The organism is Ancylobacter sp. TW_SC_1, from assembly GCF_056836805.1.
Map to the genome: position 1 here is coordinate 2,764,316 of NZ_CM166365.1, position 56,513 is coordinate 2,820,828.

56 protein-coding genes and 1 tRNA gene (2 of these 57 running past the window's edge) are annotated in these 56,513 nt (G+C 66.5%); 52 read left to right on the forward strand and 5 right to left on the reverse strand.

Annotated elements, in window-relative coordinates; translation table 11 throughout:
- The 10 genes from AC1PZ7_RS12750 to AC1PZ7_RS12795 form a co-directional block, all read left to right on the forward strand.
- Positions 1-10, forward strand: partial view of a segregation and condensation protein A gene (locus AC1PZ7_RS12750; RefSeq protein WP_482355595.1) — the 3' end only. Its footprint begins 794 nt before the window's first position; 10 of the gene's 804 nt are visible here — the last part of the coding sequence; the start codon falls outside the window, past its left edge; its stop codon occupies positions 8-10.
- Positions 7-744, forward strand: a complete 738-nt coding sequence (gene scpB, locus AC1PZ7_RS12755) for an SMC-Scp complex subunit ScpB (protein WP_482355596.1) — start codon at positions 7-9, stop codon at positions 742-744. The genes AC1PZ7_RS12750 and scpB overlap by 4 nt, the downstream gene beginning before the upstream one ends.
- A gap of 37 nt (positions 745-781) precedes the next feature.
- Positions 782-1,858 carry an ABC transporter ATP-binding protein gene (locus AC1PZ7_RS12760; protein WP_482355597.1) on the forward strand — a complete coding sequence of 359 codons (1,077 nt, stop codon included), beginning with the start codon at positions 782-784 and terminating at the stop codon, positions 1,856-1,858.
- A 67-nt stretch (positions 1,859-1,925) separates the two neighbouring features.
- The gene (locus tag AC1PZ7_RS12765; protein WP_482355598.1) at positions 1,926-2,150 is read left to right on the forward strand and encodes a twin-arginine translocase TatA/TatE family subunit; all 225 of its coding nucleotides are present in this window, start codon (positions 1,926-1,928) and stop codon (positions 2,148-2,150) included.
- Between the two features lie 59 nt (positions 2,151-2,209).
- Entirely contained in the window at positions 2,210-2,986 is a 777-nt protein-coding gene (gene tatB / locus AC1PZ7_RS12770; RefSeq protein WP_482355599.1) for a Sec-independent protein translocase protein TatB, read from the forward strand.
- Positions 2,983-3,777, forward strand: a complete 795-nt coding sequence (gene tatC, locus AC1PZ7_RS12775) for a twin-arginine translocase subunit TatC (RefSeq protein WP_482355600.1) — start codon at positions 2,983-2,985, stop codon at positions 3,775-3,777. The genes tatB and tatC overlap by 4 nt, the downstream gene beginning before the upstream one ends.
- 29 nt (positions 3,778-3,806) lie before the next feature.
- Positions 3,807-5,282 (forward strand): serine--tRNA ligase, encoded by a 1,476-nt coding sequence (gene serS / locus AC1PZ7_RS12780; RefSeq protein WP_482355601.1) that lies wholly within the window; start codon positions 3,807-3,809, stop codon positions 5,280-5,282.
- Positions 5,283-5,417: 135 nt separating this feature from the next.
- Positions 5,418-6,182, forward strand: a complete 765-nt coding sequence (gene surE / locus AC1PZ7_RS12785; protein WP_482359637.1) for a 5'/3'-nucleotidase SurE — start codon at positions 5,418-5,420, stop codon at positions 6,180-6,182.
- A gap of 60 nt (positions 6,183-6,242) precedes the next feature.
- Positions 6,243-6,899, forward strand: a complete 657-nt coding sequence (locus AC1PZ7_RS12790) for a protein-L-isoaspartate(D-aspartate) O-methyltransferase (protein WP_482355602.1) — start codon at positions 6,243-6,245, stop codon at positions 6,897-6,899.
- Between the two features lie 109 nt (positions 6,900-7,008).
- Positions 7,009-8,211: a peptidoglycan DD-metalloendopeptidase family protein gene (locus AC1PZ7_RS12795; protein WP_482355603.1), complete on the forward strand. Its 1,203-nt coding sequence runs from the start codon at positions 7,009-7,011 to the stop codon at positions 8,209-8,211.
- A 77-nt stretch (positions 8,212-8,288) separates the two neighbouring features.
- On the opposite strand, the gene AC1PZ7_RS12800 is transcribed toward AC1PZ7_RS12795, so the two are convergent.
- Positions 8,289-9,200, reverse strand: a complete 912-nt coding sequence (locus AC1PZ7_RS12800; RefSeq protein WP_482355604.1) for an ATP-binding protein — start codon at positions 9,198-9,200, stop codon at positions 8,289-8,291.
- Positions 9,201-9,396: 196 nt separating this feature from the next.
- On the opposite strand from AC1PZ7_RS12800, the gene yajC reads away from it, so the two are divergent.
- The 5 genes from yajC to AC1PZ7_RS12825 are packed head-to-tail and all read left to right on the forward strand — an operon-like array spanning position 9,397 to position 13,724.
- Entirely contained in the window at positions 9,397-9,735 is a 339-nt protein-coding gene (yajC, locus tag AC1PZ7_RS12805; protein ID WP_482355605.1) for a preprotein translocase subunit YajC, read from the forward strand.
- 49 nt (positions 9,736-9,784) lie between these two features.
- Complete coding sequence (gene secD, locus AC1PZ7_RS12810; RefSeq protein ID WP_482355606.1) at positions 9,785-11,383, forward strand: protein translocase subunit SecD; 1,599 nt, start codon at positions 9,785-9,787, stop codon at positions 11,381-11,383.
- A gap of 15 nt (positions 11,384-11,398) precedes the next feature.
- Positions 11,399-12,358 carry a protein translocase subunit SecF gene (gene secF, locus AC1PZ7_RS12815; RefSeq protein WP_482355607.1) on the forward strand — a complete coding sequence of 320 codons (960 nt, stop codon included), beginning with the start codon at positions 11,399-11,401 and terminating at the stop codon, positions 12,356-12,358.
- 60 nt (positions 12,359-12,418) lie between these two features.
- The gene (locus AC1PZ7_RS12820) at positions 12,419-12,796 is read left to right on the forward strand and encodes an Mth938-like domain-containing protein (RefSeq protein WP_482355608.1); all 378 of its coding nucleotides are present in this window, start codon (positions 12,419-12,421) and stop codon (positions 12,794-12,796) included.
- Positions 12,797-12,851: 55 nt separating this feature from the next.
- Positions 12,852-13,724: a phytoene/squalene synthase family protein gene (locus AC1PZ7_RS12825; protein WP_482355609.1), complete on the forward strand. Its 873-nt coding sequence runs from the start codon at positions 12,852-12,854 to the stop codon at positions 13,722-13,724.
- A 13-nt stretch (positions 13,725-13,737) separates the two neighbouring features.
- Here the strand turns inward: AC1PZ7_RS12825 and kdsA are convergent, their stop codons facing one another.
- Together kdsA and AC1PZ7_RS12835 are read right to left on the reverse strand one after the other, a co-directional pair.
- Entirely contained in the window at positions 13,738-14,586 is an 849-nt protein-coding gene (kdsA, locus tag AC1PZ7_RS12830; RefSeq protein ID WP_482355610.1) for a 3-deoxy-8-phosphooctulonate synthase, read from the reverse strand.
- Between the two features lie 29 nt (positions 14,587-14,615).
- Positions 14,616-15,632, reverse strand: a complete 1,017-nt coding sequence (locus tag AC1PZ7_RS12835; protein WP_482355611.1) for a KpsF/GutQ family sugar-phosphate isomerase — start codon at positions 15,630-15,632, stop codon at positions 14,616-14,618.
- 194 nt (positions 15,633-15,826) lie between these two features.
- Between AC1PZ7_RS12835 and AC1PZ7_RS12840 the strand changes: the two genes are divergently transcribed.
- Complete coding sequence (locus AC1PZ7_RS12840) at positions 15,827-16,936, forward strand: AI-2E family transporter (protein ID WP_482355612.1); 1,110 nt, start codon at positions 15,827-15,829, stop codon at positions 16,934-16,936.
- A 97-nt stretch (positions 16,937-17,033) separates the two neighbouring features.
- Positions 17,034-17,110 (forward strand) — tRNA-Asp (locus AC1PZ7_RS12845).
- Positions 17,111-17,338: 228 nt separating this feature from the next.
- Here the strand turns inward: AC1PZ7_RS12845 and AC1PZ7_RS12850 are convergent.
- Together AC1PZ7_RS12850 and AC1PZ7_RS12855 are read right to left on the reverse strand one after the other, a co-directional pair.
- The gene (locus tag AC1PZ7_RS12850) at positions 17,339-17,578 is read right to left on the reverse strand and encodes a DUF2188 domain-containing protein (protein ID WP_482355613.1); all 240 of its coding nucleotides are present in this window, start codon (positions 17,576-17,578) and stop codon (positions 17,339-17,341) included.
- 108 nt (positions 17,579-17,686) lie between these two features.
- Positions 17,687-19,180 (reverse strand): sensor domain-containing diguanylate cyclase, encoded by a 1,494-nt coding sequence (locus AC1PZ7_RS12855; protein ID WP_482359638.1) that lies wholly within the window; start codon positions 19,178-19,180, stop codon positions 17,687-17,689.
- A 260-nt stretch (positions 19,181-19,440) separates the two neighbouring features.
- Here AC1PZ7_RS12855 and AC1PZ7_RS12860 point away from each other — a divergent pair, with 260 nt between their 5' ends.
- From AC1PZ7_RS12860 to bamA, 35 genes are all read left to right on the forward strand, one after another.
- A complete protein-coding gene (locus tag AC1PZ7_RS12860; protein WP_482355614.1) occupies positions 19,441-19,614 on the forward strand; it encodes a hypothetical protein in 174 nt (57 codons plus the stop codon).
- 141 nt (positions 19,615-19,755) lie between these two features.
- Positions 19,756-21,174, forward strand: coding sequence for an alanine/glycine:cation symporter family protein (locus AC1PZ7_RS12865; protein WP_482355615.1), 1,419 nt, complete (start codon positions 19,756-19,758; stop codon positions 21,172-21,174).
- Between the two features lie 514 nt (positions 21,175-21,688).
- On the forward strand, positions 21,689-22,054 hold the full coding sequence (locus AC1PZ7_RS12870; protein ID WP_482355616.1) for an NADH-quinone oxidoreductase subunit A: 366 nt from the start codon (positions 21,689-21,691) through the stop codon (positions 22,052-22,054).
- On the forward strand, positions 22,045-22,623 hold the full coding sequence (locus AC1PZ7_RS12875) for a NuoB/complex I 20 kDa subunit family protein (RefSeq protein ID WP_482355617.1): 579 nt from the start codon (positions 22,045-22,047) through the stop codon (positions 22,621-22,623). Before AC1PZ7_RS12870 ends, AC1PZ7_RS12875 begins: the two co-directional genes overlap by 10 nt.
- A 13-nt stretch (positions 22,624-22,636) precedes the next feature.
- Complete coding sequence (locus AC1PZ7_RS12880; RefSeq protein ID WP_482355618.1) at positions 22,637-23,251, forward strand: NADH-quinone oxidoreductase subunit C; 615 nt, start codon at positions 22,637-22,639, stop codon at positions 23,249-23,251.
- 15 nt (positions 23,252-23,266) lie between these two features.
- Positions 23,267-24,466, forward strand: coding sequence for an NADH-quinone oxidoreductase subunit D (locus AC1PZ7_RS12885; RefSeq protein ID WP_482355619.1), 1,200 nt, complete (start codon positions 23,267-23,269; stop codon positions 24,464-24,466).
- A 39-nt stretch (positions 24,467-24,505) separates the two neighbouring features.
- The gene (gene nuoE / locus AC1PZ7_RS12890) at positions 24,506-25,357 is read left to right on the forward strand and encodes an NADH-quinone oxidoreductase subunit NuoE (RefSeq protein WP_482355620.1); all 852 of its coding nucleotides are present in this window, start codon (positions 24,506-24,508) and stop codon (positions 25,355-25,357) included.
- 10 nt (positions 25,358-25,367) lie between these two features.
- Positions 25,368-26,675 carry an NADH-quinone oxidoreductase subunit NuoF gene (nuoF, locus tag AC1PZ7_RS12895; RefSeq protein WP_482355621.1) on the forward strand — a complete coding sequence of 436 codons (1,308 nt, stop codon included), beginning with the start codon at positions 25,368-25,370 and terminating at the stop codon, positions 26,673-26,675.
- Positions 26,676-26,684: 9 nt separating this feature from the next.
- Entirely contained in the window at positions 26,685-28,763 is a 2,079-nt protein-coding gene (gene nuoG, locus AC1PZ7_RS12900) for an NADH-quinone oxidoreductase subunit NuoG (protein ID WP_482355622.1), read from the forward strand.
- 13 nt (positions 28,764-28,776) lie between these two features.
- The gene (gene nuoH, locus AC1PZ7_RS12905; RefSeq protein WP_482355623.1) at positions 28,777-29,811 is read left to right on the forward strand and encodes an NADH-quinone oxidoreductase subunit NuoH; all 1,035 of its coding nucleotides are present in this window, start codon (positions 28,777-28,779) and stop codon (positions 29,809-29,811) included.
- A 1-nt stretch (position 29,812) separates the two neighbouring features.
- Positions 29,813-30,076 (forward strand): hypothetical protein, encoded by a 264-nt coding sequence (locus AC1PZ7_RS12910; protein WP_482355624.1) that lies wholly within the window; start codon positions 29,813-29,815, stop codon positions 30,074-30,076.
- 10 nt (positions 30,077-30,086) lie between these two features.
- Entirely contained in the window at positions 30,087-30,575 is a 489-nt protein-coding gene (gene nuoI / locus AC1PZ7_RS12915; RefSeq protein WP_482355625.1) for an NADH-quinone oxidoreductase subunit NuoI, read from the forward strand.
- Positions 30,576-30,684: 109 nt separating this feature from the next.
- A complete protein-coding gene (locus AC1PZ7_RS12920; RefSeq protein ID WP_482355626.1) occupies positions 30,685-31,290 on the forward strand; it encodes an NADH-quinone oxidoreductase subunit J in 606 nt (201 codons plus the stop codon).
- Between the two features lie 3 nt (positions 31,291-31,293).
- Positions 31,294-31,602 (forward strand): NADH-quinone oxidoreductase subunit NuoK, encoded by a 309-nt coding sequence (gene nuoK / locus AC1PZ7_RS12925; protein WP_482355627.1) that lies wholly within the window; start codon positions 31,294-31,296, stop codon positions 31,600-31,602.
- Positions 31,603-31,612: 10 nt separating this feature from the next.
- Positions 31,613-33,544 carry an NADH-quinone oxidoreductase subunit L gene (gene nuoL / locus AC1PZ7_RS12930; RefSeq protein WP_482355628.1) on the forward strand — a complete coding sequence of 644 codons (1,932 nt, stop codon included), beginning with the start codon at positions 31,613-31,615 and terminating at the stop codon, positions 33,542-33,544.
- A complete protein-coding gene (locus tag AC1PZ7_RS12935) occupies positions 33,544-35,058 on the forward strand; it encodes an NADH-quinone oxidoreductase subunit M (protein WP_482355629.1) in 1,515 nt (504 codons plus the stop codon). Before nuoL ends, AC1PZ7_RS12935 begins: the two co-directional genes overlap by 1 nt.
- A gap of 31 nt (positions 35,059-35,089) precedes the next feature.
- Positions 35,090-36,517, forward strand: coding sequence for an NADH-quinone oxidoreductase subunit NuoN (gene nuoN / locus AC1PZ7_RS12940; protein WP_482355630.1), 1,428 nt, complete (start codon positions 35,090-35,092; stop codon positions 36,515-36,517).
- A gap of 2 nt (positions 36,518-36,519) precedes the next feature.
- Positions 36,520-37,275 carry a biotin--[acetyl-CoA-carboxylase] ligase gene (locus AC1PZ7_RS12945; protein WP_482355631.1) on the forward strand — a complete coding sequence of 252 codons (756 nt, stop codon included), beginning with the start codon at positions 36,520-36,522 and terminating at the stop codon, positions 37,273-37,275.
- Between the two features lie 70 nt (positions 37,276-37,345).
- The gene (locus AC1PZ7_RS12950; RefSeq protein ID WP_482359639.1) at positions 37,346-38,974 is read left to right on the forward strand and encodes a ribonuclease J; all 1,629 of its coding nucleotides are present in this window, start codon (positions 37,346-37,348) and stop codon (positions 38,972-38,974) included.
- Between the two features lie 127 nt (positions 38,975-39,101).
- Positions 39,102-39,506 (forward strand): methylmalonyl-CoA epimerase, encoded by a 405-nt coding sequence (gene mce, locus AC1PZ7_RS12955; RefSeq protein ID WP_482355632.1) that lies wholly within the window; start codon positions 39,102-39,104, stop codon positions 39,504-39,506.
- A 9-nt stretch (positions 39,507-39,515) separates the two neighbouring features.
- A complete protein-coding gene (locus AC1PZ7_RS12960) occupies positions 39,516-39,782 on the forward strand; it encodes a DUF1467 family protein (protein ID WP_482355633.1) in 267 nt (88 codons plus the stop codon).
- Between the two features lie 470 nt (positions 39,783-40,252).
- The gene (gene proS / locus AC1PZ7_RS12965) at positions 40,253-41,575 is read left to right on the forward strand and encodes a proline--tRNA ligase (RefSeq protein ID WP_482355634.1); all 1,323 of its coding nucleotides are present in this window, start codon (positions 40,253-40,255) and stop codon (positions 41,573-41,575) included.
- Between the two features lie 61 nt (positions 41,576-41,636).
- Positions 41,637-42,929 (forward strand): lipoprotein-releasing ABC transporter permease subunit, encoded by a 1,293-nt coding sequence (locus tag AC1PZ7_RS12970; protein WP_482355635.1) that lies wholly within the window; start codon positions 41,637-41,639, stop codon positions 42,927-42,929.
- Positions 42,930-42,939: 10 nt separating this feature from the next.
- Complete coding sequence (locus AC1PZ7_RS12975; protein ID WP_482355636.1) at positions 42,940-43,635, forward strand: ABC transporter ATP-binding protein; 696 nt, start codon at positions 42,940-42,942, stop codon at positions 43,633-43,635.
- 158 nt (positions 43,636-43,793) lie between these two features.
- Complete coding sequence (locus AC1PZ7_RS12980) at positions 43,794-44,255, forward strand: hypothetical protein (RefSeq protein ID WP_482355637.1); 462 nt, start codon at positions 43,794-43,796, stop codon at positions 44,253-44,255.
- A gap of 362 nt (positions 44,256-44,617) precedes the next feature.
- A complete protein-coding gene (dnaE, locus tag AC1PZ7_RS12985) occupies positions 44,618-48,052 on the forward strand; it encodes a DNA polymerase III subunit alpha (RefSeq protein ID WP_482355638.1) in 3,435 nt (1,144 codons plus the stop codon).
- A 122-nt stretch (positions 48,053-48,174) separates the two neighbouring features.
- Positions 48,175-49,023: a sulfotransferase family protein gene (locus AC1PZ7_RS12990; protein ID WP_482355639.1), complete on the forward strand. Its 849-nt coding sequence runs from the start codon at positions 48,175-48,177 to the stop codon at positions 49,021-49,023.
- Positions 49,024-49,257: 234 nt separating this feature from the next.
- Positions 49,258-50,256: a 30S ribosomal protein S2 gene (locus AC1PZ7_RS12995; protein WP_482355640.1), complete on the forward strand. Its 999-nt coding sequence runs from the start codon at positions 49,258-49,260 to the stop codon at positions 50,254-50,256.
- A gap of 123 nt (positions 50,257-50,379) precedes the next feature.
- Positions 50,380-51,303, forward strand: a complete 924-nt coding sequence (gene tsf, locus AC1PZ7_RS13000; protein WP_482355641.1) for a translation elongation factor Ts — start codon at positions 50,380-50,382, stop codon at positions 51,301-51,303.
- Positions 51,304-51,404: 101 nt separating this feature from the next.
- Positions 51,405-52,139 (forward strand): UMP kinase, encoded by a 735-nt coding sequence (pyrH, locus tag AC1PZ7_RS13005; RefSeq protein WP_482355642.1) that lies wholly within the window; start codon positions 51,405-51,407, stop codon positions 52,137-52,139.
- Between the two features lie 117 nt (positions 52,140-52,256).
- On the forward strand, positions 52,257-52,820 hold the full coding sequence (gene frr / locus AC1PZ7_RS13010) for a ribosome recycling factor (RefSeq protein WP_482359640.1): 564 nt from the start codon (positions 52,257-52,259) through the stop codon (positions 52,818-52,820).
- Between the two features lie 47 nt (positions 52,821-52,867).
- Positions 52,868-53,632, forward strand: a complete 765-nt coding sequence (locus AC1PZ7_RS13015; protein ID WP_482355643.1) for an isoprenyl transferase — start codon at positions 52,868-52,870, stop codon at positions 53,630-53,632.
- The gene (locus AC1PZ7_RS13020) at positions 53,583-54,458 is read left to right on the forward strand and encodes a phosphatidate cytidylyltransferase (protein ID WP_482359641.1); all 876 of its coding nucleotides are present in this window, start codon (positions 53,583-53,585) and stop codon (positions 54,456-54,458) included. Before AC1PZ7_RS13015 ends, AC1PZ7_RS13020 begins: the two co-directional genes overlap by 50 nt.
- Before the next feature lie 148 nt (positions 54,459-54,606).
- A complete protein-coding gene (gene rseP, locus AC1PZ7_RS13025) occupies positions 54,607-55,752 on the forward strand; it encodes an RIP metalloprotease RseP (protein WP_482355644.1) in 1,146 nt (381 codons plus the stop codon).
- Between the two features lie 188 nt (positions 55,753-55,940).
- A protein-coding gene (gene bamA, locus AC1PZ7_RS13030; protein ID WP_482355645.1) for an outer membrane protein assembly factor BamA crosses the window boundary here: on the forward strand, positions 55,941-56,513 show its start. Its footprint extends 1,857 nt past the window's final position; only the first 573 of its 2,430 coding nucleotides appear in the window; it begins with the start codon at positions 55,941-55,943; its stop codon lies off the right edge, out of view.

Here is a 56,513-nt window from a genome sequence, read left to right on the forward strand (position 1 = left end):
GGGGACATGAACGCGGAAGCCGCCCGCTCGACCCGCCCGGAGGAGCCGGAAGACGTCGCGCAGGATGGGCAGGGCACGGCCCGGCGGCCGGCGCGCAACCCGGCGCTGCGCCTCGTGGAGGCGATGTTGTTCGCCGCCGGCGAGCCGCTCGACGAGGCGACGATCGCGGTGCGGCTGCCGGAGGGATCGGACGCGCGCGCGCTGCTCGCGGAGCTGTCGGCCGACTACGCCGAGCGCGGCGTCAATCTCGTGCGGGTGGCCGGCAAGTGGATGCTGCGCACCGCTCCGGATCTCGGCTTCCTCCTCGCCCGCGACAAGCCGGAACCGCGTCGCCTGTCGCGCGCGGCGCTGGAGACGCTCGCCATCATTGCCTACCACCAGCCCGTTACCCGCGCCGAGATCGAGGAGATCCGCGGCGTCTCGACCAACAAGGGGACGCTCGACGTGCTGCTCGCCGCCGGCTGGGTGAGGCTGCGCGGGCGGCGGCGCAGTCCGGGGCGGCCGGTGACGTACGGGACGACGGAGACCTTCCTCGTCCATTACGGCCTCGACACCATCCGCGACCTGCCGGGCCTCGAGGAACTGCGCGGCACCGGACTCATTGACGCCCGGGTATCGGCCGGCCTAACCGTTCCCCTGCCGAGCGACGACCCGCAACTGAAGGACGACGAGGACCCGCTGGAGCCGGAGTTCGACCTGTCCTTCGCGCCGGAGCCGGAGCACGACGGCGACGACGACGCCTGACGTCAGTCTGCCGCCCCAGCGACAGGAGAGGTTCCGCATGCAGTCCATGCTCGCCCGCACGCCGGTCTCGCTCGCCAGCCGGCTGACGCTTGAGGACGTGCACCATGGCTATGGTGAGGTCGAGGCGGTGCGGGGCGTCACCCTGACCGTCGAGCCGGGCGAGATCATCTGTCTGCTGGGCCAGTCGGGCTGCGGAAAGACCACGCTGCTGCGGCTCATCGCCGGCATCGAGCGGCCGTCCAGCGGGCGCATCCTGCTCGATCGCCAGGTCGTGGCGGGACCGGGCATCTTCGTGCCGCCGGAAAAGCGCAATATCGGCCTGGTCTTCCAAGACTACGCGCTGTTTCCGCACCTCACCAATGTCGAGAACGTCGCCTTCGGCCTGCGCGCGCTCAATCCCGCCATGGCGCATGACGAGGCGATCCGGGCGCTCCAGAGGGTGCGGCTCGAAGGGCACGCGGGGAACTATCCACATGCTTTATCGGGCGGCGAGCAGCAGCGCGTCGCGCTGGCCCGCGCGCTCGTGCCGCGCCCCGGCATTCTCCTTATGGACGAACCGTTCTCCGGCCTCGACAGTCGGCTGCGGGGCAGTGTGCGTACCGAGACGCTGAAGGTGCTGCGCGACGCGCGCGCTACCTGCATCATCGTCACCCATGATCCGGAAGAAGCGATGCGGCTGGGCGATCGCATCGCGCTCATGCGCAAGGGGCGACTGATCCAGGTGGGTACGCCGGAGGACCTCTATCGCCGTCCGGCTGATCTCGACGTCGCGCGTTTCTTCTGCGAAATCAACGAGGTGGAAGGTGCCGTCCGGGGTGGGCGGATCGACACGCCGCTGGGGCGCTTCCCGGCTCCCGACATCGCCGATGGCACGGCGATCGCGGCCATCCGCCCGCAGGGGATCGAGCTCATGGCGCCGGGATCCGGCGTGCCGGGACGAATCGTCAATCACCGCTTTCTCGGCGAGCTGGACCTCTACGAGGTGGCGGTGGCGGGGCTGGATCATCCATTGGTCGCACGCCGCCGCACCAGGGCCGGCCTATTGCGTGGGCATGACGTCGGAGTGAACATCGAGCCGGCGGAGGTTCTTGTCTTCGCCACGGCCCGGCCCTAGTGTCCGGGTTCAATTGCGATGCGCGGCCGCGAGGGGCTGGCGGCGTTTCGGACAGGGAGTCTGAGTTATGGGTTCGTTGAGCATCTGGCATTGGATCATAGTGCTGGTGGTCGTGCTCCTCCTCTTCGGTCGCGGCAAGCTGTCCGAGCTGATGGGCGATGCCGCCAAGGGCATCAAGGCCTTCAAGAAGGGCATGGCGGACGACGATGAGACGTCGGCCAAGCCTGCCGAGCCGGCGCGTTCGATCGATCACCAGTCGAAGGTGGAAGCCGAGCAGACCAAGGTCAGCTGATTCCGGCCTCACGGCTTTTCGATCGGGGAGGGTCGTGCCAAAGCGACCCCGCTTAAGTCATGCTTGATATCGGCTGGACGGAGCTTCTCGTCATCGGCGTCGTCGCCCTTGTGGTGATCGGACCGAACGAGTTGCCGCGCGTGTTGCGTACGGTTGGGCAGAGCGTGCGCAAGCTGCGGCGCATGGCCGGGGAGTTTCAGGGCCAGTTCAACGAAGCGCTGCGGGAGGCGGAGCTGTCCGACCTCAAGGACAGCGTGAGCGGCCTCAAGAGCGACCTCTCGGGGCTCGCGAGCGATGCGCGCAATTCGATTTCGACTGCGCTGCCGACCAACCCGCTGCAGGACATCGAGAGCGACCTGAAGGCACCGACGGGCAGCGTCGAGCAGGGAGCGCTGCCGGCTGCCGCGACGGTGGAGGACCAGTTACCGCCGCCGGGCGATCTCGAGTCGCATCCGTTCGAGGCGATCGAGAACGAGGTGCGCAGCGCCACCGCGCAGCTCGATGCGGGCACGCCGGAAGCGAAGATCGACGCCAAGCCCACCGTCGCCGCTGCCGTCGCGTCGCCCGCCACGGCCGAGGCCAAGCCCAAGCGCGCACGCACCGCCGCCAGGCCGGCGGCCGAAGCGGCCTCGGGGACGGCATCCGAGCTGAAGCGGCCGGCCATCAAGCGGGCGCCGCGCAAGCCCGCCGGTACGGAGCCGGAAGTCGCCGAGGCGGTCGCCGCGCTCGACGCGCCCGCTCCTCCGGCACCCACTGCTCCCACAGCCGCAAGGCCGGCGGCGAAGCCGCGCGTCAAGGCGAAGCCGACCTCCGGCAATGAAGGGCCGGCCGCATGAGCCAGGATGAAATCGACGCTTCCAAGGCTCCGCTGATCGAGCACCTGGTCGAGCTGCGTTCGCGGCTGATCAAGTCGCTGATCGCGTTCTTCATCGCCTTCTTCGCCTGCTTCATGCTGGGCAAGTTCATCTACAACCTCCTGCTCTGGCCCTATGAGTTCGCGGCCGGCGGCACGGAGCACGTCAAGCTCATCTACACGGCGCCGCAGGAATTCCTGTTCACCCAGATCAAGCTCGGCATGTTCGGGGCGGCGTTCATCTCCTTCCCCATCGTGGCGACGCAGATCTACATGTTCGTGGCGCCGGGCCTCTATTCGCACGAGCGCAACGCCTTCCGGCCCTATCTCATCGCCACGCCGGTGTGCTTCCTCATCGGGGCGAGCTTCGTTTATTTCGTCGCCATGCCGCTGGCGATGACCTATTTCCTGTCGATGCAGCAGATGGCCGGGCCGGATTCGCCGGAGATCTCGATGCTGCCGCAGGTCAGCGAATATCTGTCGCTGATCATGACGCTGATCTTCGCCTTCGGCATCTGCTTCCAGCTTCCGGTGATCCTCACTTTGCTGGCGCAGATCGGCGTCGTCACCTCCGGCCAGCTCAAGAAGGCCCGCCGCTACGCCGTTGTCGGCGTGTTCATCGCGGCGGCGGTGCTGACCCCGCCGGACGTGGTCAGCCAGTTCGCTCTGGCCATCCCGACCTTGCTTCTCTACGAGGTCTCGGTCTACCTCGTGCGCGTCGTCGAGAAGAAGAAGCGCTCGACGGAAGAGGCGGCGGAGAATTCCGCCGCCTGACGGCGGATGGTTCTGAAGGACGGACTTCCATGCACGACATCAAATGGATCCGCGAGGAGCCGCGCGGACTCGTGGACGCGCTGGTGCGGCGCGGGACGGACGCGAACGAAGCACAGGCGCTGGTCGATGGGCTGATCGCGCTCGACGAGACGCGCCGCTCCGGCATCGGCAAGCTGGAGGAACTGCAGGCCCGCCGCAACGCCGCCTCGAAGGAGATCGGCGCCGCCAAGAAGGCCGGCCAGAACGACCTTGCCGAGGCGCTGATGGCCGAGGTCGGGGCGCTGAAGACCGACATTCCGGCGCTGGAAGAACAGGTGAAGGCCGCCGAGACCGAGCTTCACAACAGGCTCGCCGCCATTCCGAACGTGCCGCTCGCCGAGGTGCCGATGGGCGCCGATGAGCACGACAATGTCGAGATCGCGCTGGTCGGCCAGAAGATCGGCTTCCCCTTCGTGCCGAAGCAGCATTTCGAGCTCGGCGAAGCGCTCGGCCAGATGGATTTCGAGGCGGCGGCCAAGCTCTCCGGCGCCCGCTTCGTGGTGCTGAAGAACAGGCTGGCGCGTCTGGAGCGCGCCATCGGCCAGTTCTTCATCGACACCCACACCGAAGAACACGGCTACATGGAAGTTGCGCCGCCCATTCTGGTGAAGGATGAGGCAATGTTTGGCACGGCTCAATTGCCGAAGTTTCGTGATGACCAGTTTCTAGCCCAAGCTCTCCCCACCGATGAAGAGCGAGAGAGGGCGCTGGATCAGCTTTTCGCCGAATACGAAGAAGGGCGCGACAAGGGCGGAAATGCTGCGGGCTATTTCCAGGATACGGAGTGGGACGGGCATCTGGTTCCATTTATGACGCCGGCCGGTGTGGCTCGACATGAAGACATTTTGGCGAAAACTCGCCTCTGGCTCATTCCCACCGCCGAAGTGCCGCTGACCAACCTCGTCGCCCAGTCCATTCTCTCGGAGGAAGAGCTGCCGCTGCGCTTCACCGCGCTCACCCCGTGCTTCCGCGCCGAGGCCGGGTCAGCGGGGCGCGATACGCGCGGCATGATCCGCCAGCACCAGTTCAACAAGGTGGAGATGGTCTCCATCACCACGCCCGAACAGTCGGCCGACGAGCATGAGCGCATGCTCGCCTGCGCGCAGGCGGTGCTGAAGAAGCTCGGCCTGCATTTCCGCGTGGTCACGCTGTGCACCGGCGACATGGGCTTCGCCTCGGCCAAGACCTATGACATCGAGGTCTGGCTGCCGGGGCAGAACGCCTTCCGCGAGATTTCCTCCTGCTCGACCTGCACCGATTTCCAGGCGCGGCGGATGAATGCGCGCTACCGCCCGGCGGGTGCCAAGGCGCCGCGCTACCTGCACACGCTCAACGGCTCGGGCGTCGCGGTCGGGCGGGCGATGGTGGCGATCCTCGAGAATTACCAGAACGAGGACGGCTCGGTGAGCGTGCCGGACGTGCTGGTGCCCTATATGGGCGGGCTGACGCGGATCGAGAAGAACTGAGGCCGGTCGCCCGGTGGCGGCGTCCCGGACGCGCCGCCGGCGCGATCCGGGATCGCGTGAGGTCGGGGAACGGTCCCGGCCCTGCGGCTTCGCCTCCGGCCGGGATGACGTTGTGTGTGAAACCTGAGGGGCATGATGCGCATTCTGGTCACCAATGACGACGGCATCCACGCGCCCGGGCTCGAGGCCTGCGCGCGGATCGCGCGGGCGCTGTCGGACGATGTGTGGGTGGTGGCGCCCGAGACCGACCAATCGGGCGTGTCGCATTCGCTCTCGCTGTCCGATCCGCTGCGCCTGCGCCAGGTGGAGGAGCGCCGCTTCGCGGTGAAGGGCACGCCGACCGACTGCGTGATCATGGCGGTGCGGCACATCCTTGCCGACCACAAGCCCGACCTCGTGCTCTCCGGCGTCAATCGCGGCCAGAACGTCGCCGAGGATGTCGGCTATTCCGGCACCGTCGCCGGCGCCATGGAAGGCACGGTGCTCGGCATCCCCTCCGTCGCGCTGTCGCAGGCCTATGGCTTCGAGACCAAGAAGGCGCCGCCCTACACGGTCGCCGAGCATTTCGGACCGCAGGTGATCCGCACCCTGCTGGCGGAGGGCATTCCGCCCGGCATCGTCGTCAACGTCAATTTCCCCAACCGTCCGGTGGAGGAGGTGAGGGGCGTCGCGGTGACGGCGCAGGGACGGCGCAACCAAGACCTGCTGCGCATCGACCAGCGGGCCGATGGTCGGGGCAATCCCTATTACTGGATCGCCTTCGAGAAGCGTATTTTCGAGACGGTGAACGGGTCGGACCTGCACGCGCTCGATCAGGGCTGCATCTCGGTCACGCCGCTGCGGCTCGATATGACCGACGAGCCGGTGATGACGCGGCTCGCGCAGGTGTTCGCGCGTTGACGCCTGTTCGCGCGCCGGGGCCGTGAGCGCGCCGATCCGATTGGGGGAGGGAGGTTGCCCTTGACCGGAGCCGAGAAGGACGAGGATCTGCAGCGTGCCGAGCTGCTGCTGGCGCTGCGCAAGCGCGGCATGCGCGACCGGCTGATGATGCGCGCCCTTGAGCAGGTGCCGCGCGAGCGCTTCGTCGAGCCGGTGTTCCGCCCGATGGCCTGGAACGACCAGGCGCTGCCCATCGATTGCGGCCAGACCATCAGCCAGCCCACCGTCATCGCGCTGATGACCGAGGCGCTGGAGCTCGGGCCCTCGCACAGCGTCCTCGAAGTGGGCACCGGCTCCGGCTATCACGCGGCCATTCTCGGCCACATCGCCGGCCATGTGGTGACGCTGGAACGCTTCCGCACGCTGGCCGACGCGGCGGCGCGCCGCCTCGCCACGCTCGGCCTCGACAATGTCGAGGTGTTCATCGCCGACGGCCGGCTCGGCTATCGCGAACGCGCGCCGTTCGACCGCATCGTGCTGGAAGCGGCGGTGGACGAAGTGCCGCCGGCCCTGTTCGAGCAGCTTGCGCCGGACGGCATCCTCGTCGCGCCCGTCGGCCCGCCCGAGGGCACGCAGGTGCTCATGCGCTACAGGCGTCGACCGGAGGGGATGGAGGCGCGCGAACTCGGCCTCGTGCGTTTTGTCCCAATGTTGCCCGGCATTGCCGCTGTGCTCTGAAAGAGCCGGGAATCCGCCACTTTTCCCGACATGTACCTTCGGATTTAAGCCGGTGTTTACCTGTACGCCGCATTAATCTCGATGAAGTTCAGCGTTCGGGTGTGGTGCGATGCGTAACATTTTGTCGGCGTCCGGTAGTGGCCCACTGGTGCGACTCTCCATCGTCGCGCTTGTCGCGAGCGGAGCGGCCGCCTGCAGCTCGGATACGAGCCGTTTTAACGATCCCAACGCTAGCCCCTTTGCCGGTTCGCCGTCCTATACCGGCTCGGTGGCTGCCGCGCCGAGCGGGGCGGTACAGAGCGCGCCGATCGGTGGCTCGCCCTACGGGAACGGCCAGCCCGTCGCCAGCGCCGCTCCTGCGCCCTATGGCAGCCCCGCGCCGTACGGCACGCCGGTCGCCGGCAACACGCCCTATGGCGCGCCGCGCCAGCTCGCCAGCGCCACGCCGACCTACACCCCGCCGGCGCAGCCCAATTATGGCGGCACGCAGCCGCTCTACGGTACGCAGCCCCAGCCGCTCTACGGCACGCAGCCGCCCGCCGCGCCGACGGCGGTCGCGCCGGCTCCGGCGCGTCAGGCCGTCGCCGCCGGTGGCTCGCATGTCGTCGCGCCGGGCGAGACGCTGAGCTCGATCGCCCGTTCGTACGGCCTGCCGCGTGGCACGCTGGCCACCGCCAACGGTCTCGACATCAACACGATGGTGCGGACAGGCCAGAAGCTGACCATTCCCGGAGCGGGTTCGGCCGTCGTGGCGGCGGCTCCCAAGCCGGCGGCGGCGCCTGTGGTCGCCACCGCGACCCCGAAGCCCGCGCCGGTCGTTGCCGCGGCTCCGGCGCCGCTCGCCGCGCCGGTGGCGCAGGCTCCCAAGCCGCAGACCATTGCTGCGGTCAAGCCTTCCGAGACTCCGGACGAAATGCGTACGGCGGCAGCCGGCCCGCAGTTCCGCTGGCCGGTTCGCGGCCGCGTCATCTCCGGCTTCGGGCCCAAGCCCGGCGGCCAGCAGAATGAGGGCATCAACATCTCGGTGCCGGAAGGCACGTCGGTGAAGGCCGCCGAGGACGGCGTCGTCGCCTATGCCGGCAGCGAGCTGAAGGGCTACGGCAATCTGGTGCTCATCAAGCACGCCGACGGCTGGGTCACCGCCTACGCGAACAACAGCGCGCTCGACGTGAAGAAGGGCGACACGGTCAAGCGCGGCCAGGTGATCGCCAAGGCCGGCCAGACCGGCAACGTCACCTCGCCGCAGCTGCACTTCGAGATCCGCAGGGGCTCGCAGCCGGTCGATCCTTCCCAGCATCTCGCCGGGCTCTGACCACCGTTCCGAAACGACGGCGGAGCGTTGCGCTCCGCCGCGACATTGCCGGCGCGACGCCTGGACCTTGGCGCCGGTCAGCGCGGGACGGCAGGCGGCTCGGACAAGGAAACGCCCAGCCGTCCCGCGACATCCTGCACATACTGCCAGGCCGTGCGGCCCGAGCGGGCGCCGCGCGTGGTCGACCATTCCAGCGCCTCGGCACGCAGCGTCTCAGCATCGATCGGCACGCCGAAATGGGCGATGTAGCCCTCGACCATAGCGAGATATTCGTCCTGGCTGCACTTGTGGAAGCCGAGCCACAGGCCGAAGCGGTCCGATAGCGAGACCTTCTCCTCCACCGCCTCGCCGGGATTGATCGCCGTCGAGCGCTCATTCTCCACCATTTCGCGCGCCAGCAGATGCCGGCGGTTGGAGGTGGCGTAGAAGATGACGTTCTCCGGCCGTCCCTCGATGCCGCCTTCCAGCACCGCCTTCAGCGACTTGTAGGAGGTATCGTCGGCATCGAAGGAAAGGTCGTCGCAGAAGACGACGAATCGGAACTCCGAGGTGCGCGTGAGGCTCATAAGAGCCGGCAGGGTCTCGATGTCCTCGCGGTGAATCTCGACCAGCTTGATCGGCAGCCTGCCCTCGCGCGCCATCTCACGGTTCACCGAGGCCTGCGACGCCTTGACCAGCGAGCTCTTGCCCATGCCGCGCGCGCCCCACAGCAGCGCGTTGTTGGCCGGCAGGCCGCGCGCGAAGCGCAGGGTGTTGTCCATCAGCATGTCGCGGGTGCGGTCGATGCCCTTGAGCAGGTCCATCTCCACGCGGTTGACGCGCGGCACCGGCTCGGGCCGACGCTCGTCGGCGTGCCAGACGAAGGCATCGGCCACGGCGAAGTCGATGGCGGCGGCGCGGGTGGGGGCGATGCGTTCGAGCGCCTCGGCGATGCGGGTGAGTACGGCGCCGAGATCGTCCGATGCGAGATCGGCCGGGGAATGGGTCATGATGAGGCTCCTCCGGGAGCGGGAATAGCCATTACCGCGCGGCGGGACAAGCGGAACCGTAACGCCTGGTACTCCCTGTCGCGCCTGTGACCCGGCGTCGTGCCGACGGCGTTTGCATTCGGCGGGCGCCTCAGTATAGTCCGCGCCGCTTCGCCGGGCCTTTCGCCCGCCTTTTATCGACGGACAAGGAACCGACATGTTCATCACGCCCGCATTTGCGCAGGCCGGCGGCGCCGGCGGTACCGACATGCTGATGTCGCTGCTCCCCTTCGTGCTGATCTTCGTGATCATGTATTTCCTCATCCTGCGTCCGCAGCAGAAGAAGGTGAAGGCGCATCAGGAACTGGTGAAGAACATCCGCCGCGGCGACACGGTCGTCACCTCGGGTGGTCTGATTGGCAAGGTTGCCCGGGTGATCGACGACAGCGAGATCGAGCTGCAGCTTGCGGAAGGCGTCAAGATTCGCCAGCTGCGCGGCATGGTCTCCGAGGTTCGCGCCAAGGGCGAGCCGGCCAAGGAAGAAAGCGACGCCTGAACGCTTCCCTCTTGCGGCCGCCCGCTGACGAGCGGCCGGAAGGAAAGACATGTTGTATTTCTCGAAATGGAAGGCGTTCGCGATCCTGGCGGTCTCCGCGATCATTTGTTTGATGGTCGTTCCGAGCCTCCTGTCGCAGTCCGCCTATGACAGCCTGCCGAGCGTCCTCCAGCGCAAGATCGTGCTTGGTCTCGATCTGCAGGGCGGCTCCTACATCGTTCTGCAGGTCGACGCCGCCGCGGTGCGCAAGGCGCGGCTCGAACAGCTGCGCGACGACGCCCGCCGTGTGCTGCGCGATGCCAAGATCGGCTATACCGGCCTTGCCATCCAAGGCGACGCCTTGCAGGTGCGCATCCGCGACGGCCAGGATGTCGACGCCGCGCTGACCCAGCTGCGTGGACTCGCGCAGCCGCTGGGCGGCCCCATGTCGACCAGCGGTCAGCTCGACACCGACGTCGCGCGCGACGGCAACCTCATCTCGTTGTCGCCAACCGCGGCCGGCGTCCAGTCGCGCACCATCCAGGCGGTGTCGCAGTCGATCGAGATCATCCGCAAGCGTATCGACCAGCTCGGCACCACCGAGCCGTCGATCCAGCGTCAGGGCACCGACCGCATCCAGGTGCAGGTGCCGGGACTGCAGGATCCGTCGCGCCTCAAGGCGCTGCTGGGGCAGACCGCGCAGCTGACCTTCCGGCTCGTCGACAACACGATGAGCCCGCAGCAGGCGCTGCAGGGCCGTCCGCCGGCCGGCACGGAGATCCTGTATTCGCAGGACAACCCGCCGGTGCCGTACCTGATCGAGCAGCGCGTGCTGGTCGCGGGCGAGGATCTCACCGACGCGCAGCCGAGCTTCGATTCCAACACGCGCGAGCCGGTCGTCACCTTCCGCTTCAACACCAATGGTGCGCGCCGCTTCGCCGAGGCGACGCAGGCCAATGTCGGGCGGCCCTTCGCGATCGTCCTCGACAACCATGTCATCTCCGCTCCGGTGATCCGCGAGCCGATCCTTGGCGGCTCGGGCCAGATCAGCGGCAACTTCACCGTCCAGCAGGCCAACGACCTCGCCATCCTGTTGCGCGCGGGCGCGCTGCCCGTTCCGCTCCAGGTGGTCGAGGAGCGTACCGTCGGTCCCGGTCTCGGCGCGGATTCGATCCGGGCCGGCCTCATTGCCTCGATCGTCGGCGCGGTTGCCGTCGCGCTGTTCATGATCGCCACCTACGGCCTGTTCGGCGTGGTGGCCGTGGTGGCCGTGGCGATCAATGTCGGCATGATCTTCGGCATCCTTGCCATGCTGGGCGCGACGCTGACGCTGCCCGGCATCGCCGGCGTGGTGCTGACGGTCGGCATCGCGGTCGATTCGAACGTGCTGATCTACGAGCGCATCCGCGAGGAGGCGAGGGCGGGGCGCTCGGCCATCTCCGCCATCGACGCGGGCTTCTCGCGGGCGCTGGCGACGATCCTCGATTCGAACATCACAACCTTCATCGCGGCGGCCGTGCTGTTCTATGTCGGCTCGGGTCCCGTGCGCGGCTTCGCCATCACCTTCGGCATCGGCATCATGACGACGGTCTTCACCGCCTTCACGCTGACCCGCCTCATGGTGGCCATCTGGGTGCGCTGGCGGCGTCCCCAGCATGTGCCGATCTGAGAAAAGCGAGCCCTCATGCGTCTGCTCCGCATCGTTCCGGACGACACCAAGTTCGACTTCATCCGCTTCCGGCGCATCAGCTTCCCGATCTCGGCGCTGCTGTCGATCGTGGCGCTGGTGGCGTTCTTCACGCTCGGCCTGAATTTCGGCATCGACTTCAAGGGCGGCACGCTGCTCGAGGTCCGCTATCCCGGCAACACTCTGAATATCGGGGATGTCCGGTCCAAGCTGGAGGCGCTTGATCTCGGCGAGGTGCAGATCCAGGAGATCGGCAGCGACGGCGAGGTGCTGATCCGTGTCGCCCAGCAGCCGGGCGGCGAGCAGGCCCAGCAGGTCGTCGTCGGCAGGGTGCGCGCAACGCTCGGCGAGGGCGTCGAGTACCGCCGCATCGAGGTGGTCGGACCGCGCGTGTCGCAGGAACTGCTCAGCTACGGCATTGTCGGCCTGATGCTCGCGGTTCTGTGCATCCTCATCTATCTCTGGTTCCGGTTCGAGTGGCAGTTCGCGCTTGGCGCTTCGATCGCCAACTTCCATGACATCGTGCTGACCATCGGGTTCATGGCGATCTTCCAGATCGACTTCGACCTGACCAGCGTCGCCGCGCTGCTGACCATTCTCGGCTACTCGCTGAACGACACCATCGTCATCTACGACCGCATCCGCGAGATGCTGCGCCGCTACAAGAAGATGCCGACGGACGAGCTGCTCAACGCCTCGATCAACTCGACTCTGTCGCGCTCGGTCATCACCCATGTCACCGTGACGCTGGCTCTGCTGGCCCTGGTGCTGTTCGGCGGACGGGCGATCCACAGCTTCTCCGTGACGATGATGTTCGGCGTGGTGCTGGTCGGCACCTACACCTCGATCTTCATCGCCTCGCCGCTGCTGATCTATCTCGGCGTGACCACCCGCACGCTGGCGGAGAAGGCCGAGACCAAGAGCCCGAACCCGAAGGCGGAGCGCGTCGCGCCCTGAGGGCGGGACGCGCCTGACGGCCGGCGCGACCGGCAGCCGAGCGCATGGCGAGGTGACCGCATGGCGACGCCCGACGCCCATCTACCGCATCAAGTGCCGATCGACGGTTACGGGCGCTTGTCGTTCCATTTCGCCGGCATGGCGTCGGCTGGCTCCGTCCTTGCCTTGCCGTCCGGCATCCATGCATGGGCGCCGCGCCTGCCGGCCGAGATCGACGCGGCCGCGCTGGCGCCGGTCTTCGCGCAGGCGGCCGGCATCGAGCTTCTGCTGATCGGAACCGGGCCGGATCCCTGGTTCATACCGGACGCGCTGCGCTGGCGGCTGGGTGATGTTGGCATTGCCGTCGACGCCATGCCGACGCGGGCCGCCGCCTCGACCTATAATGTGCTGCTGGCGGAAGGTCGCGCCGTGGCGGCCGCCCTGCTGGCGCTGCCCTGAGGGCGGCGGCGCGGGACGGGATCCCGCCGGAAACATGGCCCACCGGAAACGACACATGAGCCGGGCAACGCTGACCACGGATACGGATTACTGCGCGGCGCTCGTGCGTGATCTCGACCGCGACCGCTATATCGCCGATCTGTTCGCCCCCGCCGACAAGCGCGGCGCGCTGTTCGCCCTGCACGCCTTCAATGCCGAGGTCGCGCGTGTGCGCGAGGCGATCACCAACCCGATGGCGGGTGAGGTGAGGCTGCAATGGTGGAGCGAGGCGCTGATCGGCGGGGCGCGCGGCGACGTCCGGGCCAATCCGGTCGCCGCGATGCTGCTCGACGCCATCGAGGCCTATCGCCTGCCGCGCGAGACCTTCTTCGCGCTGCTCGATGCACGCGTCTTCGATCTCTATGACGACCCGATGCCGACGGTGAACGACCTCGAAGGCTATGCCGGCGAGACCTCCTCGGCGCTCATCCGGCTGGCGACGCTGATCCTGAGCGAGGGGGCCGGCCGCGCCTCGGCCGAGGCGGCGGGCCATGCCGGGGTGGCCTACGCCGTCACCGGCCTGCTGCGGGCATTCCCGATCCATGCGCGGCGCGGCCAGTGCTACCTGCCGCTCGACCTGCTGAAGGCGCGCGGGCTGACCCGCGAGGATGCGGTTTCGGGCAAGCCGAGCCCGGAGCTGCGGGCGGCGTTGGGGGACATGCGCGCGTTGGCGCGGCGCCATTACCAAGCGGCGCTCGCGGCGCTCGAAGGTGCCGATGTCGCCGAGCTGCCGGCCTTCCTGCCATTGGTACTGGTGCCGGGCGATCTGGCGCGCATGGAGCGTCCACACGACCCGTTCGCGGCGGTTCCGACCGCTTCGACGCTCAGCCGCCTCTGGCGGCTGTGGCGCGGTGCCGGCGCCCTGCGGCGCGCGGTGAAGACCGGCTAGGGGCCGTCTGCCTTCAGTTCGAACTTCCCTTGGAGACCCGGTCGAAGGCCTGAAGACGCGCGACCAGTTCCTCGAATTGGTTCAACGGCACCATGTTCGGCCCGTCGGACGGGGCCTTGTCCGGATCGGGGTGGGTCTCGATGAATACGCCGGCGACGCCGACCGCCACCGCGGCCCGTGCCAGCACCGGCACGAATTCGCGCTGGCCGCCGGACGAGGTACCCTGGCCGCCGGGCTGCTGCACCGAATGGGTGGCGTCGAAGATCACCGGCGCGCCGGTCGTCTCGGCCATGATCGGCAGCGCCCGCATGTCGGTGACGAGCGTGTTGTAGCCGAAGGAGACGCCGCGCTCCGTCACCAGCACGTTGGCGTTGCCGCTCTCGGTGAGCTTGGCGACGACGTTCTTCATGTCCCAGGGAGCGAGGAACTGCCCCTTCTTGACGTTCACCGTCCGCCCGGTGGCCGCCGCGGCGATCAGCAGGTCGGTCTGCCGGCACAGGAAGGCGGGAATCTGGAGGATGTCGACCACCTCGCCGACCGGCGCGCACTGGTCGTTCTCGTGCACGTCGGTCAGCACCGGCATGCCGTAGCGCTCGCGGATCTCGGCGAAGACGGGCAGGGCGTCCTTGAGGCCCATGCCGCGCGCGCCCTTGATCGAGGTGCGGTTCGCCTTGTCGAAGGACGTCTTGAACACGACGCCGATGCCGCGCCGGCCGGCGATCTCCTTGATCGCGGCGGCGCATTCGAGCGCGTGCTCGCGGCTCTCCATCTGGCAGGGGCCGGCGATCAGCGCCAGCGGCAGCTCGTTGCCGAAGCGCACATTGCCGACGGAGACCACGGAATTGGCGCGCTGGTCGCTCATGGGGGCTTTCCTTGAGGGAGGGCGCGGCGTCAGAGGACGCCGGCGCGCAGAAGATCGTGGACGTGGAGGATGCCGACCGGCGTGCCGTCGCTGACCACGAACAGTACGGTGATCTGGGTGCGGCTCATTTGGCCGAGGGCGGCGCTGGCGAGTTCGCCGGGGGCTACCACGAGCGGGGCGGCGGTCATCACCTCCTCAACCCGGCGGGGCAGCAGGTCGGCGCTCATATGGCGGCGCAGGTCGCCGTCGGTGACGATGCCGACCAGTTGCCCTTCCGGGCTTACGACGCCGCAGCAGCCGAAGCGCTTGCCGGTGATCTCAATCAGCGCTTCGCTCATCGGCGTGCCGAGCACCACCAGCGGCACGCTCTCGGCCGCGTGCATGAGTTCGGCGACCTTCAGCAGCCGCGCCCCGAGCTTGCCGCCGGGATGGAAGACGCGGAAATCGGAGGCCGAGAAACCCCGGCGCTCCAGCAGCGCCACCGCCAGCGCGTCGCCGATGGCAAGCTGCATGAGGGTGGAGGTGGTCGGTGCGAGGCCGTTCGGGCAGGCTTCCTCGACGCGCGGCAGCAGCAGCGCGACGTCGGCGGCGCGGCCGAGCGTGCTCTCGGGATTGGAGGTGATGGCGAGCAGCGGCACCGCAAAGCGCCGGGCGTAATGCACCACGTCGCCGAGTTCGGCGGTCTCGCCCGACCAGGAAATGGCGAGCAGCACGTCGTCCTGCGTCACCATGCCGAGATCGCCGTGGCTGGCCTCGGCGGCGTGCAGGAAGAGGGCGGGCGTGCCGGTGGAGGCGAGGGTGGCCGCGAGCTTGCGGCCGATATGGCCGCTCTTGCCCATGCCGGTGACGATGACGCGCCCGCGCGCGCCCTCGATGAGCTGGGTCGCCCGCTCGACGGCATCGCCGAGTTCACCCTCGATGGATGCGCTCAACGCGGCCAGGCCCTTGGCCTCGATGACGAGCGTTCGCCGCACGCTCTCGCGCAGCTTGTCGTCCCGAGGGGGCGTATCGGCGATGGAGGTGTTCTGCGACTGGGCCACGCCCAAGACCATACTCCCTTGCTTGCACGACGGCCGGCGCTTCTTGCGCCCGGCGCGTCCTTTAGCGCCACGCCCGCGCGTCAATAAGCGTCAAACGCTCGCGATGCAATGGAGGGCTCACATCACCACTACGCCGGAACCGTCCGCGTGGCGTGAACGTTGTGCATCACGGACGGCGGAGGCTGGGGCGAGACGAAGCGATGGACATGTGGCGCGGTGTGGCCGGCGCGACGGAAGGGACGCCGCGCAACATTCGGGACGAGCAGCGCCGTGAGCGGCTGTGGCGGCGCCTCACCCAGGTCGCGGTGATCGCGAGCGCGGTCGTGCTGCTGGCCACCGCGTTGGTCATCGCCCGTGCGGTGCTGATCCCGATCGTCGCCGCCATCATCATCGGCAGCGTGATCGGTCCCGCCATCGAGGGATGGTCGCGCCGCGGCGTGCCCACTTGGCTGGGGTCCACCCTCATGGTGCTGGCGATCTTCGGCCTGATGTACGGCGCGGCGATGGCGCTTGCGGGTCCTCTGGCCGACTGGACGGCGCGGGCGCCGGAGATCGGCGCCATCCTGCAGGAACGCTTCGCGCCGTTGAAGTCGAGCCTTGCGACCCTCGTGTCGGTCATCGAATCGATCCAGTCGATCGGGCGGGTTGCCGAGCCGCCGATCATGGTGGAGGTCGCCGATTCACAGATGCTGGAGAGCGTCGTTGTGCTGGTCACGCCGGTCATCGGCGAGTTTATCCTGTTCTTCGGCTCGCTGCTGTTCTTCCTGGCGGGGCGCGTGCAGATCAAGCGACGGGTGGTCCAGGTCATGACGCCGCGCTCGACGCGGCTCGCCACGCTCCGGGTGTTTCGCGAGATCGAGGAACGGCTCGGCGCTTATCTGGTGACGGCGACCTTCATCAATATCGGCCTCGGCATCGCCACCGGGCTGATGACATGGTCCCTCGGACTGCCCAATCCGTTGCTCTGGGCGGTGCTCGCCTGCGTGTTGAACTACGTTCCCTATGTCGGCCCGGCCGCCATGACGCTGATTCTCGCCGTCGCCGGCGTCGTGACGTTTTCCGTGATCGTGCAGGCTCTGCTGCCGGCTGCGGCCTTTCTCGTCATCACCAGCGTCGAGGGGCAGTTCCTGACGCCGCTGATCGTGGGACGGCGTGTCTCCCTCAATCCTTTCGCGGTTTTCCTCTCGATGGCGCTCTGGACCTGGCTGTGGGGACCAGCCGGCACCTTCCTGTCGGTGCCGCTGCTGATTGCCGCCATGGCCCTTGTGGATGGCATCCTCGCGAGCCGGCGTCCACAGCTTCCCGGCTGACTAATCACAGGAAGAGGCGGGACACGCTTGACACCCGGCGGGGGCTGCCTTAACACCCGCCCCACTCGACGCGGGGTCTGACTTCGGACCCGCCGTTGGGGGTGTAGCTCAGTTGGTTAGAGCGCCGGCCTGTCACGCCGGAGGTCGCGGGTTCGAGCCCCGTCACTCCCGCCATTCATTGCAATGGCTTGGCGTCGATCTTCCCGAATTCTTCATCTGATCCTGAACCGGCTTGACGACGTGTCTCGCGGGCTTTCGATTGCAATCCTCGCGCGGCTCCGACCTGTCTTCGGCCGGCCGCGCCGAGGGCGAATGTTCAGAGCCAGCCGCCCGGAAGAGACCCCGCATCCCGCCAGCGTGGCACGTGTCCGCCGTCTGCATGACGCGTGCCTGGAAAGGGCGTCAGCCCTTCACATCGGTCTTCGGGCGATCATTGCCACGCGCCGTCTCCTCGTGCCACGTGCCGGCCGCGTCCTCGAACTCGATCGGGCTCGTCTCGCCGGAAACGGTCTGTTCGCGCGCGGCGCGTTCTGCGGCTTTTCTCGCGGCGTCATGAGAGGGGAACGTTTCCGAGAAAACGCCGCCGACCCTGTATGCCCAGCCGCCGTCGTGCTCGACGATCTCGTAGGTGACGTGTGCCATGGCTCAAACCTCCGCTCGGTGTATCTTCCGTGGAGAAGACATGGGGTCCGGAGCGCACCATGACCAGTGCGCCGGAACACCGCGAGGCACGCGTGGACGGCGCGCGGCTCAAGCACGCTCGACGCGGTTCCGGCCCTCGGCCTTCGCGCGGTAGAGCGCCTGATCCGCCGCCGAGAACAGCGCGGCCGAGGTGGTGATTTCCGGGCGCAGCGACGCCACTCCAATGCTCAGCGTGCAGGCGGCCGACAAATCCGGCATCTGCGCCGTCCGTTGCTCGAAACTCCGTCGAATGCGGTTGGCGAGTTCGACGGCGCCTTCCACCGGCGTATCCGCGAGCAGTGTCAGGAACTCTTCGCCGCCAAAGCGCACGCAGAGATCGCCGGGCCTGCGCAGATGCTCCCGCAGAATCTGCGACAGCAGCTTCAGCACCATATCGCCGACGGCATGACCGTATTGATCGTTCACGCGCTTGAAATGATCGACGTCGATGAGAAGCAGGGGAAGCGGGAGGCCTGTTCGCCTGGCACGGCGGATCTCGCGCTCGACGGTCTCCTCGAACACCCGCCGGTTGGCCAGACCGGTGAGCGGATCGGTCCGCGCGAGTTCGGCAAGTTGGGCTTCGGCCGCCTCGCGGCGCGACAATTCCCGCCGAAGCCGCATGGCGACGATTATCGCGAGGCCGCACATTGCGGTCAAGATGGAAACGGTGACGTAGAGTCGTTGGTACCATTCAGCGAAGATTTTGCCTCGGGCCAGGCCGACACTGATATTGAAATCAGTGCCCGGCACGGTCGTGAAGACATAGAGGCGCTCGGTTCCGTCGGTCACGGCGACGGCGCTGAACGTGCCGCTCTGTTCGAGCTTCATGCGCCGGAAGTTAGGGCTCTGCGACAGATCGAGATCAACGTCGCGACGATCATCCAGTGAGGGTTGCCGCACCACCATTCTGCCAGCGGCATTGATGACGGCAATTATACCGCGTGCGCCAGGGTCGAGCGTGGCGAACATTTCGCGTATCGCAGACAACCTCACCACGATCAGCACGATTCCCTCGAACGACCCATTCGGGCCGGAAATGCGTTTGCTCATCGCGATGCTGGGATCCCCATCCCGCAGCCGGCTCCTGAAGGGTTGGCTGATATAGACGCCGATGTCGGCGCCCTGATGCACCAGGAAATAATCCCTGTCGGCGAAGTTGCCGCCTCTGGGGGTGGTGGACAGAGGATCGAAAACGATATCGCCCCGGGCATTGAGGACCAGCAGTGAGCCGATGGATCCGGCCGTGGCCGCGAGGTTTGCCAGCAGCTTGTCCTTCTGCGGCCGGCTCGATATGCCGAAGCGCTCATCCTCGACGACGTCGACTGCGAGCCTCAGCGTCAGATCCCACAGCGCCATCTGGCTCCGCAAATAGCTGACGCTCGCCCCGAGAAGGTTCTGAGCCTCGCGTTCGGCGCGCACTTCGACGTCATTGTAGGACGTCTTCAACGCGTCGATCGTCACGCCGATAATCGCCAGCGATGCAAGGCCGACAGTGACCAGGATCCAGGCACCCGCATGGCCCCGGCGCATGTGCCCGGAAGAATGGCCGTCTTTCTTCAACACGTCCAAGTCAGCGTCTCACTAGCCGATGAGGTCAGACCCACTGAACAGGGACCTTGTCTGGCGCTTTCATTTCCAGATGGAGCATGCACGGGCATGTCGTATGGGCAACTCGATTTGTGCCGACGATTCTTGCCGCCGGGGCGGGGGACAGCCCACAACCTAACCCGTCACAAGGCTGGCAGGGATGACACGTCTTTCGTCGATGTCCATTCGTTCACCCTGTTCTCATGGAAATTACCCCGCTTCGTGCGGGAGCGTCCATGGAAGGCGCCGCAGATCGCCGCGCATATCTGCTTGAAGGCGGCGTGATCGACATCGACAGTTTCGCCGCGCTCATCGCATCCGCCGACAGGGCGCTCTATCGCGCAAAGAGCTCCGGGAGAGACGGGCTGATGGTCGATAAATCGGCCGTTTCCGGTGACGCGCGAGTCTAGCCGGCGACGCGGACCTGCCCTGCGCGAGCCGCGTGCAGGAACGGAACACGATTTGCCTGTGCGTCACCCACGAGACCTGTCGCGGCACCGGCTTGCTGCGCTCTATCATCGGGTCCGTCATTTCGGCGTTGGGGACAGGGCATGGACGCGATCATCGACTTCCTGAACACGATCTTCTGGGGCTACGTGCTGATCTACGGTCTGCTCGCGGTGGGTGTCTATTTCACGGTGCGGCTGAAGTTCCTTCAGATTCTCCATTTCCCCGAAATGATCCGCTCCGTCATGGGCTCGCGCGAGGTCGACTTCGCGGGCATCACGCCGTTCCAGGCGCTCTGCACCAGCCTCGCCTCGCGCGTCGGCACCGGCAACATCGCCGGCGTCGCCGTGGCGCTCTATCTCGGCGGTCCCGGCGCCATCTTCTGGATGTGGGTCGTCGCCGGGCTCGGCATGGCGACCGCCTTCGCCGAGAGCACGCTCGCCCAGCTCTACAAGATCAAGGACGAGGAGGGGCACTATCGCGGCGGCCCCGCCTTCTACATGGCCAAGGGCCTGAAGGCCCCATGGGCCGGCGGGGTATTCTCCGTGTGCCTGATCATTTCCTTCGGTCTGGTCTTCAACGCCGTGCAGGCGAACTCGATCGCGGACGCGATGGAGGGCGCGTTCGGCATGCCAAAGCTCGTCAGCGGCGTGGCGCTCGCGGCGCTGACGGGTGTCATCATCTTCGGCGGTATCGCCACCATCGCCCGCGTGGCGGAGATTGTGGTGCCGTTCATGGCGGTAGGCTATCTCGGCGTGGCCCTGTTCGCGGTCGCGATGAACATCACCGAAGTGCCCGGCATATTCGGGCTGATCTTCGAGAGCGCCTTCGGCTTCGGGTCGGCGGCCGGCGGCGTCGCGGGATCGGTCGCGGCGGCGATGCTGAACGGTGTGAAGCGTGGCCTGTTCTCCAACGAGGCGGGCATGGGCTCGGCGCCCAACATCGCGGCCGTCGCCACGCCCGATCCGCATCATCCGGTCAGCCAGGGTTTCGTGCAGGCGCTCGGCGTGTTCATCGACACGATCCTGATCTGCACCGCGACCGCGCTGCTCATCCTGTTGTCGGGCGTGCTTGTGCCCGGCTCTGGCCTGACCGGCACCCAGCTCACCCAGGCGGCGATGAACGAGCATATCGGGGCGACGGGGCCGTACTTCGTGGCGGTGGCGATCTTCTTCTTCGCCTTCACCTCGATTATCGGCAACTACTCCTATGCCGAGAACGCGCTGGTGTTTCTGCGCGTCGGCGGTCCGACGGGCAGGGCGGTGCTGCGCATCGCGGTGCTCGCGATGGTGATCTGGGGTGCCTATGAGTCGGTCGCGACCGTGTTCAACGCGGCTGACGCCTCGATGGGGCTGATGGCAACCGTGAACCTCATCGCCATCGTGCTGCTGTCCGGCCTCGTGGCGCGGCTGACACGGGACTACCTCGACCAGCGGCGCGCCGGCCGCAAGCCGGTCTTCACCGCGAGCTCGATGCCGGAACTCGCCGATCAGATCGACACCGACATCTGGAGCCGGCGCTGAGGCATCGGCTGGACTGGCGCGCCTTTGCGGGCGCGACCGGTCCAGCCATCCATACGTTTCGAAGAATCGGTTCGTCGGAGGAGACTTGGACAAAATGTCTCTCCCTCCGGCGATGCGGCCCGCGTCCGGGTTTCGGGCGTCTTGAGACGCGCTGCGTGCGGGATGTGTGCGTGGGGCCCCCGTTCGACGCAGGGCTGGAATGCGTGCCTGATCCCAATACCGGCGTAAGGTCGGCGCGTATTTGTCGGCGCTTTTGTTTCAAGGTATGCGCGTCCGCAAATTGCGCGCGAAATTCCGTTGCCTGCCCAGATTTTACGCGTGCTGGCGGGGAGATGCCGCCGCGGATGCAATGCTCGCCCGCAACCTGTGAATTCTGTATACCAGACGCGCGCGAATGGCTGCAGATGCCCTTGCCTCGGCTAGGGTGGTGCGATAAGCCTGCCGCGTGCTTTGAATATTTCGCAACTGCGATAGCACCATTGATGACGTATGCTGGCCGGGGAGGATCCTATCCATGAGCAGCCTGCTGCAGGATTATCTGCCCGTCGTCATCTTTATCGGTGTCTCGGCGTTCATCGGCATCGCGCTGCTGGTCGCGCCCTTCCTGGTCGCCTTCAGCCGTCCTGATCCGGAGAAGATGTCGGCCTATGAATGTGGCTTCAATGCGTTCGACGATGCGCGCATGAAGTTCGATGTCCGGTTCTATCTGGTCTCCATCCTCTTCATCATCTTCGACCTCGAAGTCGCCTTCCTGTTCCCCTGGGCGATCACGTTCCGGGAACTGGGCGGCTTCGGCTTCTGGTCGATGATGGTGTTCCTCGGCGTGCTGACCGTCGGTTTCGTTTACGAGTGGAAGAAGGGAGCGCTCGAATGGGATTGAGCGCGAATAGCCCTCTCGTCGCCCCGGCGGCCAAGGGTATCATCGACCCCAATACCGGCAGGCCGATCGGTGCCACCGATCCGTTCTTCGTCGAGGTGAATGCCGAGCTGGCCGACAAGGGCTTTCTCGTCACCGCGACGGACGAACTCATCAACTGGGCGCGTACTGGCTCGCTGATGTGGATGACCTTCGGCCTCGCCTGCTGCGCGGTCGAGATGATGCAGACCTCGATGCCGCGCTACGACGTGGAGCGGTTCGGCTTCGCGCCGCGGGCGAGCCCGCGTCAGTCGGACGTGATGATCGTCGCCGGCACGCTGACCAACAAGATGGCTCCGGCCCTGCGCAAGGTCTACGACCAGATGCCGGAGCCGCGCTACGTCATCTCGATGGGCAGCTGCGCCAATGGCGGCGGCTACTATCACTACTCCTATTCGGTCGTGCGCGGCTGCGACCGCATCGTGCCGGTCGACATCTACATTCCCGGCTGCCCGCCCACGGCGGAAGCCCTGCTGTATGGCGTTCTGCTGCTGCAGAAGAAGATCCGCCGCACCGGAACGATCGAGCGCTGAGGTTCGAGGCGACATGGACGAGACGCTGAAAGAGCTGGGCGCGCATGTGAAGGAAGCCCTCCCCGACGCTGTCGAGGAGGTGATCCTGGCCTACGGCGAGCTGACGCTGGTGGCGTCCGCCGCCGATGTGATCAAGGTTCTGACCTTCCTGCGCGACGACCCGTCCTGCCGCTTCGTCAGCTTCATCGACGTCTGCGGCGTCGACTGGCCGAAGCGCGAGAAGCGTTTCGACGTGGTCTACCATCTGCTGTCGCCGACGCTGAACGCCCGCATCCGCGTGCGGGTCGAGACCGACGAGACGACGCCGGTGGCGTCCGCGACGGCCGTGTTCGCCGGCGCCTTCTGGTTCGAGCGCGAGGCGTTCGACATGTACGGCATCATGTTCTCGGGCCATCCCGAGCTGCGCCGGATCCTGACCGATTACGGCTTCGACGGCTATCCGCTGCGCAAGGACTTCCCGACCACGGGCTTCGTCGAGGTGCGCTACGACGACGAGCGCAAGCGTGTCGTCTACGAGCCGGTGAAACTCGCCCAGGAGTTCCGCAACTTTGACTTCCTGTCGCCGTGGGAGGGGCCTGAATACGTGCTCCCGGGCGACGAGAAGGCCACCGCCCCGAAGGCGGGCTGAGGTGAGGGCAGGCAGATGAACGCACCCGCCAAGGTCGACCCCAACGTCCGCAACTTCCAGATTAACTTCGGGCCGCAACATCCTGCTGCGCATGGTGTTCTGCGCCTCATCCTGGAGCTGGACGGCGAGATCGTCGAGCGTGTTGATCCGCATATCGGGCTGCTGCACCGCGGCACCGAGAAGCTGATCGAGACCAAGACCTATCTGCAGGCCGTGCCCTATTTCGATCGGCTCGACTACGTCGCGCCGATGAATCAGGAACATGCCTTCTGCCTCGGCATCGAACGCCTGCTCGGAATCGAGGTGCCCAGGCGCGGCCAGCTCATCCGCGTGCTCTATTCCGAGATCGGCCGCATCCTCTCCCACATGCTCAACGTGACGACGCAGGCGCTCGACGTCGGCGCGCTCACCCCGCCGCTGTGGGGCTTCGAGGAGCGCGAGAAGCTGATGGTGTTCTACGAGCGCGCCTCGGGCTCGCGCATGCACGCGGCCTATTTCCGGCCCGGCGGCGTCCATCAGGACTTGCCGCGCGCGCTGGTCGAGGACATCCTCGCCTGGACCCATACGTTCCCGGCCTTCATGGACGACCTCGACGGCCTGCTGACCGACAACCGCATCTTCAAGCAGCGCAATGTCGATATCGGCATTGTCAGTCTCGAGGACGCCTTCGCCTGGGGTTTCTCGGGCGTGATAGTGCGCGGCTCGGGTGCGGCGTGGGACCTGCGCAAGTCGCAGCCCTACGAGTGCTACGACGAGATGGAATTCGACATTCCGATCGGCAAGAACTGCGACAATTACGATCGGTACTGCATCCGCATGGAGGAGATGCGGCAGTCGGCGCAGATCATGCGCCAGTGCTGCGAGCGGCTCCTCAAGGAAGCCGGTCCGGTCTCGGCCGTCGACAACAAGGTCGTGCCGCCCAAGCGCGGCGAGATGAAGCGCTCGATGGAGTCGCTCATCCATCACTTCAAGCTCTACACGGAAGGCTTCCACGTTCCCGCCGGCGAGGTCTACGCCGCCGTGGAGGCCCCCAAGGGTGAGTTCGGCGTCTATCTCGTCGCCGACGGCACCAACAAGCCCTATCGCTGCAAGATTCGCGCGCCCGGTTTCGCGCATCTCCAGGCGATGGATTTCCTCTGCCGCGGCTACATGCTCGCGGACGTCTCGGCGATCCTCGGATCGCTGGACATCGTGTTCGGTGAAGTGGACCGCTGAGCCGAATGTCGGCCGGCGGTTCGATCGGAAGGGTACGGCATGTCAGTCCGTAGGCTTGCGCCCAAAGAGGTTCAGCCCGAGAGCTTTGTGTTCACGGACGCGAATCTCGCCTGGGCCGAGAGGACCATCGCGAAGTTTCCGCCCGGCCGGCAGGCCAGCGCGGTGATCCCGCTGCTCATGCGCGCGCAGGAGCAGGCGGGCGGCTGGGTCTCGGAGCCGGCGATGCGCTATGTCGGCGACATGCTCGGCATGGCACCGATCCGCGTCTACGAGGTCGCGACCTTCTACACCCAGTTCCAGCTGCAGCCGGTCGGCAGGAAGGCGCACATCCAGGTGTGCGGCACTACGCCCTGCATGCTGCGCGGCGCCGAGGACCTGATGAAGGTCTGCAAGCGGCGCATCAACGAGGAACCCTTCCACCTCTCCGAGAACGGCGACTTCTCGTGGGAAGAGGTCGAGTGCGCCGGCACCTGCGTGAACGCGCCGATGGTGCAGGTGTGGAAGGACGTCTACGAGGACCTGACGCCCGAGGATCTCGACAAGATCCTCGACGCGTTCGAGCGCGGCGAGAAGCCGGCGTCCGGCCCGCAGAACGGGCGGTTCACCTCCGCTCCGGCCGGCGGCCTGCGCGTGCTGACCTCGCCGGAACTCTTCGACGGTTCGATGGTCGGGCAGGGCGCCGGTCTTGCGCTCGCCCGCGAGGCGATCGCCGCCCGCGCCAATGGCGAGGCGGCCCCGTCCGCGCCGCCGCTGGCCGCGGCCGGCCCGCCCAAGAGCGATCCGGCCCCCGCCGCGCCGCCGCCCGCCAAGGCGGTCGAGGCGGCCGGAAATGCCGACAGCGAGAAGCCTGCAAAGCCGGTGGCCCCGCCGCCGGGCACGAAGGCGGACTGAGGAGCGAACCATGCTTGCCGACAAGGATCGCATCTTCACCAACATCTACGGCCACCATGACTGGGGGCTGCAGGGCGCGCTCAAGCGCGGCTCGTGGGATGGTACCAAGACCATCCTCGAAGCGGGCCGCGACTGGATCATCGAGCACATGAAGGCGTCGGGCCTGCGCGGGCGCGGCGGCGCCGGCTTCCCGACCGGCCTCAAATGGTCGTTCATGCCGAAGAACAATGACGGGCGCCCGCACTATCTCGTCGTCAATGCCGACGAATCCGAGCCGGGCACCTGCAAGGACCGCGAGATCCTGCGCCACGACCCGCACCATCTGGTGGAGGGCTGCCTGATCGCCGGCTTCGCCATGGGCGCGCACGCCGCCTACATCTATGTGCGCGGCGAGTTCATCCAGGAACGCGAGAACCTGCAGGCGGCGGTCGACCAGGCGTATGAGGCGCGGCTGATTGGCAAGAACAACGTGCATGGCTGGGACTTCGACGTCTATGTCCACCATGGCGCCGGCGCCTATATCTGCGGCGAGGAGACCGCGCTGCTGGAGAGCCTCGAGGGCAAGAAGGGCCAGCCGCGCCTGAAGCCGCCTTTCCCGGCCAATGTTGGCCTCTATGGCTGCCCGACGACGGTCAACAACGTCGAGTCGATCGCCGTGGCGCCGACCATCCTGCGGCGCGGCGCGGCGTGGTTCTCCTCCATCGGGCGGGCGAACAATGTCGGCACCAAGCTGTTCGGCATCTCGGGGCATGTGAACACGCCCTGCATCGTCGAAGAGGCGATGAGCATTCCGTTCAAGGAGTTGATCGAGAAGCATGGCGGCGGCGTGCGCGGCGGCTGGGACAACCTGCTCGCCATCATTCCCGGCGGCGCGTCCTGCCCCATCGTTCCGGCCGACCAGTGCGCGGACCTGATCATGGACTTCGACGGCTGCCGCGCCGTGAAGTCCAGCTTCGGCACCGCCGGCGTGCTGGTGATGGACAGGTCCACCGACGTGGTGAAGGCCATCGCCCGCATTTCCTACTTCTTCCGGCACGAGAGCTGCGGCCAGTGCACGCCCTGCCGCGAGGGCACGGGCTGGATGTGGCGCGTGCTCGACCGCATGGTCGAAGGACGTGCGCAGAAGCGCGAGATCGACCTGCTGCTGCAGGTCACGACGCAGGTCGAGGGCCACACCATCTGCGCGCTCGGCGACGCGGCGGCGTGGCCGGTGCAGGGCCTGATCCGGCACTTCCGCTCCGAGATCGAGCGACGGATCGACCAGTACGCGGCGAACCCGCATTCCGATCCCGTCCCGGTCCCGGTCGCGGCGGAGTGAGAGAGCATCATGGCTAAGATCATCGTCGACGACATCGAGCTTGATGTTCCGCCGGAGTTCACGCTCCTGCAGGCCTGCGAGGCGGCGGGCGCGGAAATCCCGCGCTTCTGCTTCCACGAGCGCCTGTCGATCGCCGGCAATTGCCGCATGTGTCTCGTCGAGGTGAAGGGCGGCCCACCCAAGCCGACGGCGAGCTGCGCCATGAACGTGCGCGACCTGCGCCCCGGCCCGAACGGCGAGCCGCCCGTCGTGCTCACCAAGAGCCCGATGGTGAAGAAGGCGCGCGAAGGGGTGATGGAGTTCCTGCTCATCAACCACCCGCTGGACTGCCCGATCTGCGACCAGGGCGGCGAGTGCGACCTGCAGGACCAGGCCATGGCCTATGGCGTGGACACCTCCCGCTATGCCGAGAACAAGCGCGCGGTCGAGGACAAGTATATCGGCCCGCTGATAAAGACCTCCATGACCCGGTGCATCCAGTGCACCCGCTGCGTGCGCTTCACCACCGAGGTGGCGGGCGTGGCCGAGCTCGGCGCCATCGGGCGCGGCGAGGACATGGAGATCACGACCTATCTGGAAGCGGCGCTGTCGTCCGAGCTGCAGGGCAACGTCGCCGATCTGTGCCCGGTCGGCGCGCTGACCCAGCGCCCCTACGCCTACCATGCCCGTCCGTGGGAGCTGGTGAAGACCGAATCCGTCGACGTGATGGACGCCGTCGGCTCCAACATCCGCGTCGACACGCGCGGCCGCGAGGTCATGCGCGTCCTGCCGCGCCTCAACGAGGACGTGAACGAGGAGTGGATCTCCGACAAGACCCGCTACATCTGGGACGGCCTGAAGACGCAGCGGCTCGACCGCCCCTATGTGCGCGTAGGCGGCAAGCTGAAGCAGGCGAGCTGGCCGGAGGCTTTCGCGGTCATCGCCGAGAAGATGAAGGGCGTGCCCGGTGCGCGCATCGGCGGCCTGGTCGGCGACCTTGCCTCGGTCGAGGAGACGTTCGCGCTGAAGTCGCTGCTAACCGCGCTCGGCTCGGCGAACATCGATTGTCGGCAGGACGGCACCAAGATCGATCCGTCGCTCGGCCGCGCCACCTATCTGTTCAACGCCAGCATCGCCGGAATCGAGCAGGCGGACGCGCTGCTGATCATCGGCTCGAACCCGCGCCTTGAGGCGAGCGTGATGAACGCCCGCATCCGCAAGCGCTGGCTGCAGGGCAATTTCCCGATCGGGCTGATCGGCGAGCATGTCGACCTGACCTACCCTTACGACTATCTCGGCGCCGGCTCGGACACGCTGCTCGACCTCGTCGGCAGCGGCACCTTCGCCGAGACGCTGAAAGGCGCGCAGCGCCCGCTCATCCTGATCGGGCAGGGCGCGCTGGCGCGGCCCGACGGCGCGGCGGTGCTGGCACTGGCGGCCCGGCTGGCGGTAGCCGTCGGCGCGGTGAAGGACGGCTGGAACGGCTTCTCGGTGCTGCACACGGCGGCCTCGCGCGTCGGCGCGCTCGACATCGGCGCAGTGCCGGGCGAGGGCGGTCTCGACGCAGTGGCGATGACCAATCCGGGCGGCGTCGACGTGCTGTTCGCGCTCGGCGCGGACGAGATCGACATCGCCCCCGGCGCCTTCGTGGTCTATCTCGGCACGCATGGCGACCGCGGCGCGCACCGCGCCGACGTCATCCTGCCCGGCGCGGCCTACACGGAGAAGTCCGGCACCTATCTGAACACGGAAGGCCGGGCGCAGATCGCCAACCGCGCTGCCTTCCCGCCGGGCGAGGCGCGCGAGGACTGGGCGGTGCTGCGGGCGCTGTCCGACGTCGTCGGCAAGCGGCTGCCCTTCGACAACCTCGTCCAGTTGCGCGCGGCGCTCTATACGGCGCATCCGCATCTGGCCCGCGTCGATCATGTCGAGCCGGCCGATGCGGCGGCGGTGATCGCGCTGGCGGGATCGGGGGGCACGCCTGCGAGCGCGCCGTTCAAGGCCGCCGTTACGGAGTTCTATCTCACCAATCCGATTGCACGCGCGTCCGCCGTGATGGCCGAATGCTCCGCGCTCGCCCATAGCCGCCTCGCGGCGGCGGCCGAGTGAGGGGAGGGAGAGCATGACCGAAACCAGCTGGTTCGATACCCTCATCCAGGTCGCCATCATCGTCGCCCAGAGCCTCGCGCTGCTGGTCGGGCTGCTGATCGTCGTCGCCTATGTGCTGCTGGCCGACCGCAAGATCTGGGCGGCGGTGCAGCTGCGCCGCGGCCCGAACGTGGTCGGGCCGTTCGGCCTGTTCCAGTCCTTCGCCGACCTGATCAAGTTCGTGCTGAAGGAGCCGGTGATTCCGGACGGCTCGAACAAGGGCGTGTTCCTGCTCGCCCCCTTCGTCACCTGCCTGCTGGCGCTGGCCGCCTGGGCGGTGGTGCCGATCGACGCCGGCTGGGTGGTGGCCGACATCAATGTCGGCGTGCTCTACATCTTCGCCATCTCGTCGCTCGGCGTGTATGGCACGATCATGGCCGGCTGGGCTTCGAATTCGAAGTATCCGTTCCTGTCGGCGCTGCGCGCGGTGGCGCAGATGGTGTCCTATGAGGTCTCCATCGGTTTCGTCATCGTCACCGTGCTGCTGTGCGCCGGTTCGCTGAACCTCTCGGCCATCGTCGAGGCGCAGAATACGTCTTACGGGCTGCTCGGCTGGTACTGGCTGCCGCTGTTCCCGATGTTCGTGATCTTCTTCATCTCGGCGCTGGCCGAGACGAACCGTCCGCCCTTCGATCTCGGCGAAGCCGAATCCGAGCTGGTGGCCGGCTTCATGGTGGAGTACGGCTCCACCCCGTACATGATGTTCATGCTCGGCGAGTATGTGGCGATCATGACCATGTGCGCGCTGACCACCATCCTGTTCATGGGCGGCTGGCTGCCGCCGGTGCCGGTGGCGCCGTTCACCTGGGTGCCGGGCGTCATCTGGTTCCTGCTCAAGGTTCTGCTCGTCTTCTTCATGTTCGCCATGGTGAAGGCGATGGTTCCTCGTTACCGCTACGACCAGCTCATGCGGCTCGGCTGGAAGGTGTTCCTGCCGATCTCGCTGGCGATGGTGGTGATCGTGGCGAGCGTTCTGCACTTCGGCGGCCTGGCGGGCGCGGGAGGTTGATATGGACGAGGGCACGCTCAATGCCCTGATGGAGGCCTCCGCGGTCGGTTGGATGGGGGCGCTGGCGGGTGCGGTGTTCGGCGCACTCGAATGGTTCATCCTGCCGGGGGTCCTGGAAACCTCGATCCGCGGCTCCAAGGAGGCCCGAAAGCTGAGCGCGGCTCAGCTTGAAGGCGTGATTTCGTGGTGGAAGACGGTCATCCGCGTCTTCGCCGTTTCGATGCCGCTGGTGGGCTTCGGCCTCGCCGCGGCCATGGCCGACTAAGGAGAGCGACATGAGATTGGATCTGGCCGCACGCCAGCTGCTGCTCACCGAGTTCGTCTCGGCGTTCTTCCTGTCTATGCGCTATTTCTTCAAGCCGAAGGCGACGCTGAACTATCCGTTCGAGAAGGGGCCGGTGAGCCCGCGCTTCCGTGGCGAGCACGCGCTGCGGCGCTACCCGAATGGCGAGGAGCGCTGCATCGCGTGCAAGCTGTGCGAGGCGATCTGCCCGGCGCAGGCCATCACCATCGAGGCCGGCCCGCGCCGCAATGACGGCACCCGCCGCACGACGCGTTACGACATCGACATGGTGAAGTGCATCTATTGCGGCTTCTGCCAGGAGGCCTGCCCGGTCGATGCCATCGTCGAGGGACCGAACTTCGAGTTCGCCACTGAGACGCGCGAGGAACTCTATTACGACAAGGCCAAGCTGCTCGCGAACGGCGACCGCTGGGAGCGCGAGATCGCGCGCAACATGGCGCTTGACGCGCCTTACCGTTGAGCGCGCGGGGGACTGGGGACGTGAAGACCGTAACGATACGAGCCGCAAAGGCTCTCCGCGCCGCGATCATCGCGACGACGTGCGCGGGGACGACTGGGGGGTGCCGGGCATGAGCCTCGCCGCGCTGTTCTTCTATCTCTTCGCCGGGGTCGCCGTGGCCTCGGCCTTCATGGTCATCGCGTCGCGGAACCCGGTTCACTCGGTGCTGTTCCTGATCCTGACCTTCGTGAACGCGTCGGGCCTGTTCATCCTGATCGGCGCCGAGTACATCGCGATGCTGCTCATCGTGGTCTATGTCGGCGCGGTCGCGGTGCTGTTCCTGTTCGTGGTGATGATGCTCGACGTCGATTTCGTCGAGCTGCGCCAGGGCTTCCTTCAGTACCTGCCGATCGGCGCGCTGGTCGGTCTCGTCTTTCTCGCCGAGCTGGTGCTGGTGGTCGGTACCTGGACCTTCGGCGAGGGTGTGACCGGGGCGGTCGCCTCCGCGGGTCCCGAAGTGTCGAACGCGGTGCAGATCGGCCGTGTGCTCTACACGGACTATGTCTACTTCTTCCAGGTGGCCGGCTTCATTCTGCTGGTCGCGATGATCGGTGCCATCGTGCTGACGCTTCGCCACAAGGAGAACGTCAAGCGCCAGAGCATCCCGGTCCAGAACGCGCGCACCAAGGCGATGGCGATCGACGTCGTCAAGGTGCCTTCCGGCAAGGGGCTCTGAGCCATGGCGATCGGCCTTTCGCACTATCTGACCGTTGCGGCCATCCTGTTCACGCTCGGCACGCTCGGCATCTTCCTCAACCGGAAGAACGTCATCGTCATCCTGATGTCGATCGAGCTCATCCTTCTCGCGGTGAACATCAACCTTGTTTCCTTCTCGGTCTTCCTCGGCAACATCGTCGGGCAGGTCTTCGCCCTGTTCGTGCTGACGGTCGCCGCCGCCGAGGCCGCCATCGGTCTCGCCATCCTCGTGGTGTTCTACCGCAATCGCGGGTCGATCGCCGTCGAGGACATCAACACCATGAAGGGCTGAGCGGGCATTCATGTACCAGGCGATTGTCTTCCTCCCCCTTGTCGGCTTCCTCATCGCCGGCCTGTTCGGCCGGCTGATCGGCGCGCGCGCGTCGGAACTGGTCACGACCGGGCTGCTCTTCATCTCCGCCTTCTTCGCGTGGATCGTCTTCTTCCAGACCGCCTTCGGCGGCCATGACGGGACGGTCGAGCTGTTCACCTGGATGGCGTCGGGCAAGCTCGACGTCAGCTGGGCGATCCGGGTCGACACGCTCACCGCGGTGATGCTGATCCTGGTCACCACCGTGTCGTCGCTCGTGCACCTCTATTCCATGGGGTACATGCACGAGGATCCGAGCCGGCCGCGCTTCTTCGCCTACCTGTCCCTGTTCACCTTCGCCATGCTGACGCTGGTGACGAGCGACAACCTCGTCCAGCTGTTCTTCGGCTGGGAAGGCGTGGGCCTCGCCTCCTACCTGCTGATCGGCTTCTGGTACGACAAGCCGTCGGCCTGCGCGGCGGCGATGAAGGCCTTCATCGTCAACCGCGTCGGCGATTTCGGCTTCGCGCTCGGCATCTTCGCCGTCTACATGATGACCGGCTCTGTCGCCTTCGAGCAGGTCTTCGCGGCGGCGCCCTCGCTGATGGACAAGAACATCCTGTTCCTCGGTCATGAGTGGCACGCGCCGACCATCATCTGCCTGCTGCTGTTCATCGGCGCCATGGGCAAGTCCGCCCAGCTCGGCCTGCACACCTGGCTGCCGGACGCGATGGAAGGCCCGACCCCGGTCTCGGCGCTCATCCATGCCGCCACCATGGTGACGGCCGGAGTGTTCATGGTGGCGCGGCTGTCGCCGCTGTTCGAGCTGTCGCAGACCGCGCTCAACGTCGTGTTGTTCGTCGGCGCCTCGACCGCCTTCTTCGCGGCGACGATCGGCTGCGTGCAGAACGACATCAAGCGCGTCATCGCCTATTCGACCTGCTCGCAGCTCGGCTACATGTTCGTCGGGCTCGGCACCGGCGCCTATTCGGTGGGCGTGTTCCACCTGCTGACGCACGGCTTCTTCAAGGCGCTGCTGTTCCTTGCCGCCGGTTCGGTCATCACCGCGATGCACCACGAGCAGGACATGCGCCACATGGGTGGCCTGTGGCGGAAGATTCCCTTCACCTACGCCACGATGATGATCGGCGGCCTGGCGCTGACGGGCTTCCCCTTCACCGCCGGCTATTTCTCCAAGGACGCGATCATCGAGACCGCCTTCGTCAGTCACAGCCCGTTCGCCACCTATGCCTGGGTGATGACGGTTGCGGCGGCGGCGCTCACCGCCTTCTACACCTGGCGGCAGATGTTCATGACCTTCCACGGCGAGACCCGTGCGGATCACCACACCTTCGACCACGCGCATGAATCGCCGCTGACCATGCTGATCCCGCTCGGCGTGCTCTCGCTCGGCGCGCTCTTCGCTGGCATGATCCTCTACCCCTACTTCGTCGGGCACGACGTGGATCACTTCTTCCGCGAGGCGATCTTCATGGGGCCGGAGAACAAGATCCTCGAGGAGATGCACCACATCCCCGGCTGGGCGAAGTGGGCTCCGACGGTGATGATGGCGCTCGGCTTCCTGTTCGCCTACTGGATGTACGTGGTCAACACGGCCGTGCCGAAGGCGCTCGCCAAGCAGAACGACGTGCTGTACCGCTTCCTGCTCAACAAGTGGTACTTCGACGAGATCTACGACTTCCTGTTCGTGCGTCCGACCATGTGGCTCGGCAACTTCCTGTGGAAGCAGGGTGACATCCGCGTCATCGACGGCTACGGGCCGAACGGCGTCTCCGCCCGCGTGATCGATGTCACCAACCGGGTGGTGCGGCTGCAGACCGGCTATCTCTACCACTATGCGTTCGTGATGCTGGTGGGCGTCGCGGCCCTCATCACCTGGTTCATGTTCGGGGGCGCGCACTGATGTACGACTGGCCCATCCTTTCCGTCGTCACCTTCCTGCCGCTCGTCGGCGCGCTGCTGATCGTCCTGATGATCCGCGGCGACGACGAGATCGCGCAGCGCAACGCCCGCTGGGTGGCGCTGTGGGCGACCCTCGTCACCTTCGTCATCTCGCTGCTGCTGCTGGTCGGCTTCGATCCGACAAGCCACGATTTCCAGTTCGTCGAGTACAAGGCCTGGCTCGGCGAGATCGCCGCCTATCGCATGGGCGTCGATGGCATTTCGCTGCCCTTCGTGCTGCTCACCACACTGCTGATGCCGATGTGCATCCTGGCGAGCTGGGAATCGGTCCATGTGCGCGTCAAGGAGTACATGATCTGCTTCCTGGTGCTCGAGACGCTGATGATCGGCACCTTCTCGGCGCTGGACCTGCTGCAGTTCTACTTCTTCTTCGAAGGCGGCCTGATCCCGATGTTCCTGATCATCGGCATCTGGGGCGGCAAGCGGCGCATCTACGCCACCTTCAAGTTCTTCCTCTACACGCTCGCCGGCTCGGTGCTGATGATGCTCGCCATCATGGCCATGTACTGGCAGGCCGGCACCACCGACATCACCGCGCTGCTGAGGTTCGATTTCCCCGAGGGCATGCAGCACTGGCTATGGCTGGCCTTCTTCGCCTCCTTCGCGGTGAAGATGCCGATGTGGCCGGTGCACACCTGGCTGCCGGACGCCCATGTCGAGGCGCCGACGGCCGGTTCGGTCATCCTGGCCGGCATCATGCTGAAGATGGGTGGCTATGGCCTGCTTCGCTTCAGCCTGCCCATGTTCCCGGACGCGTCGGCGTATTTCGCGCCCTTCGTCTTCACGCTCTCGGTGATCGCGATCATCTACACCTCGCTGGTCGCCCTGATGCAGGAGGACATGAAGAAGCTGATCGCCTACTCCTCGGTCGCCCACATGGGCTACGTGACGATGGGCATCTTCACCCTGACCCAGGAAGGCATCCAGGGCGCGGTGTTCCAGATGGTGAGCCACGGCTTCGTGTCGGGCGCGCTCTTCCTCTGCGTCGGCGTCGTCTATGACCGGATGCATACCCGCGAGATCGCGGCCTATGGCGGTATCGTCCAGCGCATGCCGATCTACGCCACGGTGTTCATGGTGTTCACCATGGCCAATGTCGGCCTGCCGGGCACGTCGGGCTTCATCGGCGAATTCCTGACCCTGCTCGCCACTTTCGGGCGAAACAGCTGGGTCGCCTTCTTCGCCACCACCGGCGTCATCCTCTCGGCGGCCTATGCGCTGTGGCTGTATCGCCGGGTGGTCTTCGGCGCTCTTGAGAAGGACAGTCTGAAGGGGCTGCTCGACCTCAACGGGCGCGAGATGGCCTCGCTCATTCCGCTGCTGTTCTTCACCATCCTTTTCGGTGTCTGGCCCCAGCCGATCCTCGATGCCTGCAATATCGCGGTGAGCACGATCGTCGCCCGCGCCGATGTCGCCGCCGGCGCCATCAAGGCCGCTGCGCTGGTGCTGCCTTGATCCGACACCTGACCATCGCGGAGCCCAATCGATGACCCTCACCCTCGCCGCGCTCGGCCCCGCGCTGCCCGAATTGCTGTTGGCCGCCGCCGCCATCGCGCTCCTCCTGTTCGGCGCGTTCGTCGGCCCGAAGTCGACCGATACCGTGAACGGCCTGGCGCTCGCCGCCCTGTTCGCGGCGCTGGTTCTGGTCATTCTCGGCCCGACCAATGCGACGTTGTTCAACGGCGCCTTCCAGATCGACGAGTATGGCCGCTTCCTGAAGGTGCTGGCGCTGCTGGGCGCCGGCTGCGCTCTCGCCATGTCGGTCGACTGGCTGAAGGTCGAGAAGCAGAGCCGCTTCGAATACGCCATCCTGGTGCTGCTTTCGACGCTCGGCATGATGATGCTGATCTCGGCCGGTGACCTGATCGCGCTCTATATGGGCCTCGAGCTCATGAGCCTCTCGCTCTACGTGATGGCGGCCAACAACCGCGACTCGGTGCGCTCCACGGAAGCCGGCCTGAAGTACTTCGTGCTCGGCGCGCTCTCCTCGGGCATGTTCCTGTACGGCGCGTCGCTGATCTACGGCTTCACCGGCTCGGTGAGCTTCGCGCAGATCGCGGCGGCGGCACGCGAGCCTTCGCTCGGGCTGATCTTCGGCATCGTGTTCACCTTCGCCGGCCTGTGCTTCAAGATCTCGGCCGTGCCGTTCCACATGTGGACGCCGGACGTCTATGAAGGTTCGCCGGCGCCGGTCACCGCCTTCTTCGCGGCGGCGCCGAAGGTCGCCGCGATGGCGGTCTTCGTGCGCTTCGCCATGGAGGCGCTGCCGAACGTCGTGCACCAGTGGCAGCAGATCATCGTCTTCGTATCGATCGCCTCCATGGCGCTCGGCTCGTTCGCGGCGATCGGCCAGCGCAACCTCAAGCGCCTCATGGCCTATTCCTCGATCGGTCATATGGGCTTCGCGCTGGTCGGCCTTGCCGCCGGCACCGAGCAGGGCGTGCAGGGCGTGCTGATCTACATGACCATCTACATGGCCATGACGCTCGGCACCTTCGCCTGCATCCTGTCGATGCGCCGCAAGGACGGCGTGGTGGAGAATTACGAGGACCTCGCCGGTCTCGCCCGCACCAGCCCGGTCAAGGCGTTCATGATGGCCGTGCTGATGTTCTCGCTGGCCGGCATTCCGCCGCTCGCCGGGTTCCTGGCAAAGTACTACGTCTTCCTCGCCGCCATCGAGGCCGGGCTCTATGCGCTCGCCGTGATCGGCGTGCTCACCAGCGTGGTCGGCGCGTATTACTACCTGCGCATCGTCAAGGTGATGTATTTCGACGAGCCGGCGCCGGCCTTCGAGCCGATGCCGTCCGAGCTGAGGGCGGTGCTGGCCGTCTCCGGCCTGTTCACCCTGCTGTTCTTCGTCTATCCGGCACCGCTGCTGGCGGCCGCGGGTGCGGCGGCGCGGGCGCTATTCTGAGAATGGCGCCTACGCCGGGCGCGACGCCGGTCGTTCGCTTCGATACGGTCGGCTCGACCAACGCCGAAGCTCTGTCCCAAGCCGGCGGAGCCGCGCCGCGCTGGTTCGTCGCCGATCGGCAGACGGGCGGGCGTGGCCGGCGTGGCCGGCCCTGGACGTCCGAGCCGGGCAATCTCTACGCCTCGCTGCTGCTGGTGGACGCCGGTCCGCCGGCGCGCCAGCCGCAGCTCTGCTTCGTTGCGGCGCTGGCGCTGCATGACGCCGTGCGGGCCGTTACCGGCATCGATCCCCTGCGCATCGATCTCAAATGGCCGAACGACGTCATGATTGATGGCGCCAAGCTGGCCGGCATCCTGCTGGAGGGGGCGGTCCTGCCGGGCGGGCGCATCGCCACGGTGATAGGCTTCGGCGTCAACTGCGCCCATCATCCGTCCGACACGCCCTACGCATCGACCGATCTCTCTGCCGCCGGCTATCCGACCGATCCGCCGGGAATGCTCGCCGCGCTCGACACGGCGATGCGCGAACGGCTTGCCGAGTGGGCCGGCGGGGAGGGGTTCGCGCGCAGCCGCGAGGCCTGGATCCTGCGCGCCAGGGGAATCGGCAAAGCCGTGACAGTTCGCCTCGGCGATCGGCAGGTCGATGGGATATTCGAGGCACTCGACTTTTCGGGTGCTATGATTCTGCGCCGCCCCGACGGCGTGCGCGAGACGATCAGCGCCGGCGACGTGTTTCCGTCGTCCGTAGCGCCAGTTTGAAAGGGATAACGTGAGCAAGTGGCCGGACGAGCTGGTCTTCGCCCCCCTCGGAGGGGTCGGCGAGATCGGCATGAATCTTGGGCTCTACGGTTTTGGCCCGCGCAACCGGCGCAAATGGCTCGCTGTCGATCTCGGCATTTCCTTCGCGCCGCCGGAAGTGCCCGGTATCGACATCATCATGCCGGACGTAGCCTTTCTCGAAGATGAGGCGGAGGCCGGCAATCTGGTCGGCCTGGCGATCACGCATGGCCATGAGGATCATATCGGCGCGCTGGTCGATCTCTGGCCGCGCCTGGGCTGCACGGTCTACACCACGCCCTTCACCCACGCGCTCGCCGAGGTGCGACGGCTGGGCGAGCCTGGCGCCCCGAAGATCCCGTTCCACGTCGTGCCGACGGGCGGCCGGACGAAGATCGGTCCGTTCGACGTCGAGTTCGTTCCCGTCGCCCATTCCATTCCCGACAGCCACGCGCTTGCCATCCGCACGCCGCTCGGCCTCGTCGTGCACACCGGCGACTGGAAGATCGACCCGACGCCGGTCGTCGGCAACGTCACCGATCCGGTGCGCTTCTCGGCGCTCGGCGACGAGGGCGTGCGCGCCGTGGTGTGCGATTCCACCAATGCGATCCGCGACGGCATCTCACCCTCCGAAGTCGATGTGCAGGGCGTGTTGACCGAGCTGATCGCGGCGGCGCCGCATCGCGTCGCGGTGACGACCTTCGCGTCCAATGTCGCCCGTGTCCGCTCCATCGCCGAGGCGGCGATGAAGACGGGCAGGGAAGTGGTTCTCGTCGGCCGCGCCATGGAGCGCGTGGTCTCGGTGGCACGCGAGCAGCACATGCTCGACGGGTTGCCGCCCTTCCGTCCCGCGGACGCCTACGGATTCCTGCCGCGCGACAAGGTGGTGGCGATCCTCACCGGCAGCCAGGGCGAGCCGCGCGCGGCGCTGGCGCGCATCGCCGACGACGATCATCCGGAGATCGCCCTGTCGCCCGGCGATCAGGTGATCTTCTCGTCCCGCACCATTCCCGGCAATGAGCGGCCGGTGAACCGCATCATCAACGCCCTCGTGCTGCAGGGCGTGAAGGTCATCACCGACCGGGACGGGCTGGTGCACGTCTCCGGGCACCCGCGCCGGGGCGAGCTGGAGCAGATGTATCGGTGGCTGCGCCCGCAGGTGGCGGTGCCCGTGCATGGCGAGCCGCTGCATCTGTCCGAGCATGCCGATCTCGCCCGCCGGATGGGTGCGCGCGAGGTGATCCGGCTGGTCGATGGCGACGTGGTCCGGCTCATCAGCGCCGATCCTTCGCTGGGCGCCGAGGTGATCGAAGAAATCCCCTCCGGCCGCCTCTACAAGGACGGTCACGTGCTGATCGGTTCGGACGATCCGGCGATTGCCGAGCGCCGGCGGCTGTCCTTCGCCGGCCTCGTGTCGATCGCCGTCGCCATGTCGGCCAAGGGTGAGGTGGTCGGCGATCCGATGATCGACCTGTCCGGTCTACCGCGCCACGGCAGTGGCGGCACGCCGCTCGACGAGGTGGTGGAGGAGGCGGTGCTCGGGTGCCTCGAGGGCCTGCCGAAGGCGCGCCGCCGGGATCCCGACGCGGTCGCCGAGTCGGTCACGCGCGCGGTGCGCGGGCAGGTGAACGCGGCCTGGGGCAAGAAGCCGCTCTGCCATGTGCTGGTGATCACGGTATGAAGTCCCGCACGGGAGCCGCCTTCCGCGAAAGTCGAATGCCTTTTGCGGAAAGAACGTGCTCCAAGTGGCGGTATCGGAACCCCGTCGGTGCGCCCGACGGGGCTGGTTCCCCGGGGAGCGTGCTTCGATGATCGGTCGTCTCAACCATGTCGCCATCGCCGTGCCGGATCTCGACGCGGCCGTCGCGACCTATCGCGACGTTCTCGGCGGCGAGCTTTCCGAGGTGGTGCCGCAGCCCGAGCATGGCGTGAACACCGTCTTCGTCGCGCTGCCCAACACCAAGGTCGAACTGCTCGGCGCGCTGGGCGAGAATTCGCCGATCGCCAAATTCCTCGACCGCAATCCGGACGGCGGCATCCACCATGTCTGCTACGAGGTGGACGACATTCGCGCCGCGCGCGACCATCTCCTCGCGGCCGGCGCGCGCGTGCTGGGCTCCGGCGAGCCGCGCATCGGTGCGCATGGCAAACCGGTGCTGTTCCTGCATCCGAAGGATTTTTTCGGTACTTTGATCGAACTCGAGCAGGCCTGACGCATCGCCATGGGCATCGGAACCTACATCGCCATCTATTTCATCGTCTGGTGGACGGTGATCTTCGCCATCCTGCCGTTCGGAGTGCGCTCGCAGCACGAGGACGGCGTCGTCGAGGATGGCACCGAGCCGGGTGCCCCGCGGCGCCCGCTGCTGCTGCGCAAGGCGCTGACGACCACTGTCATCGCCGCGGTCATCGTCGGATTGTTTGCCTGGTCGGTGGAGACTGGCCGTCTCACGCTCGACATGTTCCCGATGCCGATCAAATTGTACTGAGGTGCGACGTTGGAGTGCCGTGGCGCTTCTGCGCCGTGGCACGACGGCCGGCGCCGGATGGACCGGGAATTACGCCATGAAGACAAAAAAAGAGGCGGGACCCGAGGTCCCGCCTTCCTTGTTTGGCCGCCCGCACCTGATTCTGCGCCGTTTCGGCATCTGTCAGGGGGCTTTCTTAGCCGTTATTCCTCCCGAGACCTGGACCGATCATCACGCTTCAAAGAGCGATCAGCGGACCTCTTTCTAGAGGCCGGCACCATAGAGCAGAAAATGCGGCCTTGTCATCCTTGCGTCGCAATAGATCGATGGTGCAATGCAATAGAAATGAGCGCGTGCGGCCAGCATCGCCTGAACTTCAGGCAGTCGGACGCGGGTGCGGTGAGCAAGGGCTTGTCTTTTCCCGACCGATCCGGTTTCACTCCGCCATCATTGCCGCGCCGCCGCTCCGGCCGAATCGTGAGTTTCCGCATATGCGCCTATCCCGCTACTTCCTTCCCATCCTCCGCGAAGTCCCGAAGGAAGCGGAAATCGTCTCGCACCGGCTGATGCTGCGGGCCGGCATGATCCGGCAGGAGGGCGCGGGCATCTATGCCTGGCTGCCGCTCGGCAAGCGCGTTCTGGACAAGATCTGCAACGTCATCCGCGAGGAGCAGAACCGCTCCGGCGCCATCGAGATCATGATGCCGACCATCCAGTCGGCCGACCTCTGGCGCGAGAGCGGGCGCTATGACGACTACGGCAAGGAAATGCTGCGCATCAAGGATCGGCACGAGCGCGAGATGCTGTTCGGGCCGACCAATGAGGAGATGCTGACCGAGATCGTCCGCGCCTATGTGAAGTCCTACAAGGACCTGCCGCTGAACCTCTACCATATCCAGTGGAAGTTCCGCGACGAGGTGCGCCCGCGCTTCGGCGTCATGCGCTCGCGCGAATTCCTGATGAAGGACGCCTATTCGATCGACCTCGACTTCGAGAATGCGGTGATCGCCTATAACCGGATGTTCGTCGCTTATCTCAGGACCTTCGCCCGGCTGGGGCTGAAGGCGATCCCGATGGTGGCGGATACGGGCCCGATCGGCGGCAATCACAGCCACGAGTTCATCATCCTCGCCTCCACCGGCGAGAGCCAGGTGTTCTGCCATTCCGACTATCTCGAGATGGAAACGCCCGGCAGCGACGTCGACTTCCAGGATCCGGCCGCGCTGCAAGACATCGTGAACCGCTGGACCAGCCTTTATGCGGCCACGGAAGAGAAGCATGAAGAGACGGCGTTCGCGGCGATTCCGGATGACCAGCGTCTGTCCGCGCGCGGCATCGAGGTCGGTCACATCTTCTATTTCGGCATCAAATATTCCGAGCCGATGAACGCCAAGGTCGCCGGGCCCGACGGTGTCGAGCGTCCCGTGCACATGGGCTCCTACGGCATCGGCCCGTCGCGTCTCGTCGCCGCCATCATCGAGGCGTCGCATGACGAGAACGGCATCATCTGGCCCGAAGAGATCGCGCCGTTCAATGTCGGCCTGCTGAACCTGAAGCCGGGCGACGCGGCGACGGATGCGGCGTGCGACACGATCTACGCGGAACTGGTGTCGCGCAAGATCGACGTGCTGTACGACGACACGGACGAGCGGCCCGGCTCGAAGTTCGCCACGGCCGATCTGATCGGCCTGCCGTGGCAGATCATCGTCGGACCGAAGGGGCTGGCGAACGGCATGGTCGAGCTGAAGCGGCGGGCGGACGGCTCTCGCGAGACGCTGCCGATCGCGGCGGCGTTGGCACGGGTCATCGGTTGAATTTCAAGACGGCGGGGCGCACGGCGGAGCGGGAATGGCGGCACGGAGCGAAGCGCGTCGGATGAAGGCAGCGCAGGCGCATCCGGTCGAGGAGCCGACCGGCTCCCGGCCGTTCAGCGCCTTCGAGTGGATGCTCTCGCTGCGCTATCTGCGCGCCCGTCGCAAGGAAGGCTTCATCTCGGTTATCGCCGGGTTCTCCTTCCTCGGCATCATGCTCGGCGTGGCCACGCTGATCATCGTCATGGCGGTGATGAACGGCTTCCGCACGGAGCTCCTGTCGAAGATCCTCGGCCTCAACGGCCACATGCTGGTGCAGCCGATAGACGGGCCGCTGACCGACTATGACGCGGTGGCCAAGCGGATCGCCGGCGTGCCGGGCGTGAAGCTTGCCGTTCCGCTGGTGGAAGGGCAGGCGCTGGCGTCCTCGGCCTTCAATGCCGGCGGCGTGCTGGTGCGGGGTCTCTCGGAAGCAAGCCTGCGCGCGCTGCCCGCCATCGGTTCCAATATCCGCCAGGGAACGCTCGACGGTTTCGACGAGGGCTCCGGCGTCGCCATCGGCAAGCGCCTCGCCGAGCAGCTCTCGCTGCAGGCCGGCGACAACCTCACCCTCGTCGCCCCGCGCGGCGCCGTCACGCCGATGGGAACGACACCGCGCATCAAGGTCTACAAGATCGCCGCGGTGTTCGAGATCGGCATGTCGGAATATGACAGCGCCTTCGTCTTCATGCCGCTGGCGGAATCCCAAGCCTATTTCAACAAGGATGGCGACGTTACCGCTATCGAGGTCTATGTCGATCATCCGGACGATGTGGAGAGGTATCGCTCCGCCGTGCAGGCGGCAGCCGAGCGGCCGATCTACATCGTCGACTGGCGGCAGCGAAACGCGACCTTCTTCAACGCGCTGCAGGTCGAGCGGAACGTTATGTTCCTGATCCTCACGCTGATCGTGGTGGTCGCCGCCTTCAACATCGTCTCCGGACTCAACATGCTGGTGAAGGACAAGGGGCGCGACATCGGCATACTGCGCACCATGGGGGCGACACGCGGGGCGATCATGCGCGTCTTCCTCGTCACCGGCGCCGCCATCGGCGTGGTCGGCACGCTTGCGGGCTTCCTGCTCGGCCTGCTGGTCTGCCTCAATGTCGAGGAAATCCGCCAGTTCATCTCCTGGCTGACCGCGACCGAGCTGTTCTCGCCGGAGCTCTACTATCTCAGCCGCCTGCCGGCGGAGATGAACGCCGGCGAGACCGCGACGGTCGTGCTCATGGCCCTCGTCCTGTCCCTTCTCGCTCCGCTCTACCCCTCGTGGCGTGCCGCGCGCCTCGATCCGGTGGAAGCGCTGCGCTACGAATAGGAGACCGGCCGTGTCCCTTGCTTCGCCGCAGGCCGTGCTCAGGCTGGAGGCCATCGAACGCCGCTACGTGCAGGGCGAGGGCACGCTCGACATCCTGAGCGGGGCGAACTTCGTCGTCATGGAAGGGCAATCGGTGGCGCTGGTGGCGCCGTCCGGCACCGGTAAGTCGACCCTGCTGCACATTGCTGGCCTGCTCGAGCATCAGGACGCCGGCGAGGTCTATATCGGCGGCAAGGCGACCGCCGGCCTGCCGGATGCGGAACGCACCCGCATCCGCCGCGTCGACGTCGGCTTCGTCTACCAGTTCCATCACCTGCTGCCGGAATTCTCCGCGCAGGAAAATGTCATGCTGCCGCAGATGATCCGCGGCCTGTCACGCCGCGAGGCGGCTGCGCGGGCGAAGGAGCTGCTCGGCTATCTCGGCCTCGGCAAGCGGTTGGAGCATCGTCCCGGCGAACTCTCCGGCGGCGAGCAGCAGCGCGTGGCGATCGCCCGCGCCGTAGCAAATGCGCCGCGTGTTCTGCTGGCCGACGAGCCGACCGGCAATCTCGATCCGCATACGGCCGACCATGTCTTCCATGCGCTCTCCCAACTCGTGGAGGCGACCGGACTGGCGGCGGTGATCGCCACCCACAATCTCCAGCTTGCCGATCGGATGCACCGGCGCGTCACCCTTCGCGAAGGCCAGGTCGTCGAACTCGACTGAGGCCGGAATCGTCCGTCGCGCGGGGATGGTGGAATCGCCCGTGCCCGGCTGGCTGGATGACGCCAGGTTCGGCTGGGCGGGCCGCCCGTTGGCTCACCAGCGACGGTGGCGCCGTGCTATTGTGCCGAACCGCTCCTGCGGACTTCCGAGACACCGCGATGCTGGATCACATCCTTGAACTCGACCACCTGACGCTCATCGCGGGCGCTGTCGCGGTGGCGGCCGCGCTGATCATCCTGCTGCGCTGGACGGGACAGCGTGTGGTGATGCCCCAGGCGCGTCTGGCGCTGGCTGGTGACGGATCGTTCGAATACGAGGTGGCCGGGACCGAGGCGCATCAGCCGGCGTTGACCCGCATCGCCGGACGCTCGCCGTCCGAGCTCGGCGAGGAGTGCGTCGCCGAACTCGTGTCGGTCATCACGAGTGGCGGCGAACTCACGGCGATCGAGGTCCATCTGGAAGGAGCGCATGTCGGCGAGGTCGCGGCGCGCGACACGGCGCGTTTTCATGCGGCGATGAGAGGGGCCCGCGTGCGTTGCGACGCGATGGTGATCGGCGGTGGCCGATCGGATGGGCTCCACGTCAAGCTCGACATCGTCTGGCCGCCACACCTGACCTAGCAATCGCGCCGCGCGGCCCTCCCGACGCCACCTGCCGCCGAACCTCGGCTCGGGAGGTCGTTCGGCGAGGCAGGCCGTTTTCGATTCGTCAACCATGAAGTGGAACGAAAGAAGAACATGGGTTGATTGTGGGGATAACGAGGGTAATGTTCTTCATATGTTCCATGGAGGTCGACATGATCCGCATCCTCATTCAGGAAGTTGCCGCCCTGGCGTCCATCGGGTTGTTCGTTGCCATGATCGGCATCTGGGCCAGCGTCATCACCGGCGTCTGAGGACAGCGGGGAGGACGTCCGTCTCCGGCTGGACGCATGTGTGCCGGGCGCCCACCATGAACTCTTCTGAGTCGCGGGAGGTGAGAGATGGCGCACGCTGACGTCGGGTTCGTACATCTGCATGTCCATTCCTCCTTCTCGCTGCTCGAAGGGGCGCTGAGCATCGGCAAGCTTGCCGATCTCGCCAAGAAGGACCGCCAGCCCGCCATCGCCCTGACCGATACGGGCAATCTGTTCGGCGCGCTGGAATTCTCCGAGAAGATGGCGGGCTCCGGCATCCAGCCGATTCTCGGCTGTTCCATAGCCGTCGACTTTCCCGGGCCGGCCCCGCGAGGACCGGCCAGTGCGGAGCGCCCGCGCATCGCCCTGCTCGCCGCCAACGAGGAGGGCTGGCAGAACCTGATGGAGCTGGTGTCGCGCTCCTATCTCGACACGGCTTCCGATGGCGCGCCACACATAAAGGTCGACTGGCTGGAGGGCTTCACCGGTGGATTGATCGCGCTCACCGGCGGCCCCGGTGGACCGATCGACCGCGCGCTGGTGGCCGGCAGCAACGACCATGCCGAGCAGCGGCTCATGACGCTGCACGCCCTGTTCGGCGACCGGCTCTATGTCGAGATCCAGCGTCATGGCGTCGCCGAGGAGCGGCGCATCGAGCCGGCGCTAATCGAGCTCGCCTACCGGCTCGAACTGCCGTTGGTGGCGACGAACGAGCCCTTCTTCGCCACGCAGGAGGACTATGAGGCGCATGACGCGCTGATCTGCATCGCCGAGGGCCGCTTGGTAGCGGATGGCGAACGCCGCCAGCTTACCCCGGAGCACCGTTTCCGCACCCGGGCAGAGATGGCGGCGCTGTTCGCCGATCTGCCGGAGGCGCTCGCCAACACGGTCGAGATCGCCCGGCGCTGTGCCTATCGACCTCGCACCGTCAAGCCGATCCTGCCGCGCTTCACGCTCGACCGAGACGAGGCGGAGGAACTGCGGCTGCAGGCAGAGGAGGGGCTGCGCGGGCGGCTCGCCATCCATGGCCCAGCCGCCGAGCTGACCGTGAAGGACTACGAGGATCGCCTCGCCTTCGAACTTTCCATCATCGAGAAGATGAAGTTTCCCGGCTACTTCCTCATCGTGTCGGACTTTATCAAATGGGCGAAGGCTCAAGGAATTCCCGTCGGACCTGGGCGCGGCTCGGGCGCAGGCTCGCTGGTCGCCTATTCGCTGACCATCACGGACCTCGATCCGCTGCGTTTCGGCCTGCTGTTCGAGCGCTTCCTCAATCCCGAGCGCGTGTCGATGCCGGACTTCGACATCGATTTCTGCCAGGAACGCCGGGACGAGGTGATCCGCTACGTGCAGCAGCGCTACGGGCGCGATCAGGTGGCGCAGATCATCACCTTCGGTACGCTGCAGGCGCGCGGCGTGCTGCGCGATGTCGGTCGCGTGCTGGAGATGCCCTACGGCCAGGTCGACAAGCTGTGCAAGCTGGTGCCGCAGAACCCTGCCAATCCGGTGACGCTCAAGCAGGCGATCAGCGACGAACCGCGCCTTCAGGGTGAGAGCGACGCAAATCCGGTGGTGAAGCGCGCCTTCGATATCGCCACCAAGCTCGAAGGGCTCAACCGCCACGCGTCCACCCACGCCGCCGGCATCGTGATCGGTGACCGGCCGCTGGCCAAGCTCGTACCGCTCTACCGCGATCCGCGCTCGGACATGCCCGTCACCCAGTACAACATGAAGTGGGTCGAGCAGGCCGGGCTGGTGAAGTTCGACTTCCTCGGCCTCAAGACGCTGACCGTGCTGCAGACGGCCGTCCGGCTGGTGGCTCAGCTCGGCATCACGCTCGATCTGTCGACCATTCCGCTCGATGACGCGAAATCCTACGCCATGCTGACGCGCGGCGAGACGGTCGGCGTGTTCCAGGTGGAAAGCGCGGGCATGCGCCGCGCCCTCGTCGACATGAAGCCGGACCGGTTGGAGGACATCATCGCGCTGGTCGCGCTCTACCGGCCGGGCCCGATGGCCAACATCCCGGTCTATTGCGCCGTCAAGAACGGGCAGGAACAAGCCGCCTACGCCCATCCCGCGCTGGAGGGCAGCCTGAAGGAAACCTACGGCGTCATCATCTACCAAGAACAGGTGATGCAGATCGCGCAGACGCTCTCGGGCTATTCGCTCGGCGAAGCCGACCTGCTGCGCCGCGCCATGGGCAAGAAGATCCGTGCCGAGATGGACAAGCAGCGCGAGCGCTTTGTCGACGGCGCCGTGGAGCGCGGCGTGCCGAAGGCGAAGGCCTCGGAAATCTTCGACCTGCTGGCCAAGTTCGCCGACTACGGCTTCAACAAGAGCCATGCGGCGGCCTACGCGCTCGTCGCCTACCAGACCGCCTATATGAAGGCGAACTTCGCCACCGAGTTCATCGCGGCCTCGATGACGCTCGACATGGGCAACACCGACAAGCTGGCGGAATTCCGCCAAGAGGCGCAGCGGCTGGGCATCGAGGTCATGGCGCCCTCGGTCAACTATTCCGGTCGTGAATTCGCGGTGAAGGACGGGCGAATTCTCTACGCGCTCGCGGCCATCAAGGGCGTGGGCGTCCATGCGGTGGACGCCGTCGTCGAGGCGCGCGGCGACCGGCCCTTCGCCAGCCTTTCCGACTTCGCCTCGCGCATCAACGCCAAGGCGCTGAACAAGCGGACGATGGAAAGCCTGGTCAATGCCGGTGCGTTCGATGCGCTGGAGCCGAACCGTGCGCGTGCGGCGGCAGCCATCGATTCCATTCTCGCCCATGCGGCCTCCGTCGGGGCGGAGGCGGCCTCGGGGCAGGGCAACATGTTCGGCGGCCCGGCGCAGGCAACGACGTTGCCGATTCCCAACGCGGCGCCGTGGCTGGCGGCGGAAAAGCTGCAGCGCGAATACGACGCCATCGGCTTCTTCCTTACCGGCCATCCGCTCGACGATTACGGCAAGGCTCTGGATCGGCTGAGGGTTCAGCGCTGGACCGACTTCACCCGCTCGGTGCGCGCCGGCTCCATCGCCGGGCGCCTTGCCGCCACCGTCGTGAGCCGTCAGGAGCGCCGCACCAAGACCGGCAACAAGATGGGCATCGTCGGTCTGTCCGATCCATCCGGCCAGTTCGAGGCGGTGCTGTTCTCGGAGGCGCTGGCGCAGTTTCGCGAACTGCTGGAGCCCGGCACGGCGCTGCTGCTGCAGGTCTCCGCCGAACTGCAGGGCGAGGATGTGCGCGCGCGCATCCAGTCGGCCGAGCCGCTGGACCAGGCGGCCTCCAAGATGCAGAAGGGCATGCGCGTCTTCCTGCGCTCGCCCGAGCCGCTGGACAGCGTGGCGACACGACTTGGTTCGCTCGGTGGCGGGCGAGGGGACGGCGAAGTATCGCTCGTCCTGCTGCTCGGCCAACGGGGTGACACCGAGGTGGAGGTGAAGCTACCCGGCCGCTACAGCCTCTCGCCGCAGATCGCCGGCGCACTCAAGGCCGTGCCAGGCGTCGAGATGGTCGAGATGGCGTAGGCGGTCGGGCGTTTTCATGCGATCGGATGTCGGCTTGGGGAGGTTCGATCCGCGCCCTTGCATTTCCGGGGAAACTAAGTGAATTGGCGCTCGACAAATGAAGCTGGCGGAGTGTCGGGCGAATGGCGAGCGATGATTGTCCGAAGGACAAGGGGCGGCGTGCCATTCTCGTGCTCGGCATGCACCGGAGCGGCACATCGGCCCTGACCCGGACGATCAACTTGCTCGGTGCCGAGACGCCGCAGACCCTGCTGGGCGCCAGCGCCGGAAACCAGCGCGGCCATTGGGAATCCGAACCGATCGTCCGCCTCAACGACGAGATACTCCAGGCCTGCGGGCATGTGTGGTTCTCGCGCGGGCGGATGAAGATGTCGCCTTTGCAGGTGGTGCGGGAGCAGGGCTTGTGGCCGCGCCTGCGCGAGACCATCGAGAGCGAGTTCGGCGGTGCCTCGACGGTGGTTCTGAAGGATCCACGGATCAGCCGGCTGGTCCCGCTTTACCGGGACGCGCTCACGGAGGCGGGTTACGGCGTCGTCGCGGTGCTGACGGTGCGCAATCCGCTGGAGGTCGCGCAGTCGCTCGCGGCGCGCGACAAGCTGGAGCTGAACAGGGCGCTCGGCATCTGGCTGCGCTATACGCTGGATGCGGAGCGCGACACGCGCGGCATGGTGCGCTCGCTGGTCTCCTATGAGGATCTTCTGGGCGACTGGCGAGGAACGACCGCACGGATGAAGCGCCAGCTCGGTGGTCGCTGGTTCGAGGTCACGCCGGGCATCGAGGCGGAGATCGACGATTTCCTGTCGCCAACGCTGCGCCATCATGCACTCAAGCTTCCCTCGATCGGCTTCGGGCGCGCGGCGGCCGCCGGGCGGCTCTATCGCGATCTGGTGCGGCGGCTCTCGCACAGGCCGACGGCGGCGCCAGGCCTCGTGGCGACCGGGCTCGCCGAGCTGAGCCTCTCGATGAAATAGGATTCTCCGGGCGGCGGCGTTCGCGTCCGCCTGCGGTTCCCGGTTCCACCTGAGGGCCGGGCTTGCCTCGAAGGGCGCGCTCCCGTATAAGCCGCGCCATTCCGCACGCGGACTCGCGATCGGGCGCCTGTTGTCGTGACTTCGCGGCGGGTGACCCACAATCGCTCCGGTGCCGTACGCCGAATTCCTCGGCACGGCCATGTCCGCGGAGGCCCAACCGGACGAGAGACGACAATGGCGCTCCCTGACTACACCATGCGCCAGCTCCTGGAAGCTGGCGTGCACTTCGGGCATCAGTCCCACCGCTGGAACCCGAAGATGGCCCCGTTCATCTTCGGCACCCGCAACAACATCCACATCCTCGACCTGGCCCAGACCGTGCCGGCGCTGCACCGCGCGCTTCAGGCCGTGTCCGACACCGTGGCCCGTGGCGGCCGCGTGCTGTTCGTCGGCACCAAGCGTCAGGCGGCGGATGCCGTGGCCGATGCGGCCAAGCGTTCGGCCCAGTACTACGTCAACTCCCGCTGGCTCGGCGGCATGCTGACCAACTGGAAGACCATTTCCCACTCCATCGCCCGTCTGAAGAAGCTCGAAGAGCTGCTCAACGCCGGCGAGGGCGTCGGCTACACCAAGAAGGAGCGCCTGACGCTCCAGCGCGAGAAGGAAAAGCTCGATCGCGCCCTGGGTGGCATTCGTGACATGGGCGGCATCCCGGACCTCCTGTTCGTGATCGACACGAACAAGGAAGACCTCGCCGTCGCCGAGGCGCGCCGTCTCGGCATTCCGGTCGCGGCCATCCTCGATACCAATTGCGACCCGGACGGCATTGCCTTCCCGGTTCCCGGCAATGACGACGCCGGCCGCGCCATCAACCTCTATTGCGACCTCGTGGCCCGCGCCGCGATCGACGGCATCGGCCGCGCCCAGGGCGACCTCGGCATCGACATCGGCGCCGCCGATGCGCCGCTGGTCGAGGAACTGCCGGCGGAGACCGTCTGGACCAGCCTCGAGCCGCTCTCGGGCCCGCGCGGCATCGCCGACGATCTGAAGAAGCTGACCGGCGTTTCGCCCGCCATCGAGAAGAAGCTGACCGACCTCGGCATCTTCCATTTCGCGCAGATCGCCGGCTTGAATGCCGACGACGCGCACCGCCTCGGCGAGGAAGTGGGCCTGCCGGGCCGCGTCGACGGCTGGGTCGCTCAGGCCAAGGAGCTGACCGCCGAGGTCGAGTGACCGCGGCGCCAGCTTCGCGACGGCGTCACACGCGGACGCCAAGCATTGTATCGCACGGCCGGCCCGGATTCGCTCCGGCCGGCCGTGTCGTCGATTGACATAGAGATCGTTGAGGAACCGAACATGGCCAACATCACCGCGGGCATGGTGAAGGAGCTGCGCGACAAGACCGGCGCGGGCATGATGGACTGCAAGGCGGCGCTGAACGAAGTCGACGGCGACATCGAGGCCGCCATCGACTGGCTGCGCAAGAAGGGTCTTGCCAAGGCTGCCAAGAAGGCCGGCCGCGTCGCCGCCGAGGGACTGATCGGCCTCGCCGTCGAAAACGGCAAGGGCGTCGTCGTCGAGGTGAACTCCGAGACCGACTTCGTCGCGCGCAACGAGCAGTTCCAGCAACTGGTGCGCGGCATCGCGACCGTTGCGCTGACCGCCGGCGCCGACGTCGAGGCGATCAAGGCTTCCGATTTCCCGGCTGGCGGCAAGGTCGAGGAGGCCATCTCCACGGCGATCGCCACCATCGGCGAGAACATGACGCTGCGCCGTGCGGCTTCGCTCGAGGTCTTTCCGGGCGTTGTCGGCTCCTACATCCACGGCTCGGTCGGCGAGGGTCTCGGCAAGATCGGTGTTCTGGTGGCGCTCGAATCCGCCGGCAAGCAGGATGAGCTCGCAGCCCTCGGCCGCCAGATCGCCATGCATGTCGCCGCCGCCAACCCGCAGGCGCTCGACGCCGCCGGCATCGATTCGGACACCATTGCCCGCGAGCGCGGCGTGCTGGTCGAGAAGGCCAAGGCCTCCGGCAAGCCGGACAATGTCGTCGAGAAGATCGTCGAGAGCGGCCTGAAGACCTTCTACAAGGAGGTCACGCTCATTGAGCAGGCGTTCATCCACGATCCGTCCAAGACCGTTGCCCAGGCGGTCAAGGAGAGCGAGGGCAAGGTCGGCGCGCCGATCAAGATCGTAGCTTTCGTCCGCTTTGGACTCGGCGAGGGCGTCGAGAAGCAGGAAAGCGACTTCGCCGCCGAAGTCGCCGCAGCGGCGGGCGTCTGACCCCGTTCTTGCGTTGATAAGTCACGCCGGGCCGCCCAAGGGTTGCCCGGCGTGTTTTACTGGTGCGCCTTTCGCGAATCGCGCCAAGCCAGAGGTGCCTCATGTCGAACCCGCCGGACCGGAACGAAGTCGCTTACGGGCGCGTGCTGGTGAAGGTTTCCGGCGAGGCGCTCATGGGTAATGAGGCCTTTGGCCTGCACTGGCCGACCATCGAGCGCATCGCGCAGGATCTCGTGGAGGCCAAGTCGACCGGCGCCGAGATCGCTGTTGTTGTGGGCGGCGGCAACATCCTGCGCGGGGCGAGCGTCGCCGGGCAGGGGCTCGACCGGGCGACCGCCGACCATATGGGCATGCTCGCCACCGTGATGAACGCGCTGGCGCTGGAAAAGGCGGTCGAGCAGGCCGGCGTGCCCGCTCGCACGCTCTCCGCCATCCCGATGCCGACCATCTGCGAGCCTTATGCGCGCCAGACCGCCTCGCGCCACTTGTCGCGCGGGCGCGTGGTGCTGCTGGCGGGCGGCACCGGAAACCCCTACTTCACCACCGATACGGGCGCCGTCCTGCGCGCCGCCGAGCTGGATTGCGACGCGGTGATGAAGGCGACCAATGTCGACGGCGTCTATACCGCCGATCCCAAGCTCGATCCGTCGGCGCGGCGCTATGATCGCCTCACGCATGACGAGGCGCTGGCGAAGGATCTGAAGGTAATGGACGCCGCCGCCTTTGCCCTCGCACGCGAGGCGAAGCTGCCGATCATCGTCTTTTCCATCCGCGAGCCCGGCGCCATCGCGGCCGCCATTCGCGGCGAGGGACGCGCGACGACGGTGGCTCCGTAGCGCCTTCTACGGTGTTCGGTATCGTGTAACGCTTGCCACCTGCGCCGTTAGGTTGGATATAGCCGCCAACCCGCCGCTGTCGGCCTCGCGCCGGACTCCTGTTGAATGAGGTTCGTGATGAGCACTGGTCCGATTGAAATCAATGATCTGAAGCGCCGCATGCAGGGCGCCATTTCCGTCCTCAAGACGGAGCTTTCGGGCCTGCGCACCGGACGGGCCTCGGCGAGCCTGCTCGAGCCGATTCAGGTGGATGCCTATGGCAGCCACATGCCGCTCAACCAGGTCGCGTCGGTGAACGTCCCCGAGCCGCGCCTGCTCTCCGTGCAGGTGTGGGACCGGGGCATGGTCGCGGCGGTCGAGAAGGCGATCCGCGACTCCAATCTTGGCCTCAACCCGCAGACCGAAGGGCAGGTGCTGCGCGTGCGCATCCCCGAACTGACGCAGGATCGCCGCCAGGAGCTGGTCAAGGTCGCCCATAAATATGCTGAGGCGGCTCGGGTTTCCGTGCGCCATGTGCGCCGTGATGGACTCGATTCGCTCAAAAAGGCGGAGAAGGATGGGGAGATGAGTTCCGACGATCTGGATCGCCTCGCCGATCAGGTGCAGAAGGCCACCGACCAGTCCATCACGGAAATCGATCAGGTGCTGTCCACCAAGGAAAAGGAAATCCTGGCGGTCTAGCTGACGGGTGCCGAAAGGGGGGCTCCGTGAATATTGCGAGGCGCGGCATGGCGTCAGGTGCCGCTATCGAGACGAAAGCGCGGGAGGCGACGCTGTCCCTTCCGGCGCCGCGGCACGTCGCGATCATCATGGACGGCAATGGTCGCTGGGCGAAGAGCCACGGCCTGCCTCGCTTCGAAGGGCACCGGCGCGGCGCTGAGGCGGTTCGGCGGATCGTCGCCGACGCGCAGGAACTCGGGATCGAGGCGCTGACGCTCTACAGCTTCTCCAGCGAGAACTGGTCGCGCCCCGAGCAGGAGATCGGCGAGCTGATGGGGCTGCTCAAGCGCTTCATCCGCTCCGACCTGAAGGAACTCCACGCCAAGAATGTACGCCTGAAGATCATCGGCGAGGGTCATCCGACCGACGCCGAGGTGCAGTCGCTGCTCGACGAGGCCGAGACGCTCACCCGCGCCAATACCGGCGTCCGGCTCACCGTGGCGTTCAACTACGGCGCCCGCAACGAGATTGCACGGGCCGCGCAGCAGCTGGCGCGGCAGGTTGCCGCCGGACTTCTGCGGCCCGAGGACATCACGCCGGAACGATTCTCCGAGGCGCTCGACACGGCCGAGCTGCCGCCGCTCGATCTGCTGATCCGCACCAGCGGCGAACAGAGGCTGTCCAACTTCCTGCTCTGGCAGGCGGCTTATGCCGAACTGGTCTTCCTGCCCGTCTTCTGGCCGGATTTCGACCGGACGTGGCTGGAGCGCGCGCTCGCCGAATATGGGAGGCGGGAGCGCCGTTTCGGCGGCGTCGACGCGAGCGGAAGCTGAGCCGTTGCGGATTGGGGCGGATTTCCTGCCGCGGCTGCGGTCGGCGCTGATCCTGGCGCCGATCGTGCTGCTGGCTGCACGGTTCGGCGGCTGGCCTTTCGGCGTGCTCGTCGCGGCCGCCGCACTGACCATCGTGTGGGAATGGCTCCGCATGGTCGAGGCGAAGCCGCAATCGGCGCTGCTGATCGTCGGTGCTGCGGCGCTCCTCGGCGCGATGTCGATGCTTTCCATCCGTCCTCCCCCGGTCGCCATGGCCATCGTGGTTCTGGGTGCCATCGCCTCGGCGCTCGTCGCCCGCTCGAACCCCGTGCGGCGCAGCTGGGCGCCGTTCGGCGTTGTCTATGCGGGCGCTTTGGCGATCCCGACACTGGTCCTGCGCGAAGACGCCACGCTTGGACTCGTCAGCCTGATTTGGCTTCTCGCCGTCGTCTGGACCACCGACATCGCCGCCTATTTCTGCGGCCGGCTTATCGGTGGACCCAAGCTCTGGCCTCGTATCAGCCCCAACAAGACCTGGTCCGGAGCGCTCGGCGGCACTTTGTTCGGTATGCTCGCAGGCATGGCGACGCTGTACATCGCGGGCGTTCATTCCACGCTGCTGGCGGCGCCGGTCGCGCTGCTGGCCAGCGTCGCGAGCCAGGGCGGCGACCTGTTCGAATCGGCGATGAAGCGGCGCTTCGGCGTGAAGGATTCGAGCCGTCTCATCCCCGGGCATGGCGGGGTGATGGACCGGCTCGACGGCTTCATCGCGGCTGCCGCACTGGCGCTGCTGATCGGCCTTCTGCGCGATCCGGGCGCACCCGCTCAGGGCCTCCTGCTGTGGTGAGACCGGAAGTGCCCGTCGCCGCGCTGCGACCGAATCGCCCGCCGTCGTCGATCTTGCGCATTGGCCGAGCTTTTGCCCAAGTTCGCCTTAAAGCCCACCTATGGAACATGGGTCGCGTCATCCGGCGCGTCCCTCTGGGAATTCGCTGATGGAACTTCTTGCCTCGATGGGCGGCAATGCGAGCTGGCTTCTCAGCTATGTCGTGCCGTTCCTCTTCGTGCTGACGATTGTGGTGTTCTTCCACGAGCTCGGCCACTTCTGGGTGGCGCGGCGCGTCGGGGTGAAGGTGGTGGCTTTCTCCATCGGCTTCGGCCCCGAGATCGTCGGCTTCAACGATCGGCACGGCACGCGCTGGCGGCTTTCGGCGATTCCGCTGGGCGGCTACGTCAAGTTTCTCGGCGACGAGAACGCCGCGAGCGCGCCGGACCGGCAGGCGCTGGACCATATGAGCGAGACGGACCGGCGCGAGAGCTTCTTCCACAAGTCGGTAGGCGCGCGTGCCGCCATCGTCGCCGCCGGGCCCATCGCCAACTTCATTCTCGCCATCGTCATCTTCGCGACGCTGTTCATGACCGTCGGCCGTCAGGTCACGACTCCGCAGGTCGATGCCATACAGGCGGGCAGCGCCGCCGAGCGGGCGGGCTTCCAGCCGAACGACGTGATTCTGACGATCGACGGAACGCCGATCGATTCGTTCGGCGACATGCAGCGCATCGTCAGCACCAGCGCCGACCAGAAGCTGAACGTCGAGGTCGAGCGCGACGGTCGGCGGCTGATTCTGGAGCCGACGCCGGATCTGCGCGAGGTTACCGACAGCTTCGGCAACGTCCATCGCATCGGCGTGCTGGGCATCACCCGCAACACCGCCGGCGGACAGGTGAAGACCGAGCGATTCGGTCCGATCGAGGCCGTCGGCATGGCCACGAAGGAAGTCTGGTTCATTGTCGACCGCACCTTCAGCTATCTCGGCGGCGTGGTGACGGGGCGCGAATCCGCCGACCAGCTCGGTGGGCCGATCCGCATCGCGCAGGTTTCCGGGCAGGTCGCGACCTTCGGTGTGGCCGCCCTGCTGCAGCTCGCCGCGGTTCTGTCGGTGTCGATCGGACTTCTTAACCTCTTTCCGGTACCTCTTCTCGACGGTGGACACCTGCTTTTTTATGCCATCGAGGCGCTGCGCGGACGTCCGCTCAGCGAGCGTGCGCAGGAGGTAGGATTCCGTATCGGTCTGGCGTTGGTTCTGATGCTGATGTTGTTTGCGACGTGGAACGATATTCTCAATATATCAAAATCTTGACGCCTATTCGGGGCGGCGTTGCCGGCGCGCCACGCTGGCTGGAAAAGGCGTTGATTGAGGCTCCTCCGGTTTGCAGGCTCTGGAAAAGTCTGTATCAAACGGAGTGCAGGGTGAGGACAGTTCCCGGCTGTGTGCCTTTTGGTGCGCCGTCGGGGCGATCCCAGAACAACGGTAAGGTTGCGCACCAAATGGCTGGTTCCCGGTTCGTGAGTAGATTGGCCTCGGTTTTCGGTATTGCCTTGCTGGTGGCCGTCGGGAGCGTTGCGGGATCCGTTGCCGTGTCCGGAAGTGCCGTGGCTCAGTCGGCGAGTTCGATCGTCGTCGAAGGCAACCGGCGCGTGGACGCCGATACCATCCGCTCCTATTTCCGCACCGGGCCTGGCGAATCACTGACCCCGGCCAAGATCGACGAGGCGCTGAAGTCGCTCTATGCGACCGGTCTGTTCTCGGATGTCACCATCAGCCATCGCGGCGGACGGCTGGTCGTGTCGGTCGCCGAGAACGAGGTGATCAACCGCGTTGCCTTCGAGGGCAACAAGAAGGTCAAGGACGACCAGCTTTCGCTCGAGGTTCAGTCGAAGGCGCGCAGCCCGCTGTCCAAGACGACCGTCCAGGCCGACACCCAGCGCATCATCGACGTCTATCACCGTGCCGGCCGTTATGACGTCCGCGTCGTGCCGAAGACCATCGAGCGCGGCCAGGGCCGCGTCGATCTCGTCTTCGAGATCACCGAGGGCGACAAGCTCGGCGTCGCGGAAATC

Coding starts and splice junctions, on each gene's coding strand:
- yajC (WP_482355605.1), top strand. CDS start 9,397: ATGTTCATCACGCCCGCATTTGCGCAGGCCGGCGGCGCCGGCGGTACC.
- AC1PZ7_RS12995 (WP_482355640.1), top strand. CDS start 49,258: ATGGCGCTCCCTGACTACACCATGCGCCAGCTCCTGGAAGCTGGCGTG.
- secD (WP_482355606.1), top strand. CDS start 9,785: ATGTTGTATTTCTCGAAATGGAAGGCGTTCGCGATCCTGGCGGTCTCC.
- surE (WP_482359637.1), top strand. CDS start 5,418: ATGCGCATTCTGGTCACCAATGACGACGGCATCCACGCGCCCGGGCTC.
- AC1PZ7_RS12825 (WP_482355609.1), top strand. CDS start 12,852: ATGAGCCGGGCAACGCTGACCACGGATACGGATTACTGCGCGGCGCTC.
- AC1PZ7_RS12945 (WP_482355631.1), top strand. CDS start 36,520: ATGGCGCCTACGCCGGGCGCGACGCCGGTCGTTCGCTTCGATACGGTC.
- nuoF (WP_482355621.1), top strand. CDS start 25,368: ATGCTTGCCGACAAGGATCGCATCTTCACCAACATCTACGGCCACCAT.
- AC1PZ7_RS12990 (WP_482355639.1), top strand. CDS start 48,175: ATGGCGAGCGATGATTGTCCGAAGGACAAGGGGCGGCGTGCCATTCTC.
- AC1PZ7_RS12935 (WP_482355629.1), top strand. CDS start 33,544: ATGTACGACTGGCCCATCCTTTCCGTCGTCACCTTCCTGCCGCTCGTC.
- kdsA (WP_482355610.1), bottom strand. CDS start 14,586: ATGAGCGACCAGCGCGCCAATTCCGTGGTCTCCGTCGGCAATGTGCGC.
- AC1PZ7_RS12960 (WP_482355633.1), top strand. CDS start 39,516: ATGGGCATCGGAACCTACATCGCCATCTATTTCATCGTCTGGTGGACG.
- AC1PZ7_RS12860 (WP_482355614.1), top strand. CDS start 19,441: ATGGAAGGCGCCGCAGATCGCCGCGCATATCTGCTTGAAGGCGGCGTG.
- AC1PZ7_RS12765 (WP_482355598.1), top strand. CDS start 1,926: ATGGGTTCGTTGAGCATCTGGCATTGGATCATAGTGCTGGTGGTCGTG.
- nuoK (WP_482355627.1), top strand. CDS start 31,294: ATGGCGATCGGCCTTTCGCACTATCTGACCGTTGCGGCCATCCTGTTC.
- AC1PZ7_RS12910 (WP_482355624.1), top strand. CDS start 29,813: ATGGACGAGGGCACGCTCAATGCCCTGATGGAGGCCTCCGCGGTCGGT.
- nuoL (WP_482355628.1), top strand. CDS start 31,613: ATGTACCAGGCGATTGTCTTCCTCCCCCTTGTCGGCTTCCTCATCGCC.
- AC1PZ7_RS12980 (WP_482355637.1), top strand. CDS start 43,794: ATGCTGGATCACATCCTTGAACTCGACCACCTGACGCTCATCGCGGGC.
- AC1PZ7_RS13020 (WP_482359641.1), top strand. CDS start 53,583: ATGGGAGGCGGGAGCGCCGTTTCGGCGGCGTCGACGCGAGCGGAAGCT.
- nuoH (WP_482355623.1), top strand. CDS start 28,777: ATGACCGAAACCAGCTGGTTCGATACCCTCATCCAGGTCGCCATCATC.
- AC1PZ7_RS12850 (WP_482355613.1), bottom strand. CDS start 17,578: ATGGCACACGTCACCTACGAGATCGTCGAGCACGACGGCGGCTGGGCA.
- tatB (WP_482355599.1), top strand. CDS start 2,210: ATGCTTGATATCGGCTGGACGGAGCTTCTCGTCATCGGCGTCGTCGCC.
- mce (WP_482355632.1), top strand. CDS start 39,102: ATGATCGGTCGTCTCAACCATGTCGCCATCGCCGTGCCGGATCTCGAC.
- rseP (WP_482355644.1), top strand. CDS start 54,607: ATGGAACTTCTTGCCTCGATGGGCGGCAATGCGAGCTGGCTTCTCAGC.
- tsf (WP_482355641.1), top strand. CDS start 50,380: ATGGCCAACATCACCGCGGGCATGGTGAAGGAGCTGCGCGACAAGACC.
- proS (WP_482355634.1), top strand. CDS start 40,253: ATGCGCCTATCCCGCTACTTCCTTCCCATCCTCCGCGAAGTCCCGAAG.
- frr (WP_482359640.1), top strand. CDS start 52,257: ATGAGCACTGGTCCGATTGAAATCAATGATCTGAAGCGCCGCATGCAG.
- AC1PZ7_RS12865 (WP_482355615.1), top strand. CDS start 19,756: ATGGACGCGATCATCGACTTCCTGAACACGATCTTCTGGGGCTACGTG.
- AC1PZ7_RS12800 (WP_482355604.1), bottom strand. CDS start 9,200: ATGACCCATTCCCCGGCCGATCTCGCATCGGACGATCTCGGCGCCGTA.
- secF (WP_482355607.1), top strand. CDS start 11,399: ATGCGTCTGCTCCGCATCGTTCCGGACGACACCAAGTTCGACTTCATC.
- nuoE (WP_482355620.1), top strand. CDS start 24,506: ATGTCAGTCCGTAGGCTTGCGCCCAAAGAGGTTCAGCCCGAGAGCTTT.
- nuoI (WP_482355625.1), top strand. CDS start 30,087: ATGAGATTGGATCTGGCCGCACGCCAGCTGCTGCTCACCGAGTTCGTC.
- AC1PZ7_RS12875 (WP_482355617.1), top strand. CDS start 22,045: ATGGGATTGAGCGCGAATAGCCCTCTCGTCGCCCCGGCGGCCAAGGGT.
- AC1PZ7_RS12920 (WP_482355626.1), top strand. CDS start 30,685: ATGAGCCTCGCCGCGCTGTTCTTCTATCTCTTCGCCGGGGTCGCCGTG.
- AC1PZ7_RS12840 (WP_482355612.1), top strand. CDS start 15,827: ATGGACATGTGGCGCGGTGTGGCCGGCGCGACGGAAGGGACGCCGCGC.
- AC1PZ7_RS12760 (WP_482355597.1), top strand. CDS start 782: ATGCAGTCCATGCTCGCCCGCACGCCGGTCTCGCTCGCCAGCCGGCTG.
- AC1PZ7_RS12820 (WP_482355608.1), top strand. CDS start 12,419: ATGGCGACGCCCGACGCCCATCTACCGCATCAAGTGCCGATCGACGGT.
- pyrH (WP_482355642.1), top strand. CDS start 51,405: ATGTCGAACCCGCCGGACCGGAACGAAGTCGCTTACGGGCGCGTGCTG.
- AC1PZ7_RS12885 (WP_482355619.1), top strand. CDS start 23,267: ATGAACGCACCCGCCAAGGTCGACCCCAACGTCCGCAACTTCCAGATT.
- dnaE (WP_482355638.1), top strand. CDS start 44,618: ATGGCGCACGCTGACGTCGGGTTCGTACATCTGCATGTCCATTCCTCC.
- AC1PZ7_RS12795 (WP_482355603.1), top strand. CDS start 7,009: ATGCGTAACATTTTGTCGGCGTCCGGTAGTGGCCCACTGGTGCGACTC.
- serS (WP_482355601.1), top strand. CDS start 3,807: ATGCACGACATCAAATGGATCCGCGAGGAGCCGCGCGGACTCGTGGAC.
- AC1PZ7_RS13015 (WP_482355643.1), top strand. CDS start 52,868: ATGGCGTCAGGTGCCGCTATCGAGACGAAAGCGCGGGAGGCGACGCTG.
- nuoN (WP_482355630.1), top strand. CDS start 35,090: ATGACCCTCACCCTCGCCGCGCTCGGCCCCGCGCTGCCCGAATTGCTG.
- AC1PZ7_RS12880 (WP_482355618.1), top strand. CDS start 22,637: ATGGACGAGACGCTGAAAGAGCTGGGCGCGCATGTGAAGGAAGCCCTC.
- scpB (WP_482355596.1), top strand. CDS start 7: ATGAACGCGGAAGCCGCCCGCTCGACCCGCCCGGAGGAGCCGGAAGAC.
- tatC (WP_482355600.1), top strand. CDS start 2,983: ATGAGCCAGGATGAAATCGACGCTTCCAAGGCTCCGCTGATCGAGCAC.
- AC1PZ7_RS12950 (WP_482359639.1), top strand. CDS start 37,346: ATGAATCTTGGGCTCTACGGTTTTGGCCCGCGCAACCGGCGCAAATGG.
- AC1PZ7_RS12870 (WP_482355616.1), top strand. CDS start 21,689: ATGAGCAGCCTGCTGCAGGATTATCTGCCCGTCGTCATCTTTATCGGT.
- AC1PZ7_RS12970 (WP_482355635.1), top strand. CDS start 41,637: ATGAAGGCAGCGCAGGCGCATCCGGTCGAGGAGCCGACCGGCTCCCGG.
- nuoG (WP_482355622.1), top strand. CDS start 26,685: ATGGCTAAGATCATCGTCGACGACATCGAGCTTGATGTTCCGCCGGAG.